52 protein-coding genes are annotated in these 57,671 nt (G+C 54.4%); 26 read left to right on the forward strand and 26 right to left on the reverse strand.

The features are described 5' to 3' along the window. Positions 1 to 115 precede the first annotated feature (115 nt). The 4 genes from mutH to M495_RS19575 all read left to right on the forward strand — a co-directional run bounded on the left by mutH (position 116) and on the right by M495_RS19575 (position 3,227). Positions 116 to 802: a DNA mismatch repair endonuclease MutH gene (gene mutH / locus M495_RS19560; RefSeq protein WP_020828400.1), complete on the forward strand. Its 687-nt coding sequence runs from the start codon at positions 116 to 118 to the stop codon at positions 800 to 802. 95 nt (positions 803 to 897) lie between these two features. After that, entirely contained in the window at positions 898 to 1,614 is a 717-nt protein-coding gene (locus M495_RS19565; RefSeq protein WP_020828401.1) for a TerC family protein, read from the forward strand. Between the two features lie 173 nt (positions 1,615 to 1,787). Then, entirely contained in the window at positions 1,788 to 2,006 is a 219-nt protein-coding gene (locus M495_RS19570; RefSeq protein ID WP_020828402.1) for a YgdI/YgdR family lipoprotein, read from the forward strand. Between the two features lie 180 nt (positions 2,007 to 2,186). Further along, positions 2,187 to 3,227 carry an NADP(H)-dependent aldo-keto reductase gene (locus M495_RS19575; protein WP_020828403.1) on the forward strand — a complete coding sequence of 347 codons (1,041 nt, stop codon included), beginning with the start codon at positions 2,187 to 2,189 and terminating at the stop codon, positions 3,225 to 3,227. Positions 3,228 to 3,260: 33 nt separating this feature from the next. On the opposite strand, the gene lplT is transcribed toward M495_RS19575, so the two are convergent. The 3 genes from lplT to M495_RS19590 all read right to left on the reverse strand — a co-directional run bounded on the left by lplT (position 3,261) and on the right by M495_RS19590 (position 9,437). Next, positions 3,261 to 4,457, reverse strand: coding sequence for a lysophospholipid transporter LplT (lplT, locus tag M495_RS19580; protein ID WP_020828404.1), 1,197 nt, complete (start codon positions 4,455 to 4,457; stop codon positions 3,261 to 3,263). Next, the gene (gene aas, locus M495_RS19585) at positions 4,457 to 6,610 is read right to left on the reverse strand and encodes a bifunctional acyl-ACP--phospholipid O-acyltransferase/long-chain-fatty-acid--ACP ligase (RefSeq protein ID WP_020828405.1); all 2,154 of its coding nucleotides are present in this window, start codon (positions 6,608 to 6,610) and stop codon (positions 4,457 to 4,459) included. Before aas ends, lplT begins: the two co-directional genes overlap by 1 nt. A 568-nt stretch (positions 6,611 to 7,178) precedes the next feature. Then, positions 7,179 to 9,437, reverse strand: coding sequence for a molybdopterin guanine dinucleotide-containing S/N-oxide reductase (locus M495_RS19590; protein ID WP_020828406.1), 2,259 nt, complete (start codon positions 9,435 to 9,437; stop codon positions 7,179 to 7,181). 219 nt (positions 9,438 to 9,656) lie between these two features. Between M495_RS19590 and galR the strand changes: the two genes are divergently transcribed. Then, complete coding sequence (gene galR, locus M495_RS19595; protein ID WP_020828407.1) at positions 9,657 to 10,676, forward strand: HTH-type transcriptional regulator GalR; 1,020 nt, start codon at positions 9,657 to 9,659, stop codon at positions 10,674 to 10,676. On the opposite strand, the gene M495_RS19600 is transcribed toward galR, so the two are convergent. After that, the gene (locus tag M495_RS19600; protein ID WP_020828408.1) at positions 10,673 to 11,128 is read right to left on the reverse strand and encodes a GNAT family N-acetyltransferase; all 456 of its coding nucleotides are present in this window, start codon (positions 11,126 to 11,128) and stop codon (positions 10,673 to 10,675) included. The genes galR and M495_RS19600 overlap by 4 nt on opposite strands. Positions 11,129 to 11,279: 151 nt before the next feature. On the opposite strand from M495_RS19600, the gene M495_RS19605 reads away from it, so the two are divergent. The 3 genes from M495_RS19605 to M495_RS19615 all read left to right on the forward strand — a co-directional run bounded on the left by M495_RS19605 (position 11,280) and on the right by M495_RS19615 (position 13,082). Further along, positions 11,280 to 12,290 carry a LacI family DNA-binding transcriptional regulator gene (locus M495_RS19605; RefSeq protein ID WP_020828409.1) on the forward strand — a complete coding sequence of 337 codons (1,011 nt, stop codon included), beginning with the start codon at positions 11,280 to 11,282 and terminating at the stop codon, positions 12,288 to 12,290. Between the two features lie 139 nt (positions 12,291 to 12,429). After that, positions 12,430 to 12,774 (forward strand): type II toxin-antitoxin system RelE/ParE family toxin, encoded by a 345-nt coding sequence (locus M495_RS19610; RefSeq protein WP_020828410.1) that lies wholly within the window; start codon positions 12,430 to 12,432, stop codon positions 12,772 to 12,774. Positions 12,775 to 12,779: 5 nt separating this feature from the next. Further along, on the forward strand, positions 12,780 to 13,082 hold the full coding sequence (locus M495_RS19615) for a helix-turn-helix domain-containing protein (RefSeq protein WP_020828411.1): 303 nt from the start codon (positions 12,780 to 12,782) through the stop codon (positions 13,080 to 13,082). 30 nt (positions 13,083 to 13,112) lie between these two features. Here the strand turns inward: M495_RS19615 and lysA are convergent, their stop codons facing one another. Beyond that, positions 13,113 to 14,375 (reverse strand): diaminopimelate decarboxylase, encoded by a 1,263-nt coding sequence (gene lysA, locus M495_RS19620; protein ID WP_020828412.1) that lies wholly within the window; start codon positions 14,373 to 14,375, stop codon positions 13,113 to 13,115. A gap of 126 nt (positions 14,376 to 14,501) precedes the next feature. On the opposite strand from lysA, the gene M495_RS19625 reads away from it, so the two are divergent. Beyond that, a complete protein-coding gene (locus M495_RS19625) occupies positions 14,502 to 15,425 on the forward strand; it encodes a LysR family transcriptional regulator (RefSeq protein ID WP_020828413.1) in 924 nt (307 codons plus the stop codon). Here M495_RS19625 and M495_RS19630 read toward each other — a convergent pair. Both M495_RS19630 and M495_RS19635 read right to left on the reverse strand, forming a co-directional pair. Beyond that, on the reverse strand, positions 15,415 to 16,569 hold the full coding sequence (locus M495_RS19630; RefSeq protein WP_020828414.1) for an MFS transporter: 1,155 nt from the start codon (positions 16,567 to 16,569) through the stop codon (positions 15,415 to 15,417). The two genes, M495_RS19625 and M495_RS19630, sit on opposite strands and share 11 nt — an antisense overlap. A gap of 317 nt (positions 16,570 to 16,886) precedes the next feature. Continuing rightward, positions 16,887 to 17,795, reverse strand: a complete 909-nt coding sequence (locus M495_RS19635; RefSeq protein ID WP_020828415.1) for a LysR family transcriptional regulator — start codon at positions 17,793 to 17,795, stop codon at positions 16,887 to 16,889. A gap of 108 nt (positions 17,796 to 17,903) precedes the next feature. Here M495_RS19635 and M495_RS19640 point away from each other — a divergent pair, with 108 nt between their 5' ends. Then, positions 17,904 to 18,788: an MBL fold metallo-hydrolase gene (locus tag M495_RS19640; protein WP_020828416.1), complete on the forward strand. Its 885-nt coding sequence runs from the start codon at positions 17,904 to 17,906 to the stop codon at positions 18,786 to 18,788. Positions 18,789 to 18,865: 77 nt separating this feature from the next. Next, the gene (locus tag M495_RS19645; protein ID WP_020828417.1) at positions 18,866 to 19,516 is read left to right on the forward strand and encodes a DsbA family protein; all 651 of its coding nucleotides are present in this window, start codon (positions 18,866 to 18,868) and stop codon (positions 19,514 to 19,516) included. 49 nt (positions 19,517 to 19,565) lie between these two features. Here the strand turns inward: M495_RS19645 and M495_RS19650 are convergent, their stop codons facing one another. After that, positions 19,566 to 20,273 (reverse strand): tetratricopeptide repeat protein, encoded by a 708-nt coding sequence (locus M495_RS19650; protein WP_020828418.1) that lies wholly within the window; start codon positions 20,271 to 20,273, stop codon positions 19,566 to 19,568. Between the two features lie 191 nt (positions 20,274 to 20,464). Here M495_RS19650 and M495_RS19655 point away from each other — a divergent pair, with 191 nt between their 5' ends. Further along, a complete protein-coding gene (locus tag M495_RS19655) occupies positions 20,465 to 22,201 on the forward strand; it encodes an ABC transporter ATP-binding protein/permease (protein ID WP_020828419.1) in 1,737 nt (578 codons plus the stop codon). A 39-nt stretch (positions 22,202 to 22,240) separates the two neighbouring features. Here M495_RS19655 and agaF read toward each other — a convergent pair whose 3' ends face one another. From agaF to agaR, 6 genes are read right to left on the reverse strand one after another with little or no spacing between them, the layout of a single operon-like run. Continuing rightward, positions 22,241 to 22,675 (reverse strand): PTS galactosamine/N-acetylgalactosamine transporter subunit IIA, encoded by a 435-nt coding sequence (agaF, locus tag M495_RS19660; protein WP_020828420.1) that lies wholly within the window; start codon positions 22,673 to 22,675, stop codon positions 22,241 to 22,243. 10 nt (positions 22,676 to 22,685) lie between these two features. Continuing rightward, complete coding sequence (locus tag M495_RS19665; RefSeq protein WP_020828421.1) at positions 22,686 to 23,579, reverse strand: PTS system mannose/fructose/sorbose family transporter subunit IID; 894 nt, start codon at positions 23,577 to 23,579, stop codon at positions 22,686 to 22,688. Then, positions 23,569 to 24,348 (reverse strand): PTS N-acetylgalactosamine transporter subunit IIC, encoded by a 780-nt coding sequence (gene agaW / locus M495_RS19670; protein ID WP_020828422.1) that lies wholly within the window; start codon positions 24,346 to 24,348, stop codon positions 23,569 to 23,571. The genes M495_RS19665 and agaW overlap by 11 nt, the downstream gene beginning before the upstream one ends. Before the next feature lie 14 nt (positions 24,349 to 24,362). After that, positions 24,363 to 24,839 (reverse strand): PTS N-acetylgalactosamine transporter subunit IIB, encoded by a 477-nt coding sequence (agaV, locus tag M495_RS19675; RefSeq protein WP_020828423.1) that lies wholly within the window; start codon positions 24,837 to 24,839, stop codon positions 24,363 to 24,365. A 1-nt stretch (position 24,840) separates the two neighbouring features. Next, entirely contained in the window at positions 24,841 to 26,124 is a 1,284-nt protein-coding gene (locus tag M495_RS19680) for a D-tagatose-bisphosphate aldolase, class II, non-catalytic subunit (RefSeq protein ID WP_020828424.1), read from the reverse strand. A 23-nt stretch (positions 26,125 to 26,147) separates the two neighbouring features. Next, entirely contained in the window at positions 26,148 to 26,921 is a 774-nt protein-coding gene (agaR, locus tag M495_RS19685; RefSeq protein ID WP_012146552.1) for a transcriptional repressor AgaR, read from the reverse strand. A 513-nt stretch (positions 26,922 to 27,434) separates the two neighbouring features. Here agaR and M495_RS19690 point away from each other — a divergent pair. Further along, the gene (locus tag M495_RS19690) at positions 27,435 to 28,655 is read left to right on the forward strand and encodes a CynX/NimT family MFS transporter (RefSeq protein WP_041414909.1); all 1,221 of its coding nucleotides are present in this window, start codon (positions 27,435 to 27,437) and stop codon (positions 28,653 to 28,655) included. Positions 28,656 to 28,829: 174 nt separating this feature from the next. On the opposite strand, the gene M495_RS25160 is transcribed toward M495_RS19690, so the two are convergent. Then, on the reverse strand, positions 28,830 to 28,943 hold the full coding sequence (locus M495_RS25160; protein ID WP_020828427.1) for a YmiA family putative membrane protein: 114 nt from the start codon (positions 28,941 to 28,943) through the stop codon (positions 28,830 to 28,832). A 296-nt stretch (positions 28,944 to 29,239) separates the two neighbouring features. Next, the gene (locus M495_RS19700; protein ID WP_020828428.1) at positions 29,240 to 30,892 is read right to left on the reverse strand and encodes a multidrug ABC transporter permease/ATP-binding protein; all 1,653 of its coding nucleotides are present in this window, start codon (positions 30,890 to 30,892) and stop codon (positions 29,240 to 29,242) included. Positions 30,893 to 31,045: 153 nt separating this feature from the next. Between M495_RS19700 and M495_RS19705 the strand changes: the two genes are divergently transcribed. From M495_RS19705 to lldD, 3 genes are all read left to right on the forward strand, one after another. Next, on the forward strand, positions 31,046 to 31,966 hold the full coding sequence (locus tag M495_RS19705) for a LysR family transcriptional regulator (RefSeq protein WP_020828429.1): 921 nt from the start codon (positions 31,046 to 31,048) through the stop codon (positions 31,964 to 31,966). A 336-nt stretch (positions 31,967 to 32,302) separates the two neighbouring features. Then, a complete protein-coding gene (locus tag M495_RS19710) occupies positions 32,303 to 33,886 on the forward strand; it encodes an L-lactate permease (RefSeq protein WP_020828430.1) in 1,584 nt (527 codons plus the stop codon). Between the two features lie 33 nt (positions 33,887 to 33,919). After that, entirely contained in the window at positions 33,920 to 35,062 is a 1,143-nt protein-coding gene (gene lldD / locus M495_RS19715; RefSeq protein ID WP_020828431.1) for an FMN-dependent L-lactate dehydrogenase LldD, read from the forward strand. Between the two features lie 36 nt (positions 35,063 to 35,098). Here lldD and M495_RS19720 read toward each other — a convergent pair whose 3' ends face one another. Then, positions 35,099 to 36,043: a LysR family transcriptional regulator gene (locus M495_RS19720; protein WP_020828432.1), complete on the reverse strand. Its 945-nt coding sequence runs from the start codon at positions 36,041 to 36,043 to the stop codon at positions 35,099 to 35,101. A gap of 148 nt (positions 36,044 to 36,191) precedes the next feature. Between M495_RS19720 and M495_RS19725 the strand changes: the two genes are divergently transcribed. Continuing rightward, the gene (locus tag M495_RS19725) at positions 36,192 to 36,581 is read left to right on the forward strand and encodes a tautomerase family protein (protein ID WP_020828433.1); all 390 of its coding nucleotides are present in this window, start codon (positions 36,192 to 36,194) and stop codon (positions 36,579 to 36,581) included. A 42-nt stretch (positions 36,582 to 36,623) separates the two neighbouring features. On the opposite strand, the gene M495_RS19730 is transcribed toward M495_RS19725, so the two are convergent. Together M495_RS19730 and M495_RS19735 are read right to left on the reverse strand one after the other, a co-directional pair. Beyond that, positions 36,624 to 38,390, reverse strand: coding sequence for an ABCB family ABC transporter ATP-binding protein/permease (locus tag M495_RS19730; RefSeq protein WP_020828434.1), 1,767 nt, complete (start codon positions 38,388 to 38,390; stop codon positions 36,624 to 36,626). Between the two features lie 254 nt (positions 38,391 to 38,644). Then, positions 38,645 to 39,322: a hydrolase gene (locus M495_RS19735; RefSeq protein WP_020828435.1), complete on the reverse strand. Its 678-nt coding sequence runs from the start codon at positions 39,320 to 39,322 to the stop codon at positions 38,645 to 38,647. A gap of 268 nt (positions 39,323 to 39,590) precedes the next feature. On the opposite strand from M495_RS19735, the gene M495_RS19740 reads away from it, so the two are divergent. The 5 genes from M495_RS19740 to M495_RS26140 all read left to right on the forward strand — a co-directional run bounded on the left by M495_RS19740 (position 39,591) and on the right by M495_RS26140 (position 43,641). Beyond that, complete coding sequence (locus M495_RS19740; RefSeq protein ID WP_164171143.1) at positions 39,591 to 40,463, forward strand: LysR substrate-binding domain-containing protein; 873 nt, start codon at positions 39,591 to 39,593, stop codon at positions 40,461 to 40,463. A 116-nt stretch (positions 40,464 to 40,579) separates the two neighbouring features. Next, positions 40,580 to 41,149 carry an HdeD family acid-resistance protein gene (locus M495_RS19745; RefSeq protein ID WP_020828437.1) on the forward strand — a complete coding sequence of 190 codons (570 nt, stop codon included), beginning with the start codon at positions 40,580 to 40,582 and terminating at the stop codon, positions 41,147 to 41,149. A 155-nt stretch (positions 41,150 to 41,304) separates the two neighbouring features. After that, complete coding sequence (gene cbpA, locus M495_RS19750) at positions 41,305 to 42,237, forward strand: curved DNA-binding protein (protein ID WP_020828438.1); 933 nt, start codon at positions 41,305 to 41,307, stop codon at positions 42,235 to 42,237. Beyond that, the gene (cbpM, locus tag M495_RS19755) at positions 42,230 to 42,535 is read left to right on the forward strand and encodes a chaperone modulator CbpM (RefSeq protein ID WP_020828439.1); all 306 of its coding nucleotides are present in this window, start codon (positions 42,230 to 42,232) and stop codon (positions 42,533 to 42,535) included. The genes cbpA and cbpM overlap by 8 nt, the downstream gene beginning before the upstream one ends. Before the next feature lie 977 nt (positions 42,536 to 43,512). Next, a complete protein-coding gene (locus M495_RS26140) occupies positions 43,513 to 43,641 on the forward strand; it encodes a hypothetical protein (protein WP_020828440.1) in 129 nt (42 codons plus the stop codon). A gap of 108 nt (positions 43,642 to 43,749) precedes the next feature. On the opposite strand, the gene M495_RS24700 is transcribed toward M495_RS26140, so the two are convergent. From M495_RS24700 to M495_RS19770, 3 genes are all read right to left on the reverse strand, one after another. Next, complete coding sequence (locus M495_RS24700; protein WP_020828441.1) at positions 43,750 to 44,055, reverse strand: type II toxin-antitoxin system RelB/DinJ family antitoxin; 306 nt, start codon at positions 44,053 to 44,055, stop codon at positions 43,750 to 43,752. Positions 44,056 to 44,258: 203 nt separating this feature from the next. Then, complete coding sequence (locus M495_RS19765) at positions 44,259 to 44,660, reverse strand: Hpt domain-containing protein (protein WP_129941037.1); 402 nt, start codon at positions 44,658 to 44,660, stop codon at positions 44,259 to 44,261. Between the two features lie 5 nt (positions 44,661 to 44,665). Continuing rightward, entirely contained in the window at positions 44,666 to 45,292 is a 627-nt protein-coding gene (locus M495_RS19770; protein ID WP_020828443.1) for a response regulator, read from the reverse strand. Between the two features lie 689 nt (positions 45,293 to 45,981). On the opposite strand from M495_RS19770, the gene M495_RS19775 reads away from it, so the two are divergent. Together M495_RS19775 and M495_RS19780 are read left to right on the forward strand one after the other, a co-directional pair. Next, complete coding sequence (locus M495_RS19775; protein ID WP_169534196.1) at positions 45,982 to 48,030, forward strand: transporter substrate-binding domain-containing protein; 2,049 nt, start codon at positions 45,982 to 45,984, stop codon at positions 48,028 to 48,030. A gap of 2 nt (positions 48,031 to 48,032) precedes the next feature. Next, the gene (locus M495_RS19780) at positions 48,033 to 50,360 is read left to right on the forward strand and encodes an ATP-binding protein (protein ID WP_041414916.1); all 2,328 of its coding nucleotides are present in this window, start codon (positions 48,033 to 48,035) and stop codon (positions 50,358 to 50,360) included. A 50-nt stretch (positions 50,361 to 50,410) separates the two neighbouring features. Here the strand turns inward: M495_RS19780 and M495_RS19785 are convergent, their stop codons facing one another. Continuing rightward, on the reverse strand, positions 50,411 to 51,142 hold the full coding sequence (locus M495_RS19785) for a FadR/GntR family transcriptional regulator (protein WP_020828444.1): 732 nt from the start codon (positions 51,140 to 51,142) through the stop codon (positions 50,411 to 50,413). 446 nt (positions 51,143 to 51,588) lie between these two features. Here M495_RS19785 and M495_RS19790 point away from each other — a divergent pair, with 446 nt between their 5' ends. Both M495_RS19790 and M495_RS19795 read left to right on the forward strand, forming a co-directional pair. Then, complete coding sequence (locus M495_RS19790; protein WP_041414919.1) at positions 51,589 to 52,902, forward strand: MFS transporter; 1,314 nt, start codon at positions 51,589 to 51,591, stop codon at positions 52,900 to 52,902. A 9-nt stretch (positions 52,903 to 52,911) separates the two neighbouring features. Then, positions 52,912 to 53,850: a 2-hydroxyacid dehydrogenase gene (locus tag M495_RS19795; RefSeq protein ID WP_020828446.1), complete on the forward strand. Its 939-nt coding sequence runs from the start codon at positions 52,912 to 52,914 to the stop codon at positions 53,848 to 53,850. A 25-nt stretch (positions 53,851 to 53,875) separates the two neighbouring features. Here the strand turns inward: M495_RS19795 and M495_RS19800 are convergent, their stop codons facing one another. The 3 genes from M495_RS19800 to M495_RS19810 are packed head-to-tail and all read right to left on the reverse strand — an operon-like array spanning position 53,876 to position 57,626. Beyond that, a complete protein-coding gene (locus tag M495_RS19800) occupies positions 53,876 to 54,466 on the reverse strand; it encodes a DUF1120 domain-containing protein (RefSeq protein WP_020828447.1) in 591 nt (196 codons plus the stop codon). Positions 54,467 to 54,480: 14 nt separating this feature from the next. Next, positions 54,481 to 56,916, reverse strand: coding sequence for a fimbria/pilus outer membrane usher protein (locus tag M495_RS19805; RefSeq protein WP_041415659.1), 2,436 nt, complete (start codon positions 56,914 to 56,916; stop codon positions 54,481 to 54,483). An 11-nt stretch (positions 56,917 to 56,927) separates the two neighbouring features. Further along, complete coding sequence (locus tag M495_RS19810) at positions 56,928 to 57,626, reverse strand: fimbria/pilus chaperone family protein (RefSeq protein WP_020828449.1); 699 nt, start codon at positions 57,624 to 57,626, stop codon at positions 56,928 to 56,930. Between the last annotated feature and the right edge of the window lie 45 nt (positions 57,627 to 57,671).

Below are 57,671 nucleotides of genomic sequence, written 5' to 3' on the forward strand. Positions count from 1 at the left end.
GAAAAAAGTCATGGAAAATCATGCTACTATTATTCTTTTCCCCAGACCTTGCCCACCAAGGTTCGCTGTGTACAAATACAGTACGTTTTTCAACCAAATCTAGCAGGTTCGCATTATGGCGTTTTTATCTCCTCTGCCCCCTCCTCCAGAAAATGAACAGCAACTGTTTGAACGGGCGCAGCAGCTTGCCGGCTGTCAGTTGGGAGAACTGGCGACACGTGCGCAGTTGCCTATTCCCAAAGACCTGAAGCGGGATAAAGGATGGGTTGGCATGCTGCTGGAGCAGTATCTTGGCGCCATGGCCGGCAGCAAGCCGGAACAGGATTTTCCCGAGTTGGGCATCGAGCTGAAAACCATCCCGATAGACGCCGCCGGCAAGCCGCTGGAAACCACTTTCGTCTGCGTAGCGCCCTTGACCGGCAACAGCGGCGTCACCTGGGCCAGCAGCCACGTACGCCATAAGCTGGCGCGGGTGCTGTGGATCCCGGTGGAAGGCGAGCGGCAGATTCCGCTGGCACAGCGGCGCATAGGTTCACCACTGTTGTGGAGCCCGAACGAAGAAGAAGAAGAGATGCTGCGCCGCGACTGGGAAGAGCTGATGGATTTGATCGTGCTTGGTCACGTAGAACGGATCACCGCACGACACGGTGAAGTGCTGCAACTACGCCCCAAGGCGGCCAACGGTAAAGCCCTGACCGAAGCCATCGGCGAACAAGGTCAGCCGATCCTCACATTACCGCGCGGTTTCTATTTGAAAAAAAGTTTCACCGCCGCGCTGCTGGCAAGACATTTCTTAATCTGATCGCTTTTGTTTAGGCTGTGTTTAGCTAACAGTGTCGCCGTATCAATAAACGCGTATAATTCAGCCTTTGCTTTTTATTAAGGTGTGGCTAGGCAATGTTCGAATGGATTATGGATCCCAATGCCTGGTTAGCGTTAGGTACGCTGACCATTCTTGAGATCATTCTGGGTATTGATAACATTATTTTCCTTTCCCTGGTGGTGTCTAAACTGCCGAAAGCCCAGCAGAACAAGGCGCGTCGCATCGGGCTGGCCGGCGCAATGTTAATGCGTCTGGGGCTGTTGGCCTCTATCGCCTGGGTGATCCGTCTGACCCATCCGCTGTTTACCATCATGGATCACAGCGTTTCGGCTCGCGATCTGATCCTGCTGCTGGGCGGGCTGTTCCTGATTTGGAAAGCCAGTAAAGAGATCCATGAAACCATCGAAGGGTCGGACGAAGAGCACCACACTAAAGTGCACGGCTTCTTCGGTGCCATCGTGCAGATCATGCTGCTGGATATCATTTTCAGCCTGGATTCAGTGATCACCGCGGTAGGCCTGTCCGATCATCTGTTTATCATGATGGCAGCAGTAGTGATTGCCGTGGGCGTTATGATGTTTGCCGCCCGGCCGATTGGCGAGTTCGTTAACCGCCACCCTTCGGTGAAAATGCTGGCGCTGGCATTCTTGATCCTGGTGGGCTTCACCCTGATGCTGGAAAGCTTCCAGGTGCATGTACCTAAAGGCTACATCTACTTTGCGATGTTCTTCTCGATGTCGGTAGAAGCGCTCAACCTGATGCGCAGCAAGAAAAAACCCGCCTCTGAGTAATCCCCCAACGGGAGCGAGCGTAAGCCGCTCCCGTTAATATTTTTGTATCCCCCGCACAGTTTCAATGTCACTTTCTCTTACAGAGATAAGGACTTATCCGAAACACGATGCATCTATAGTTTGCTAATCTAGAAAGAAGCTTCTTTTTGCATACATAACTGAGGATCCGCAGGATGAAAAAGTGGGTAATGGCAGTGTCTGCGTTGGTGATGGCCGCCGGGTTGGCGGGATGCTCCAGCGATTACGTGATGGCGACCAAAGACGGCAATATGATCCTGACTCAGGGCAAGCCAGAGATTGACCAAGATACCGGCCTCATCAGCTATAAAGACGAAAAAGGCAACCATCGCCAGATCAACGGCGATCAGGTTTCACAGGTCATCGAACGCTAGTTTCCCGATCGGCTATCGCCCCCGCATTGCGCGATAGCCCTCCCCGCACTGAATCCACTTCCCCCATCTTCTCGGCTTGGTTATAGTCGGCAAAGGCGATATCACCGCCTTGCAGATTGTTTGGCTCCTGTTTTATCGGGTGTATAGCCCGTAAGCGCTAACACGAAAGGAAGGCCGTTAATGCAATACCACCGTATTCCCCACAGTTCTTTAGAAGTGAGCGTGCTGGGACTGGGCACCATGACCTTTGGCGAACAGAACAGTGAAGCCGATGCCCACGCGCAACTCGACTATGCATTAGCCGCTGGCATCAACCTGATCGATACCGCAGAGATGTACCCGGTACCGCCCCGCCCTGAAACCCAGGGGCTGACCGAACAGTACATCGGCAGTTGGATCAAGGCTCGCGGCAACCGTGAGAAACTGGTGCTGGCCAGCAAAATCGCCGGGCCGGTGCGCGGGACTGACAGCAGTATCCGTCCGCAGCAGGCGCTGGATCGCAAAAACATCCGTGCCGCGCTGGACGCCAGCCTGAAACGCCTCAACACCGATTATCTCGATCTCTACCAGTTGCATTGGCCGCAGCGCGCGACCAACTTCTTCGGTAAGCTCAACTACCAGTACACTGACGAAAAGGCTACCGTCACCCTGCTGGAAACGCTGGAAGCGCTGACCGAGCAGGTGCGCGCCGGTAAAATTCGTTATATCGGGGTGTCTAACGAAACGCCTTGGGGCGTGATGCGTTACCTGCAGTTGGCTGAAAAGCATGAGCTGCCGCGCATCGTCTCAATTCAGAACCCCTACAGCCTGTTGAACCGCAGTTTTGAGATTGCTCTGGCGGAGATCAGCCAGCACGAAGGCGTCGAACTGTTAGCCTATTCCAGCCTGGCGTTCGGCACCCTGAGCGGCAAGTATTTGAACGGCGCCAAACCGGCCGGTGCGCGAAATACGCTGTTTAGCCGCTTTAATCGTTATTCGGCCCCGCAAACGCAGTTGGCGATTGCCGAATACGTCGCATTAGCCAAAAAACACGGACTGGATCCTTCGCAGATGGCCCTGGCCTTTGTTCGCCAGCAACCCTTCGTTGCCAGTACCCTGCTGGGCGCCACCACGTTGGAACAGCTGAAAACCAACATCGACAGTTTCGACCTGGTGTTGAATGAAGACGTGCTTCAGGGGCTGGAAGAGATCCACACCCGCTTTACCATTCCTGCCCCCTAAATAATCAGGGGCGCCTAAACCGCGCCCCTTTGATTATTTTGCCCGTCGTTGCGACAACCACAGCGCGCCGATCGCCAGCGCGAAAACCACACCGAAACCGATCCCCACGCCGACCACCGGTACGCTGACTTTCACCGCCAGCGAATAGAGCCCGAGCATCAACAGCATGGCGGTGTTCTCGCCAAGGTTTTGCACCGCGATCGCGTTGCCTGCCCCCACCGATTTTTTGCCTCGTTCTTGCAACAACGCATTCAACGGCACCACAAAGAAGCCGCCCAAGACGCCGATAATCAGCAGTACCGCATAGGCGCTAAGCAGGGTAGTTTGCAGCGCGAATATCGCCACCGCTACGCCAATCAAGATCCCGGCCGGCATACAGCGTTTCACGGTCTCGAGCGTAACGAAGCGAGCCGCGGCACCGGCGCCAACCACAATCCCCACCGCCACCATAGCATTCAGCAACGTCGGCGTGGCGTTATCGGCGATACCCAGCGCCACCGGCACCCACAGCACCAACAGAAAGCGCAGCGTGACCCCTGCGCCCCAAAACAGGCTGGTACCAATCAATGAGAAACGGGTTTGCCCATCGCGCCACAGCACCACACAGGCGTTGAAGAAAGCGCGAGTCATGGCACGTGGCGTCCATGACGTCGCCGGATGTGCCGCAGGCAGGCGCGGAATATACAGGTTGGCGATCACCGCCGCTGCGTAAACCAGCGCACATACCGCCAGTGCGGCGACCACGTGCCAGTCTGCCAGGATGCCGCCGGCCACCGAGCCCAGCAGGATCGCCGCGATAGTGGAGGCCTCCATCAGGCCGTTGGCCTTGACCAGTTTCTCACCGCTGGTGATCTCACCCAAAATCCCATATTTGGCCGGTGAATAAGCTGCGGCACCCACGCCCACCAGGCTATAACCGAGGAACGGATCCAACCCGAAACAGATCACCAATGCGCCGGCCAGCTTCAGGCCGTTAGCCACCATCATCACCCGCCCTTTCGCAAAGCTGTCGGCAATCTGGCCGACAAAAGGCGCGAGAATGATATAGGTGGCGACAAACGCCATCTGCAGAATCGGCTGGCTCCAGTCGGGATAAAGCTGTTGTTTGATCAGCGCCAGCGTGGCGAACAGCAACGCATTGTCACCGAACGCAGAGAGAAACTGTGCGCAAATGACCGCAATCATGCTGCGCGAAAGCAAGGGGGAATCAGTGTTCGACGACGAGTTCATCAGACAGTCTCCGGCTGTTCAGCCATTTTACGCAGGGTCACAAAATCCGGTTTGCCACTGCCCAGCACCGGCAGCGTTTTCAACAGGCGAATATCACGCGGTACCGCCAGTTCAGGGCTGCCCAATTCACGCGCTGCCCGCAGCAAGGCTTCGCGGGTTACGCTTGCATCGGTTGTGAACAGCACCAGTGCCTCGCCCTTACTGCTGTCACTTTTCACCGTGGCGGCGTGCAGCCCTTCCGGCGATACACGCTGTGCCAGCAGCTCCACGCTTTCCAGCGAGACCATTTCGCCCGCCAGTTTGGCAAAGCGCTTCACCCGACCGCGGATCACACAGTAGCCCTGTTCGTCCAGCGTGACGATATCGCCGGTATCGTACCAGCCCGGCTGCAGGTTGCCCTGTTCATCCTCTGCCGCCGGCGGCTCCAGCTCGCCCGGATGCTCCACCCGCAGATAGCCTTTCATGATATTCGGCCCACGCAGTTGCAGGCGTCCACCGTTCTCAATACCCGGCACCTTCATTAAACGCGCTTCCATATTCGGCATGATGCGCCCGACGGTACCCACCTTGGCCGCCAGCGGCACGTTGATTGACACCACCGGCGCACACTCGGTCACGCCATAGCCTTCCAGGATGCGAATACCGTATTTGTCCTGATAAATCTGTTTGGTGCTGTCCGCCAGCTTTTCCGCACCGGCTACCACATAGCGCAACCGGGCAAAGTCATACGGATGGGCAAAACGCGCATAGTTATTGAGGAAAGTGGCCGTGCCGAACAGCACGGTGCAGTTACGGTCATACACCAGCTCCGGCACCACGCGGTAATGCAGCGGACTGGGGTAGAGGAAAATGCGGCTGCCGGTCATCAACGGGGTCAACAGCCCGACCGTCAAACCAAACGAGTGAAACAGCGGCAGCGACGACATAAAACGGTCGCGCGGAGTGAAGTCGGCAATGGTACGGATCTGCTCAACGTTAGCCAGCAGGCTGGCGTGGGAGTGCACCACGCCCTTCGGATTGCCCTCCGAACCCGAGGTGAACAAGATCAGTGCCGCATCGTCAGGCTTCTGCGGCAGCATGGCGCCCGCGGGTTGGAACAGATGACGCAGGATCCACAGCTTGTCCGCCAGGGTCACGGTATCTTTCAGATCCTCCAGATACACCCAGTTGGCCTCCGGCACCTGCTGCGGCAAATGTGTCAGCTTGCCTTTTTCCAGGAACTGGCGTGAGGTGACGATGGTTTTAAGACTGGCGGCGAGCATGGCACTTTTCAGGCCGTTGGAACCCGCGGTGTAGTTGAGCATCGCCGGGATACGGTTGCGCAGCGAGGCGCCAAAAATCGCCGCGGCGGTAATGGTGGCATTCGGCAATAGCATGCCGACATGTTCGCCCTCGGCGGTAAAGCGCTGCAGGATACGGCAGACGCCCAGCGCTTTTTTAATCAGTGTCTGGTAGCTGTCTTCCTTGAAGTTGATATCTTCAATGCACGGCTTGCTCCGACCATAGCGATGCTGCGCCGCCAGCAAAGCGCGGAACAGGGTCTGTGGCTCGCGCGTGTCCATACGCGCCTTCATCATGATTTGGTGCAAGCGATCGCCGGCCAGCATGCGACGTTCTCGGGCGCGTGGCGCGACCGGCATCGGCAATGACGTCGGCGGTAAAATACGGATGCTGATCTGCGGGAACCAACGGATCTTGAAGACCCCGGCCATACGCCCAAAAGGGCTGAATTCGGCGCCATCAAGCCGTATCGGCACCACGGTCGCCCCCGATTTGGCGGCAATAAACGCGGCACCATCATAAATTTTCATCAGTGAGCCGGTCACGGTAATGCGCCCTTCGGGGAACACCACGATGGGCCGCCCTTGCTCGACCATGCGCACCAACTGTTTGATGGCCATCGGCTTGGTGGGATCGAGCGAAACGAAATCGATATAAGGCCGCAACCAGCGCATAAACCAGCGATCGCCTATGCTGGCGTAGACGGCAAACACCGGTTTGATCGGCAAAAACAGCGCCAACAGAATACCGTCGAGGAAGGAGATGTGATTGGGCGTAATCAGCAGCTTTTTCTGATCGAAATGTCGGGCGTCGCCCTCAACGCGTACCCGGTACAGCAGGCGGAATAGCACCCGCAGCATTGAAAAGATCATGCCCTTCTCCCTTTGCCCAAGATGAGCGTAAATGGTTGTAGGGAAAAGAATACTATATGGCAGGCAAAAAAAAAACCTACGCATCCGCGTAGGTTGGTGCAATTGAAAATGGCTTCAACATACAGAGTATGCTGATTTCTCACCAATCAATACCTCTGGGATCACCTACTCTAGAGCGGTGGCGATTAAGAAACTACCGATCAATCGCAAGAGTTTTGCTCTAAATGCAACCAGCTGTAAATTTCCCGCGATGTACTGAAATAACTCAATGAAATGTAAATAGTCCTGCGGAATAAAAATACAAAATCAGATTTTACGCAGGCGGGACGGAGGGGGATCGGGCAAAAAAAAACCTACGCATCTGCGTAGGTTGGTGCAAATTAATATGGGCTCAACAAACAAGTTGCTGAAACTCACCAATCAATACCTCTGGGACGTTTAATTTACCGCGTTGAGCCGAAAACCAGCCAGCGGCCAATCGAAACATTAGGGCGCAAAGTGTAACCAGCGGTGTATCCCCACGGCCTTTCAAGCCACAGTGAGCTCGCCTTGCCGTGGGGTTGGATGTTTATCGTACGCTCACTTCTACCAGGCAGCTCATGGCGTTCGGCCCTTGAGTCAATGGCGAGGTACCGATATCCAGCGTTAACACGTTCGGGTTGCCGGACTGTTCCACCTGCAGGCGCTCGGCACCAAAACCTGGGTCAAACCAGGCGCCGGTTGCCATCAGCACTACGCCCTGGGTGACGCCGTCGGTGATCGCAACGCCTGCCAGGCAATTGCCACGCGCGTTGCTGACCTGTACCTCCGCCCCCTCGGCAATGCCGCGCCTGGCTGCATCTTCCGGGTGCATATACAGCGTTTCGCGCCCGGCCGTTTTATTGCCCTGCGCCAGCGGCGCCGGATCCATCTGGCTGTGCAGGCGATCGCTCGGTTGGATAGATATCAGATGCAATGGCCACTCTTTGGCCTCCGGTGCCCCCAGCCACTCGACTGGCGGCTGCCACTGCGGATGCGGGGCAAAATCGGCATAGCGATAACCGGCGATTTTCTCGCTGAACAACTCAATCTTGCCGCTCGGCGTTTGCAGCGGATTGGCCTGCGGATCGGCACGAAAATCGTCGAAGAACACGAATTCTTTCGCCGGTGCCGGCAGCTCGACGTAGCCTTTGCGCCAGAAATCCTCAAACTCGGGCCATTCTACGCCGGTCCCCGCCTGCGCCTGGCCGCATTGTTGATAGATAGATTCGATCCAGGCCCGCTCGTCGCGGTTTTCGGTGAACTGCTCACGGTAACCGAGCCGCTCCGCCAGATCGGCAAAAATATCAAAGTCGTTACGTGCCTGATGCTGTGGCGCAATGGCCTGATGCATCGCCAATACGTAGCGATCGCGCGATGAACCGCCGATATCGTTACGTTCCAGCGAGGTGGTGACCGGCAGCACGATGTCCGCCATCTTGGCCGCCGGCGTCCACCAGATATCCTGCACTATCACCGTATCCGGTTTCTGCCAGCCTTCCACCAGCCGGTTTAGTTGCTGGTGATGATGGAACGGGTTGCCGCCAGCCCAGTGCACCAAATGAATATCCGGATACTGGTGCGTCTCGCCACGGAACTGATAGGAGCCGCCGGGTTGCAACAGCATGTCGCAGATACGCGCCACCGGGATGGCCAGCCCACAAGGGTTGGCGCCGACCGGCATCATGGGCCCCGGCGTGTCCACCCGCGGGTTGCCGACCCCGTTCATCGAGCCGTGACCAAAGGAGAAACCGCCCCCCGGCAGCCCCACCTGGCCGAGCATCGCCGACAGGGCAATCATCATCCAGTAGGGTTGTTCACCGCGATGGGCTCGCTGAACCGAATAGGAGCAGGTGATAAAACTGCGCACGCCGATCAGTTGCTGCGCCAGCAAACCGATACGCGCCGCCGGAATGCCGGTGATGGCACTGGCCCATTCGGGCGTTTTTGCCACGCCGTCGTCGGTGCCGCGCAGATAATCCGCCAACTGGCTATAGCCGGTGCAGTGGCTATAGAGGAAAGCTTCATCCTGAGCGCCACGGCGCTGGATTTCATACGCCAGTGCCAGCATCAGCGCCACGTCGGTATTCGGGCGAATTGGGATCCATTCGGCATTCACAAATTCCGGGCAGTCATCCCGCATCGGACTGATGTTGATCACCGGAGTGCCTTTTTTCACCAGCTTTTGCAGCCAGGGTTTGAGCGAGTGCTCCGCCGCACCGCCGGAAGAGACCTGGGCATTTTTCAACGCCAGGCCGCCGAAGGCCACAAACAGCTCGCAGTGCTCAACCACGCTGGGCCAGCTGGTGACACGGCCGGTCAATGGGGTGAAAGTACCGTTCACATACGGCAGGAAAAACTGGGCCGCTCCCCAGCTGTAGTTGCCCAACTGATCGACACCGCCGCCGCCAGCAAAATAAAAACGGCGCACCAGCGAACGAGCGTGGTGCAGGCGCCCGGCAGATGACCAGCCATAGGAACCGGTAAACAAGCCGGAGGGGCCGTAGCGATCGCGCACGCGCCGGTTTTCTTCCGCCACCAGATCGAGCGCCAGATCCCAATCCACTTCGACAAAATCCTCGCGGCCACGTAGCGTACGGTCGCTGCCTTCACGCTTTTGCAGCCAGGAACGGCGCACGGACGGCTTGCGGATGCGCTTGTCGGAATAGGCCATCGGCGCGATGGAGTCGAGCATTGGGGAAGGATCCGGATCGTCGGCAAACGGCTCACAACGGATAAGCCTGCCGTCTTCAACCACGGCGGTATAGGCGCCCCAGTGAGCGAGTTGCGGATAGCGTTTAATCGACATGGTGTTCTCAGCCAAGAATGGATGCCCAAAAATAGCATTAGCCGATGCGCCGCGCCAAAGCACAAATGGCTCTATCACTGAGCGGCACAGGTCTAAGCTCGGGGTAAATTGCCCATATCTGCAACAGCCGCCACAAGTTACGATCGCCAGCGCTTGCAGCCCCGGGCTTTTTCCGCAAGACTGAGGGATGTAAGCGATTACCCAGGATGTATGACAGATATGGCTACCATAAAGGATGTTGCCAGGCTGGCGGGTGTTTCCGTGGCCACGGTATCCCGCGTAATAAACAATTCTCCCAAGGCCAGCGAAGGCTCACGCACCGCCGTGCTGGCTGCGATGGAACAACTGCAGTATCACCCAAACGCCAATGCCCGCGCGCTGGCACAGCAATCGACCGAAACGCTCGGGCTGATCGTTTCCGACGTCTCCGATCCTTTCTTTGGTGCCATGGTCAAGGCCGTGGAACAGGTGGCCTACGCCACCCACAATTTCCTGCTGATTGGCAACGGTTACCACGAGGCGGAAAAAGAACGTCAGGCGATTGAACAGCTGGTACGCCACCGTTGTGCCGCGCTGGTGGTACATGCCAAAAAGCTGACCGACCGTGAGTTAAGCGGGTGGATGCAGCAGATCCCGGGCATGGTACTGATTAACCGCACGCTGCCGGGCTTTGAATCGCGCTGCGTGGCGCTCGACGATCGCTACGGTGCCTGGCTGGCGACCCGCCACCTGATCCAACAAGGGCACCAGCGTATTGCCATCATCTGCTCCACCCACCAAATTTCCGATGCGGCGGACCGTCTGCAGGGCTATCTCGATGCATTGCAGGAGCACGGCATTGCGGTAGATGAAAAACTGATTGCCTACGGCGAGCCAGACGAGATTGGCGGCGAACAGGCGATGACCGAGCTGCTCGGGCGCGGTAAAAACTTCACCGCGGTCACCTGCTACAACGACTCAATGGCCGCCGGTGCCCTTTCGGTACTGAGCGACAACAGCGTGGATGTGCCGGGGCAGATGTCGCTGATTGGTTTCGATGACGTGCTGATTTCACGCTACCTGCGGCCGCGTCTGACCACTATTCGCTATCCGGTGGTGGCCATGGCAACCCAGGCGGCCGAACTGGCGCTGGCACTGGCCAACAATCAGCCGCTGCCGGAGATCACCAACATGTTCAGCCCGACGCTGGTGCGCCGCCATTCGGTGGCCAGCATCAATAACGTTTACGAGCAGAACTAGATCAACTCCCGGTGATACAGCCGCACCGGGCGATCGGGGTAATCCAGCGCATCGCCGATGTAGCGCCAGCCATGGCGCTCATAATAGCCGCTAAAGTCACTGTAGAGATAAAGCTCACTGAAGCCGGTGCGTCGGGCGTAGTCTTGCACATGCTGCTGCAACCGCAGCCCCAGACCGCTGCCGCGCTGGCTTTCGTCGACATACAGCGCCGCCAGCCAGGGCGTCAGATCCTGCCGGCTGATCAAGTCGCAGCGCCATAAGCCGACGGTGCCAACCACTTTATCGTCCTGCAGGGCGATAAAAGTAATGGGCAAATCGGCTCCGCACAGCCCGCTGTCCACCACGCTGGCGAAAAATGCCCGGCTGTTTTCGCTGCCAAACGCCTGCCACAGCCAATCAATCACCTGACCGCGATGCTGTGGATAATCCGCCAGAAGCTTAATCTCAGTCATCTCTTCTCTCTTTTCCCATTGTCTGGCATCAGTCTACGGACGTTGCGCCACAACACAATCCCGGCGGAAAAATCCCACGCAGCCAAGGGGTAAGCCTATGCTAGACTGAGCGATATTTGCCACAGCGGATGTTGAAAGAGGTAAGCCACTGATGATCACCATGTTGGATGTTTCCATTCGCGCGGGGGTATCCAAAGCCACGGTTTCACGCGTGTTAAATGGCACCGGCCAGGTGAAAAAGAGCACCCGCGATGCGGTGTTCAAGGCCATGGACGATTTGGGTTACCGCCCGAACTTCCTCGCCCAATCGCTGGCAAACAAAAGCTCCAACAGCATTGGCCTGGTAGTGTCCAATTTCGACGGCCCCTACTTCGGACGCCTGCTTCGTCGCGCAGCCAAGCTGATCGAGGCCAGCGGCAAACATCTGATTGTGACCGACGGCCACGACACGCCGGAAGATGAACTGCAGGCGGTACAGCTGCTGGCGGATCGCCGCTGTGATGCCATCATCCTGTATACCCGTTTCATGTCAGAAACTGCGCTGATGAAGCTGCTGGACAGCCTGCCGGTGCCGATCATGGTGATCAATCGGGATCTGCCACAGGCGCGCGCACGCTGCGTGTTCTTCGAACAGCAAAAGGCGGCCTTCCATGCGGTGGATTATCTGATTCGGCAGGGGCATCGCGAGATCGCCTGCATTACCGGCCCCATCGCCACGCCAACAGCACAGGCGCGGCTGGCAGGTTATCAACAAGCGTTAGAGCAGCACCATATTGCCTTCAACGAAGCCCGCGTGGCCTACGGTGACAGCAGCGTGCAAAGCGGATATCAGGGCACCCGGCGTTTGCTGGCCGAGCATATCGATTTCAGCGCGCTGTTCGCCTGCAACGACGACATGGCGGTCGGCGCGATGAAGGCGCTGCACGATGCGGGCAAACGCCTGCCGCAGGATGTCTCACTGTTCGGCTTTGACGACGAGCCCAGCGCCGCCTATTTGCAACCCGCACTATCTACCGTGTATCTGCCGATCGACGTAATGATCGAAGCCGCCATCAGCCAGGCTTTTCGCCTGATCAATGGGGAAGACACACAGCCACTCACCCCGTTCACCGGCGAACTGCGGCTGCGTGAATCGGTGCTCCCCGGGCCTTACGCCGACTGATCCCTCCGGGCGCTGTCGCAGATTGCGTACAGCGCCGTATTTCTTCAACGCCAATTTCCCTTCCCTGCCACCAATCCGCATATTGTCAAGACAATAATCTTTACACTATATAGCTTAAAAGCTATATTCGGAGTTTGACATGTGGCAGATCGTGACCGTCGAACGATTCGACAACTGGTTTTTATCATTAAACAGCGATCAACAAAAAAGCGTGCTGGTAGGAATATTCAAACTGCAGGAATTCGGCCCCTTGTTGGCGCGTCCTCATGCCGACACGCTGAATCACAAAAACCAAATACAGCATCTGAAAGAGTTACGTATTCAGCATCGCGGTCGGCCGTTTCGGATTTTCTTCGCCTTCGATCCGCAACGACAAGCGGTCCTGCTTTGCGGTGGCGATAAAACCGGTAATAAACGCTTCTATCAACAAATGTTGCCGATCGCCGTCAGAGAGTTTTCACATTACTTGGCAACCCAGAGGTAACGTAAATGGCCAAACCCTTATCAGATCTGATCGACAGACTCGATCCCACCGTAGTTGAAGCTGCGCAACAGAAAGCGGACAAAGAAATTTTTGAACTGCGGCTGGCAATGCTTCGGGAAGAACTGGCGGTGTCTCAGGTGGAACTGGCCAAGCGGCTTGGTATCAGCCAACCTTCGGTCGCCAACCTGGAAAAACGCGGCAGCGAAATTAAACTCTCTTCACTCAAACGCTATATCGAAGCCATGGGGGGAACGCTGTCGCTGGAAGTTCAGCTCCCGAACGGCCAGCATCGACGGATGACGCTGTAAAATGGGCGCAGCAAACTGCGCCCAAAAGCATCAGATCAGTTCCAGCGCAATCAGCTCTTCGATGGTCTGGCGACGACGGATCAGGCGCGGTTCGCCGTTCTCAAACAGCACTTCCGGCAGCAGCGGGCGGCTATTGTAGTTTGAAGACATAGACGCGCCATAAGCACCGGTGTCATGGAACACCAGATAATCGCCAACCTGCACCGGCGGCAGCTCGCGGGTTTCAATACCGCCACCGGCCTGCTGAGTAAAGACGTCTCCGGATTCACACAGCGGTCCGGCAATCACGGTTTCACGCAGTGGCTGGTGTGCGGTATCACGACCGTCGGCCGGCAGCAGGGATATGTGGTGATAGCTGCCGTACATTGCCGGACGCATCAAATCATTAAAACCGGCATCCACCAGCACAAAGTGCCGGCTGCCCATGTCTTTCACTGCCCGTACCTCGGCGACCAGCACACCGGCTTCCGCCATCAGGAAACGACCCGGTTCGATCTCCAGCTTCACCGGATGACCCAAATGTGCGGCAATACGCTCGCGGGCGCTGTTCCACAGGCCAAAATAGTGTTCGGTATCAATCGCCTCTTCGCCGTACTGATAAGGGATCGACAGGCCGCCTCCGGCAGAAATCGCACTGATGTCCTGGCCGAGGTCGATCACCTGTTGCACCATGGCGTCACACACGCGCTCCAGATGCTGGTAGTCCACCCCCGACCCTATATGCATATGCACACCAATCAGCGTCAGACCGTATTGCTGAATTTTTTCCACCGCCTGCGGTAAGTCGGCATACCAAATACCGTGCTTGCTGTTCTCACCGCCGGTGTTGGTTTTCTGGCTATGGCCGTGACCGAAACCTGGATTGATGCGCAGCCACACCGGATGCCCGGCAGAGACCTGCCCCAGCTGTTCCAGCATGTCGATCGAACCGACGTTGACCGGGATTTTCAATTCGCTGACGCGAGCCAGAGTCGCGTGATCGAGCACATCGGCGGTAAACACGATTTCGCTTGGTTCGCCACCCGGCTGAAAACCGGCCTGCAATGCACGCTCAATCTCGCCTAACGACACCGAGTCCACCTTGACGCCCTGCTCACGCATCAGGCGCAAAATATGAATATTCGAGCAGGCCTTCTGGGCAAAACGGATCACGTCAAAATGCCGCAATTGGCTGATGCGCTCGCTGATAATCGCTGCGTCATAGGCCCACACAGGGCAACCAAAGCGCTCAGGCAACGCCAATAGGTTAGCGGCGTTAAGAGCGGTAGAAGTGTCGTGCAAAGCGCGTGGCATAGTGATGTTCCCGGTTCGAAAATGGTATGCACTCAATATTGCCGCACTCTTTCTCGGGTGGAAAATATCTATTTAGCCAGAGTCTATTCATTTATGATATGGCTTTGTTCATGATGGAATCAGCCGATGCACGCGATAACCCTGCGCCAGATTGAAATCTTCTATGCGGTGATGACGACCGGCAATCTGACCGAAGCCGCCGCGCTGCTGCAAACCTCGCAACCCACCGTCAGCCGCGAGTTGGCGCGCTTCGAGAAACTGATCCAACTGCAGTTGTTCGAACGGGTGCGCGGGCGGTTATCCCCCACGGTACAGGGCCTGAGGCTGTTGGAAGAGGTGCAACGTTCCTATTACGGCCTTGATCGCATCGTCAATGCCGCCGCCGGTATCCGCCAGTTCCAGCAGGCGCAGCTTTCGATTGCCTGCCTGCCGGTATTTTCACAATCGCTGCTGCCGGCGGTGTGCAAACCCTTTATCGATCGCTATCCGGAGGTCAGCTTCAGCGTGATACCGCAGGAATCACCGTTGCTGGAAGAGTGGTTATCGGCGCAGCGCCACGATTTGGGCCTGACGGAAAATACCCTGACTCCGGCGGGCACCGAGCGAATGACCTTGATGACGCTGAACGAAGTGTGTGTCTTGCCGGCCGGGCATCCGCTGCTGGCGAAAAAGCGGCTGACGCCGCAGGATTTTGCCGGACAAAACTTTATCAGCCTGTCGAACACCGACAGCTATCGCCAACTGCTGGATTCGCTGTTCAGTGAGGAAGGGGTTAATCGCCGGCTGGTGATGGAAACCCACAGCGCAGCGTCGGTCTGCGCCATGGTCAAAGCCGGCGTGGGGGTATCGATAGTCAATCCGCTAACGGCGTTGGACTACGCCAACAACGGTATACATATACGGCCATTCAGCGTTGACGTGCCCTTTACCGTTAGCCTGATCCGGCCGCTGCACCGCCCGTCGTCGGCGCTGGTCACGGCCTTTACTCAACATTTGCAGCAACAGGCACAAACGCTGCCCGCCCGTCTGGCCGCCGTGATTACGCGCTAGCCGGGCGCTTGGCGCGGCTGAACGTCACCAGACACAGTACCAGACCCAGCAACGCGATCCCCGCAGCGGCCAGCGGTACGCTGGTCAAGCCCAACCCCTGCGCTATCACGACACCGCCGACCCAGGCACCAATCGCATTACCGACGTTGAACGCGGCGATGTTCAGCGTGGACACCAGATTGGGAGCCTTTTTACCGTAGGTCACCACGTTGATTTGCAGCGCCGGTACGGCGGCGAACGCCGCAGCGGCCCACAGGAACAGGGTAATTTCAGCCGGTACCATCGAATGGCTGGTCCAACTGAACAATGCCGCAAAGCAGGCGATCACCAGGAACGTACAGGTCAGCGTCAACGGCAAGCGCCAGTCCGCCAAACGTCCACCCAGGATGTTGCCCAGCGTCAGACCAACCCCCATCAGCAATAGCGTCCAACTGACGCCATGGGAAGAAACACCCGTCACCTCGGTCAGTAACGGGGCAATATAAGTAAACAGCGCGAACATCGATGCGGCAAAGGCCACGGTCATCAACAATGACAGCCAAATACCGCCGCCGCGCAACGCCGCCAGCTCTTTTTTCAGATCCGTCGGGGCCTCGTCCTTCACGCTGGGCAGCTTGTTGTACAGCGCCAACAGAGAGAGTACGCCAATGACCGCCACCGCCCAGAACGTCGAACGCCAACCCAGCGCCTGACCCAGTGCGGTACCCAGCGGCACGCCGAGCACGTTGGCCAGCGTCAGGCCGGTGAACATCAATGCCACGGCTGAAGCCCGGCGGTTTGGCGGCACCAGATTGGCCGCAACCACCGCGCCAATACCGAAGAAGGCGCCGTGGCACAAGGCGGTGATAATGCGCGCCAGCATCAGGAAGTCATAGCTGTACCCCAGGGCGCACATAATATTGCCGAAGATGAAAATCACCATCAGCAGCAACAGCGTTTTTTTGCGCGGCAGCTTCGCGGTCAGCAAGGCCATGATGGGTGCACCGATAGCCACGCCAAGGGCATAGCCGCTGATCAGCCAGCCGGCAGAAGGAATGGAGACCTGCAGATCTCCCGCCACTTCAGGCAGCAACCCCATGATCACAAACTCGGTGGTGCCAATAGCGAATGCACTTAATGCCAGTGCGAGCAGAGAAACAGGCATGCGGAAAGCTCCCAGTCAACAAAGCCCCGGTGTCAGGCACTCGGGGCCGGTAAAAACACATAAAATTGACGGGCAGCCCGACAGGCTGCCCGCGAAAAAGGGTCAGAGAGGGTGTTCAAAGAGCGGGGTTAACTGCTTAACCCTATAATTATTAAGTCTTATTCACGCTTTTCTCGTTACAGAAATAGCACGCAATCCCGCGTAAAAACCAGTGGCAAAACGGCCGCTGCGCACAAAAAGCCATGCCTGGCTCGCTAACTGTTTGAATGCGCTGATGATGAAAAATGTGTAAAAATGTTACCCGTGTGTTAACGCTATCAGCGCAGCGTCGCCTGCCAATCCGGATCGTGGGCAAACCACTCCACCAAAAAGTCCAACATGGTGCGTAATGTCGCTGGCATCTGGCGGCGTGAGGTATAGATACCGTAGATCCCCATCGACTGGGGCCGGTAATCCGGCATCAGCTCAATCAGTTCGCCACTGGCCAGTAAAGGGGCTGCAGAATAGTAAGGCTGCATGGAAATACCCGCGCCTTGTACCGTGCCCGCCATCAACACCACCGATTCGTTGGCGCTCAGGTTGCCGCTGACCGCGACTGCCGACTTCACGCCCTGAAGGTCAAAATGCCACAGGCTTTTACCGAAGTAGGAATAAGTCAGGCAGTTATGCAGCGCCAAATCCTGCGGATGACGCGGCGTGCCGTGTGCCGCCAGATAGGCCGGGGAAGCGCAGACCACGGAAGCACAGGAGGATAATGGCCGGGCGATGAGATTGGGATCCAATTCGTTAGTGATGCGTAACGCCAGATCGATACGCTCCTCCACCAGATTTACCGTGCGATTGTTCATTTGCAGATCCACTGCAACCTGCGGATGGCGTTTCAGGTATTGCGCCACCGCGCCCACCAGCGCCGTCTGGCCCAGCGATTGTGAACAGGTAATGCGTAACAGGCCACGCAGCTCGTCACTCTGCTCCCCTTCGACCAAATCGATTTCGCCCGCCAGCGCCAGCATCTGTCGACAGCGTTCCAGCGTGCGCTCACCGGCGTCAGTCAGACTAAGCTTACGAGTAGTGCGATGCAGTAAACGCGCGCCGGCCCATTGCTCCATTTGAGCCAGATAACGCGTCACCATCGCCCGCGACATTTCCAACGTTTCCGCGGCGGCAATCATGCTGCCACGGTCGACGATGGTGATAAAAACCTCAGCAGCGGTAATGCGATCCATGATTCGTCCGATTTACGCAATGAATAGTTGCTCATTATCCGGTTTTTCTATCGCTTTATGCAACCTAACATCTATACAACATTAATCGCATCCCAAGGACCTCTACCCATGTTTAAGAAATCATTGTTGACCCTGGCCTTTGCCGGCATCGCCACAGTAAGCACCTTCGCTACCGCCGCCAACACCCTGACGATGGAAGTGTATAACCCAGGTGAGAAAAGCGTGTTCCCGGTGTCTTCCGAAATCATCAGCGGCAAACACGAAGTCGCACTGATCGACGCCCAGTTCCAGCGTAACGACGCGGAAGCCCTGGTGAAAAAGATCAAGGCGACCGGCAAGAAGCTGACCACCGTATACATCAGCCATTCAGATCCGGATTTCTATTTTGGTCTGGACGTCATTAAAGCCGCGTTCCCTGAGGCTAAAATCATCGCGTCACCGGGTACCATCGAAGAAATCAATGCCACCAAAGACGGCAAAGTGGCGTACTGGGGCCCAATCTTGAAGGACAACGCGCCGAAAGCGGTGGTGGTGCCTCAGGCGTTGCAGGGTGACAGCTTCACCGTAGACGGCCAGAAAGTGGAAGTGAAAGGCCTGACCGGCCCGACGCCGGAACGCACCTACGTGTGGATCCCAGCGCTGAAAGCGGTCGTGGGCGGTGTGCCGGTAGCCGGCGACAATATCCATCCGTGGATTGCCGATAACCAAACCGTTGAATCCCGCGCACACTGGCAGCAAACGCTGGAAGGCATCAAAGCGTTGAAACCGGAAGTCGTGGTCCCTGGCCATTTCCTGCCGGGCGCAGACCAGACGCTGAAGTCTGTCACCTTTACCCAGAACTACCTGACCACGCTGGAGGCTGAACTACCAAAAGCCAAAGATTCTGCGGCACTGGTGGCGGCAATGAAAAAGCATTACCCGGATCTGAAAGACGAATCCAGCCTGGAACTGAGCGCCAAAGTGCTGAAAGGCGAAATGAAGTGGCCGCAATAAGCACGCCGAAACACCCAGGCCAAGGCGTTACTGCTACCCGGCCGCCGCAAAGGCGGCGGGTATAACGAGGAAAAGATATGACCGGTACGACTCTGCACTACATTTTCGATCCGCTGTGTGGCTGGTGCTATGGCGCAGCCCCGCTGGTGAAGGCGGCCAAAACTATTCCAGGGCTAACCATCGCCCTGCACGCCGGCGGTATGATGACCGGCAACAACCGCCGCCAAATCACGGATGAATGGCGCAATTATGTGATCCCGCATGACAAGCGCATTGCGGAGTTAACCGGCCAACCCTTTGGCGAAGCTTATTTCAATGGATTGTTGCGTGATACCACCGCTGTGATGGACTCGGAGCCGCCGATTACCGCCATACTGGCAGCGCAAGCGCTGGCGGGACGCGGGCTGGATATGCTGCACCGCATTCAGGAAGCACATTACCAGGAAGGTCGCCGTATCGCCGACACGCCGGTGCTGGAAGCGCTGGCAAAAGAGCTGGGCTTGCCCTCTGCTCCGTTTATCGCCGAAATGCGGTTTAACACCGGTGCGCCAACCGCGCAGCACATCGCGCAAAGCCGGGCATTGCTTGCCAAGGTTCAGGGCCAGGGGTTCCCAACTTTCGCTCTGCAAGACAGCGAAGGCCAGCTGCGCCAGATCCCGGCGGGCAACTATCTGGGCAACGTTGAGGCCTGGAAAGAGTTATTGAGCGGCGCCGCTACCTGGGCCTAATACCTGTTACGGCTGCCGGGTGTTCAAAGTATTGGATGCCCGGAGCTGATTATTCAACCCGTATAAAGTGCCCTTCCGCACGCACGTTAAAACCGAACCCACAATCCCCCTCGGTGTGCATGTCCAGACCATCGCTACCGAACTGCATCGCCACATCGCACGCCATCACATCTTCCGGTTCCCGCTGACGGTATACTGCTTTGCCGTGCTCTATCGGCAACGTCTGAGTGAACTCCCCCATATTCGGCCCGTAATACAAGCCCATCTGCGGCATGTAATAGCCAGAGTAAACGATCAGCCAGCGGCCATCTTGCGGCTTGACCTCAACCTCGCTCCAGACGCCGCGCCCGGCATATTGCCAATAGACTCCGCCCGGCCCGATCGGCGGCGTTCGTTTCTCCAGCCGCTCCTGCAACAGCTTGAGATTATGTTGCGACTTGCTGTCTTGTGGTGCCAATTCTAAATAGGCTCGCGCCTTAAGCAGCTCGCCGGCATGCATCAATGCCAGCGCTACGTTGTTATAAGCAGTGGCCGTTGCCTGGCTATCCAAACCGCAGAACTCACTCCAGGCGGCCTGATCGCGGAAAATATCCGCAGCTCGCGGGTAATCGCCACGCTGATAAGCGTTTTTGCCCAACTCGGCATAGCTTGCGACCTTGTGACAATCGGCATCAATATCCGGCTCGTCAATCTGCGCCATCGCCTGGTCGCAGGCAAGCGCACCATAGGCCAACAGCAGGGGAACCCACGCCTTCATCACTTATCCTTTCCGCAGTAAACGAGCCAAATTTCGGCGCCAGTATAACCGCCAACCGCCACCGCATCACCCCTGACGATTCAGCCGCGATATTTCAAACGGTTAGCGGCGTTAAAACTGCTTACAGTCAACGTTTGTTTGTTACCTGTCCCCGGCCCATGCTGAAAAAAAGATTAAACCTGCGAGAGTCCATGAACGCTATCCCCACACCCAAACACGCCGTCTGGCAACTGATTAAACCCTTCTGGGTCTCGGAGGAGAAACTGCGGGCCTGGGCGATGCTGATCGCCATCATCGCCTTGTCACTGGGGTTGGTGTACATCAGCGTGCTGATCAACCAGTGGAACCAGGTGTTTTACGACGCGCTGCAAAATAAAAATTACCCGGTATTCAAGGCGCAGCTGTGGCGCTTTACCTATCTGGCGCTGATTTTCATCGTATTGGCGGTGTTTAAAATTTACCTGACACAGGGCCTGCAGATGCACTGGCGGCGCTGGATGACCGAAAAATTCATGGGTAAATGGCTGGCGCATCAGGCGTATTACCATACCGAACAGCAGCAAATCGTCGATAACCCGGACCAGCGTATCGCCGAGGATCTCAACGTGCTGACCCAATACACGCTGTCGCTTTCGTTGGGGTTACTGTCCAGCCTGGTGACGCTGTTTTCTTTTATCGCCATCCTGTGGCATGTCAGTGGCCCTATTACCTTTGTCATCAGCCAGCACGCTATTACCCTACCCGGCTATATGGTGTGGTTCGCTCTGCTGTACGCCGGACTGGGATCACTGCTGATTTGGTGGGTCGGCAAACCCTTGGTACAACTGGGTTTTAATCAGGAGCGCTATGAAGCGAACTTTCGTTTTGGGCTGATCCGCATCCGCGAAAATAATGATGCCATCGCGCTGTATCACGGCGAGCCGCATGAAGCACAGCAGTTGGGCGGGCGCTTTGAAGCCATCCGTGCCAACTGGTGGTCGATCATGCGCATCACCCGGCGGCTCAATATTGCCTCCAATTTCTACAGCCAATTCGCCATTGTCTTTCCGCTACTGGTGGCAGCCCCACGCTATTTTTCCGGCGCCATCCAAATGGGCGGAATGATGCAGATAGCCTCCGCTTTTGGGCAAGTACAGGGCGCTCTGTCCTGGTTTATCGATGCCTTTACCGATCTGGCCACCTGGAAAGCCTGCGTTAACCGTCTGGCCGGTTTTAACGCCGCCGTGGATCAGGTACACCATCAACAGCGCGGCATACAATTGCAGCCGGAGAATGAACAGCCGATGGTCCTTGACCGCCTCAGCCTGCAATTGCCGGACGGTCAACGGTTAATGGAGCCGACCTCAATGACGCTCAAACGTGGCGATCGGGTGCTGATCGTTGGCCCATCAGGCTGCGGTAAATCAACCCTGTTGCGCGCCATTGCCGGTATCTGGCCGTATGGTTCCGGTGCGATTGGGCTCGACGCCGCCAGCAGTACGTTATTCCTGCCGCAACGCAGTTATATTCCGATCGGTACGCTGCGAGAGGCGCTCAGCTATCCGCATCTTGCCGCCGAGTACAGCGATGAACAGCTGCTGAAAGCCCTGGATAACTGCCGCCTTAAACACCTTCAGCGCAGGCTGGATACCAGCGCCAACTGGAGCCAACGCCTGTCTCCAGGTGAACAGCAGAGATTAGCCTTCGCCCGTGCGATTCTGACCCGCCCGGACATTTTGTTCCTCGACGAAGCCACCAGCGCGCTGGACGACGAAACCGAGCAACTGATGTACTGCCTGTTGGTGGATGAATTGCCGGATGTGACGCTGGTTAGCGTGGCGCACCGCAACAGCGTGGCGAAGTATCATCAGAGCTGCTGGCGCTTTAGCCGCGCGGAAGAAAGCCAACCGGCACGCATGGCACTCAGCCCATTGCCGGTTGCCGGCTAAGTGCTCGGGCGCAGCCTGTACGGTTGCGCCCGGCTTTACTCAGATGCCATCGGCCTGAACGTCCTCGCATTTCACCCGACGCCTTTCGTGCCACAGGCTGGTCAGCCCACGTTTGCCGCACGCCAACGCCACTTCGCGAAACTCATCCAGGCTTAGCCCATCGCGTTCCAGCATCATTTCCGCTGCCAGCTGCATATTTACCCCGGTCAGCACTTCGCAATCACCGCGCTCGTCCGCCAGTTCGCTGGCGCAGCGGAACGGCGATCCGCCGAGCATATCGGTGAGAAACACCACGCCGTCCGCCTGCGCCACTTCGGTTAGCGCCGCATTAAGGGCGCCCCTTAACTGAGCGGTGCTCATCTGCTCCGGGAAATTGACCGCGACGCAATTTTGCTGCGGCCCCACCACCTGTTCTACCGCCTGCAGCAGGCCACTGGCAAAGCTGCCGTGGCCGGTAATCACAATGCCTGGCATCGCCCTTTCCTCACAATAAACCGATAAATTTGCCCACGACGCCAATCACCACCGTCACGCCAATCAGCTTCACCGGCGAGAACCCTCGCTTCATCAGGAAGAAAATCAGCAGCGTAAAGCACAGCGGCAACAGATTGGGCATCAGTTTGTCCAGCACGTCGGTCTGCAACGCCACTCTGGCCTTGCCGGCATGCATCACCAACGGGGTGGAAAGATGGACATAGGAAGCCACCAGCGCGCCGATCACCGTCATGCCGACAATCGAGGCGGCGTGTGATATTCGGCGGGTATGGGTTTTCAGCAGCGCCAAGGCGCTGGTGCCGGCCTGATAGCCATAATGCGCCAGCCCGAACCGCAAGCCGAAGTGAAAAACGTTAAACAGCAGCAGGAAGACGATCGGCCCGAACAGGCTGCCTTCCAGCGCCAACGAGGCGCCGATCCCGGCGCAGATCGGCAGTAGCGTCAGCCAGAACAGCGCGTCGCCAATGCCGCCCAGCGGCCCCATCAGCGCCACTTTTACCGCACGAATGGTAGAAATCTTCTCCTTGTTCTGTTCCATCGCCAGCACCAGCCCGGACAGGAAGGTGACGTCGAACGGGTGCACGTTGATAAACTCCATGTGCATCTTCATCGAATTGGCCAGATCCTGCGGATTGCGATGGATCTTGCGTAATCCTGGAATTAACTGATAAAGCCAGCCACCGGCCTGCATACGTTCGTAGTTGAACGATGCCTGCAGCAGTAAGGAACGCCATGCCATGCGGTTGATATCGCCACGGGTCAGCGCCTCTGCCGGCTCGCTGTCGACATAATCGTCCTGGTCTACCTGACTGGTCGCCAGGGCCTGCGCCATACGCTGTTCCGCTTTTTGCGCCAGCAGATCGTCGGAATCATTAAATGCCATCTTCAGCATCCTCCTGTTGTACGGACGGTTTGGGCGTGTCCGCCCCGGATCTTTGGCTGTTAAAGAAATCGATCAGTGCGATCGCCAGTGCCCCCAGCGCCACCGCCAGGATCGGCAGTTTCAGGAAGGTGACGGAAATAAAGCCGAGGATGAAATAAGCCACGTAGGTTTTTTTCATCATCACTTTCATCAACAGCGAGAAACCGATCGCCGGCATCATGCCACCCGCCACTGCCAAGCCGTCCAGCAGCCAGGTCGGTGCTTTTTGCACCATGGCGCTGGCCGCATCGGCACCGAAATAAATCGGCAAAAAAGCCACGACAAAATAGAACGCGAACAGGATGCTTATACCGAGATAATTCACCCGTTCGATACCGCGCCAGTTCAGCTCTTTCACCATCCGATCGCAGCGGTGCATCATCGGTGAAAACAGGGTAAACAGCAGCGTAATACAGCCCTGCACCGCGATAGAAAACGGCACGGCCACGCCGATCGCCACCTTGGGATCGGCCTTTGTCAGGATGGCAAACGCCGTGCCGATCACCCCGCCAATCACCACGTTCGGCGGCTGGGCGCCCGCCAGCGGCACCATGCCCATCCATACCAATTCCAGCGTACCGCCCACCAGCAGACCTGTGTACACATCCCCCAAAATCAGGCCGACCAGCGGCCCCAGCACCACCGGGCGATGAAAGTGGGTCAGGCCGTCAAACAGATCGACCCCCGCCAGCCCGGCCAACAGTGCAATCAATAACGCATCAGTTAACATGATTTCCCCCGAACTCAGAACAGCAGCTTGCCGACCGCCTCACCCGCTTCATCCGGCACCCGGCGTACCTCGCATTCAACGCCAAGCGCCGCCAGTTCGCGAAAAGCGGCGACGTCGCACTCATCCAGCGAGACCGTTTTATGCACCTGCCGCTTCCCCTCGGCAAAATGCATGTTGCCGACGTTCACGAAGCGGATCGGCACCCCGCCCTGCACCAGCCGCAAAACATCCTGCGGCGTTTTGCATACCAAAAAGATCTTCTGTCGATCCGCCGCCTTGTGGATCACGTCGATGGTTTTCTGCAGCGTGAAGTAGCGCGTCTGCACCCCTTCCGCCACCACCATATCCATCAGGTTCTGCTGCACAGGATCGGCTGCCGCTTCATCGTTGGCCACCACCACTAGATTGGCGCCCAAGGTATTGGTCCAAGTAACGCCGACTTGGCCGTGCACCAGTCGGTTATCGATACGAGTCATCAAGATATTCGGCATTTCAACGCACCTCCGGATAACAGGCGGCATGGTAGTCGTCGAGCACCTGCGTCACCTTATGCATTACCCAATCCTGCGGGTCGTTGCTCAGTTCCCCGGCATTCAGCGCGCGCGCCTGGTCTGGCAGATACTGGCTCAACAGCGCTAGCGGCACCGGATGGCGGCGCAAGTTGTCGATCAGGCTATCTACCGCCTGCTGCACCTGTGGTTGCGGCCAGTAATAACGTACCCGGTCACTCAGGCTGTAGTGACGATCGAGATACTGCTGATGAGGGTTGCCATGGTAGTAACGGCTCCACTGCTGTGGCTGTTCGCGCATGACCTGCTCCAGCGTGGCGCACAGCTGCGCCGATTGGTGCTCGCCAAGCCATTCACGTTCAATGTGATCCAGTGCGAACAGCGCTTCGCGCAGTGCGAAAGTCAGTGCCGGGCCGACTTTCAGGATGGCAAAATGATCGCCCACCAGCTGTCGATAGGCCTGCGGCGGTTGGTAATCCGTCGAGTGCGCCTCGTACACCATGCCCGGCTGCCGTTCGATAAAGCGGCTCAGTTCATGGGCCCGTTGCGGTTGATAGTGCTCCACGCTGTGATGATCAAACTCAACGCCCGGCTGCACCACCAGCGCAATGGTTCGCGTCCAGGCATCGACCAGTTCGGCTTGCTGCCAGGCCAGGCGATGGATTTCAAGCGTTTGCTGCACCGCCTGTGGCGTGGTGACCTGCATGCCTTCCAACGCCTCTTGCGCGCCGCCCGGCACCGGCACTTCGGTACCTATCACATACACCGGCGGCTCACCGCCGCTTTGCTGCCAGGCGCGTTCAGCAATGGCGCACAAACGTGCCGCACGGGCAGCGACGGTTTCATCATTTAAAGGGAAAGGATCGCCAGCGCAGGACATGGAGCAATCGAGGTGGATTTTGCGAAAACCGGCGCGAACATAATCGTCGATCAGCGTTTCCGCCAACTGCATCGCTTCTTCTGCCGGCCGATCCTGCCAGGCGTTGGGGCCGAGATGATCGCCTCCCAGCCACAAACGATCGCGTGCCAACCCTTCCTCGTCCGCCAATTGCCACAGGGCGTCGCGGAATTGTTCCGCCGTCTGGCCGGTGTAGCCGCCAAATTGATTAACCTGATTCGAGGTGGCCTCGACCAGTACCGGCGTGCCGCGCGTTTTGGCCTGCCGCAGGGCCGCTTTCAGCACCCAGGGGTGAGCGGAACAAACGGAAAAGATCCCGACCGGTTTACCGGCCTTGTGCTGCTCAACAAGCTGTAACAACTGCTGCATGAATCCCCCATGCAGGCGCCGTACTACCGATCGGCGATGACTACCTCCACGCCCAACTCGGTTAACGCCCGCTCGTAATCGTCCGGAAGAAGGCTGTCGGTAATCAGCCGATGAATTTGTCCGGCTTCGCGAATCATGCAAAAGCTCTTGCGACCAAACTTGCTGGCATCCGCCACGGCGATAATCTCGCGCGCCACCTCGCACATCACGCGGTTGAGGTGTGCCTCTCCAGGGTGAGGCGTGGTGATACCGGCAACCAGATCGAAACCGTCGACGCCCAAAAACAGTTTGTCGAAACGGTACTGGCGCAATTGCTGCTCGGCAGCCGGACCGTAGAGCGAGTAAGAATTACGGCGCACGCTGCCGCCCAACACCATCACCTCCACCCCATCATTACCGGAAAGCTCATAGGCAATGTTCAGCGCATTGGTCATCACCACCAGATCGCGTCGTCCTTTCAGGAACGGCACTATCTGGGTGGTGGTGGAACCGGAATCGAGGATCAGCGCGTCGCCATCACGCACATAGCTTGCCGCTACGCTTGCGATCTGCGACTTCACATCGCGGTTCAACCGTCCTTTGTCATGCAGTGGACGATCGAAGGCAAATTGCTGATTGAGCATTGCGCCGCCATAGGCCCGTAGCGCACACCCTTTTCGTTCCAGAAAGCGCAGATCGTTGCGGATCGTCACCGTGGATACTGCAAACTGTTTGCTGAGCTGCTCCACACGAACGCTGCCGTGTTCGCATAACAGATCGATAATGTGTTCACGGCGCTTTGCGGTATTCACTGGCATGAGCTGCGGTCCTCAGGTTTCCGGCCAGGCCGGGGAGAAGATGGCTTTCGCTCTACTGCGCAGGCATTACAGCAAAGCGAAAGTAATGAAATTGTGATCGCGGTTACAGCGCTGTTTTAGCAGAAAAAGTGGCTAAAAACCTTTCGAATCGAAATGAAGTGAAAATTAATTGCCGCAGCGAAAGGCAAAATGAAATGTCAGGGCGAGCGCGGTAGCCGGGGTGAGAAGTCTGCCGCAATGCGCAGAACGAAAGCGTCCACGCGACGACCAGGTTGGCCGACTTTTAGTTCACCGGGTGATCGGGATCACATAATCGTAATTATGCGTATTCTGCGTGCCGCTTGCGGCAGGGGAAAGGCTTGCGCACTGCTGAATCGGCCCCTTGTCAGGCCAGGGGTTCTTCCCTACACTTGCGCGCAGATATCGGCCCCTGCCGGTACGTAAGCGTTAACGTCAATCAACGCATCATGCCGTGCAGAATTGATTGACTGCATGCCCTGGTGCGAGGAACTGATGCCCCAATCCGCTGTAACCCCCACGTCTGCCGCAACAAAGCGCAGCCGTTTACGTCACCCCTTGTTACTGGTTGCCGGCATTATGCTGGTCGCTGCCAACTTGCGCGCCGCATTAACCAGCGTGGGCCCGCTGCTGGAACAAATCCAGCAGCAATTGATGCTTTCCGCCACCTCGGCTGGCCTGCTTAATTCACTGCCGCTAATCCTGTTTGCCGTGCTGTCGCCGGTCACGCCCGGTCTGGCGAAGCGCATCGGCATTGAGCGTACGCTGGGCATGGCATTGCTGTTGCTGGTGATTGGTATTGTGCTGCGCTCGATGCCGCAAACCGGCATGTTGTGGTTGGGCAGTATTTTGATCGGTGCGGCCATCGCCTTTGCCAACGTGGTACTTCCCACGCTGGTGAAACGCGACTTCCCGAGCCGAGCCGCCGCCATGATTGCCGCCTATGCGGCAGTCATGTCACTGGTAGCCGCAACCGCCTCAGGGCTGGCCGTGCCGCTGGCAGCGTTGAACAATCTCGGCTGGCGTTTTTCCCTGCTGTGCTGGAGCCTGCCAGCGCTATTGGCGCTGATTGTCTGGTTGCCGCAACTGCGCCGCTCACCCGCCTTGACAGCCAGTCACGCATTGCAAACTCAGCCGGTATCGGCCCGCTCTCCGTGGCGCAGTGCACTCGGGTGGCAAGTGGCATTGTTTATGGGCTTACAGTCCATAACCTTTTACACCATTATCGGCTGGTTCAGCGCCTTCGCCGCCAGCCATGGCACGTCGCCGCAACAGGCCGGTTTTGAGCTGTTTATTTACCAGGTGGTAGCGATCGCCGCCAACTTTGTCATGGTGTTTATTCTGCCGCGCGCCCGCGATCAGCGCGCCATCGCGCTATGCAGTTCTCTGCTGATTTTTATCGGCGTCGCCGGTCTGCTGCTGCTGCCGGGTTACTCTTTGGTGTGGTTGATTTTTGCCGGGCTGGGGGCGGGGAGTTCTTTGGTGCTGGCGCTGTCCTTCTTTGGCCTGCGCAGCAGCCATCATCATCAGGCCACGCAGTTGTCGGGCATGGCGCAATCGGTCGGCTATCTGTTGGCGGCGCTGGGACCCACACTGTTCGGTTTGTTACACGATCTGACTCAGGGCTGGCGATTGCCACTGATGGTTCTGCTGTGCCTGACACTGTTGCAAATGCTGTTTGGCATGTTGGCCGGGCGCAATCAGGTTATTCGTTAACCTCAGGAGGAAGCGAGTGTTCCGGCCCTGGCTCCCTGGCATCGTCCTGCCAGAGGTCGTTAATGAAATCCCGTTGTTCTCTCGTCAACTGCCAGGAAGGGGGGATTTTGGCCGGACTCTGACCCCGGTCGCCCCCTGTGCGCTTTACGCGTTTTTTTTCCATCACTCTATTTCCTAAATAAACAGCCAATAAATCACGACGGCGACGGCCAACCAAAATATCCCGCAGCCGATAAATACGCACAGCCAAGCTTTACGTTTGATATCCGCGTCATCCTTGCTTATCACAGTCGCCCCATCCAATAGATTAAACTAATTAAAAATGAATTATTGATCTATTTAAACGATCAATAAAGTAGTTTATTACTATGGATATTTCAAAAAAACCTGCTACTGGCGTACATGGAAAGGGAGGGGTGTCGACAAAGCATTATGATTAACAAGGTTATTCCTGATAAATACTGGCTTGCATTAGCCAGTGGCAGCCCAGTCCAAACGGCTGTATTGAGAGGCGGTACTCTGTGGTATTTGGCCGTTTTTGCGCTGTATCAGCGATGCGGGCGGCGTTAGCAGCCCGCTTGGCATTAATCAATATGGGAAACGGAGTCCCTGCTGGCGTGTTCACGATCGCTGCCGGTCAATTCTCTAAGCTGCCCATCGCGCATTTGCAACAGGCGGTCCGCGTGTTCGAAGTAATGATCGTCATGACTAATGGCAAACACCGTTTTACCCAGTGCGCGCAGCTGTGGCAGCAGCTCACGATAAAAGATGCGTCTGAATTGCGGATCCTGATCCGCCGCCCATTCGTCCAATAGCAGAATATCTCGCTCTTCGGCCACCGCCAGCAACAGCGCCAGACGCTTGCGTTGCCCCTGTGACAACTGAGGATTAGTCACCCGAAGACCGTCAAACTCCAGCTTGTTTTTCATGTTCAGGCGATGAAGCCAGCTTTCCACCAGTTCAGCATCCGGCTGCTCGCCCTCAGGCCCCTGCAAATGCTGGAACGGATGAAAATCGGTGAAAATGGCGGAAAACAACCGGCGATAGTCATGCATGTCCGCCGGATTCTGCGCAATGCCGTCCAGCAGTATCTGCCCGCTGACCGGTTGGTACAGTCCGGTCAGCAGCATGGCCAGCGTCGATTTTCCGCTGCCATTGCCACCAATCAGGAACACCAATTCGCCGCGGTGCAGCGTCAAATTCAGCGGACCCACGGCGAATCCGGCCTTTTCTTCCGTCGCGCCATAATGGAACATCACCTCACGCAGCTCCAATGTTTGCCAGGCCTTGGTCGTTCCCGCCGGAAATTCCTCTTGATAGTCGGCGAGCCGTAAGGATTTGACCTTGTTGAAAGCCACTTCTGCGCTGATAAGCGTAGGGAATGCTCCCACCGCCTGCAGCAACGGCGTGCGCAGGAACAGCAGCGTCAGTGAATAGGTCGCCGCCACGGCGGTATCGGCCCAGCCCAGGCTGTTGGCCATATAGAACACCAGGCCTATCGCGCCCAGCATCATGATATTCGACCAGTTCACCGCGCTGAGGTGGAAGGTATCAGCACGAATAATATGATAGCGATACTCTTCGGCATCCGGCTGGTAGGCCTGGCGGTAAAGCGCTTTGGCGCGATCGCGGTTCAATGCCAACTCTTTGCGGCCGTCAATGGCTGACTGATAGTGCTGATAGAGACGCTCTTCGGACTCACGTACACGGGTCAAATGACGATAAACCCGCGATACCAGACACCCGCTGCCAAACACCGTCACCGCGACCCAAATAGCGGTCACCGCCAGCATCTGCGGCGACAGCCAGCCCAAATAAGCTGCCGACCCCAACGTCAATATCACCCCCTGAACCAGTTCGGGCAAACGCACAAAAGCCAGGGTAATATTGCGAATATCGCTGGCCAGGCTCGCCAGCAATGCCGCACTGCCAAGCTGCTCGATCCGCTCAATATGGGTATCCATGATCCGCTTCATCAATTGACCGCGGAGCCGAAACACGAAGTGGTGGCCCAAGGCGGTCAGCGCCAACTGCGAACCCAGCGTCACAGCCATCAGCAATGCCAGCAACCCGAGAAACTCCGGCAATACCGCCAGCGGATCGCCCGCCGCCGTCATCAGCCGCAGGTTGATAAAGGCAATGATGCCGATACCCAATGCCGCGCTGGCCATGGTCAACGCCATTACCGCCACAAACGGCCAGCGATATTGGCGGTAAACCACCCGTAGCAACTCCATGAAAAACCCTTACCCTGAAATATTGAGATGGCAGGCATTGTAAGCGGCCAAAAAGTGATATCAATAACAATTCTCATATTGTCGTCGACGATTGATTCCTGCCCGAGAGGATTTACACTGGCTGGAGATCTGGGACAAGGAAAACCAAGACTGATGCTGCCTACACATGAATATGCCAACGATCTGATCCTGTTCGCCTTAATTGTTGACTGCGGTTCTTTCAGCAAAGCCGCAGAAACGGCCGGCATCACCAGCTCGGTGGTCAGCAAGCGTATCGGACGTCTGGAGAAATCCCTCGGCGCGCGCCTGCTTTACCGCACCACGCGCAGCCTGACGCTGACGGAAAATGGCCGCAGCCTGTATCGCCAGGCCAAAGAGATCAGCGCCAAAATTCAAGATGCTTTGAATGTCGTCAGTGAAAATAGCGACGAGTTGACTGGCGTCATCCGCATGTCGGTACCGACCATTTCTGGCGAGCTGCTGCTCAGTGAGAGCGTGGCCGAATTTTGTGCGCGGCACCCGAACCTAAAGGTAGAGATGCGGTTGGAAAATCGCTTTGCCGATCTGGTCAACGAAGGGATAGATTTGGCGATCCGCACCGGCACCCTGCCGGACTCAAGCCTTATCGCACGCCACATTCTTGACTCCCGATGGGTAATAGTCTGCTCGCCCGGTTATCTGCAACAGCATGCCGAACCCCATTCGTCCGACGATCTGCTCAAGCATAATTGCCTGACCTACACCTATCAGGAAAGTGGTACCGACAACTGGCTGATGAAGCCACCGGGCGGCGGCGAAATTTATGAGCTACAGGTTAAAGGCAATTTGTCGGCCAATAACGCGCGGGCCATCCGCAAGGCGGCGATCGGCGGTTATGGCATTGCCATGGTGCCACGCTGCATGGTGTTTGAGGATTTGCAGGCAGGAACACTGGTAGAAGTCTTGTCCGGGCACTGTGGCAAGATATTAGGCGTTTACGCGGTCTACCCTTATACCCGCAATTTACCCTTAAAGACCCGGTTGTTGATCGAACATATCATCGCGGGCTATCAAAATATCAGCCATTATTTTTGAGGCCGATCACAATATTATTCCCACCAGCAGTAAGATGCCGACGAGGGATTACGTCATTTTTGGGGATAATCTATGGTCAATTAACGCCTAATTAATGTGATCCAGCCCCACCCACATCTTAAGTGAAAATTCAACTCATTGATTTTTAGATAAATATAACCTCACCTTTCATATACCAATAGTCTCATTTCGTAATCATCACGCCTAAGCATTTCAATGTTAAAAAATTGCCGTATAGCACCGCCTCCAATGTTGTGATTAGAATAAAAATGTTGCGGCAATTAACTATTTAGCTACATCTCCGTGAAAATAAAAATAATAACCGAAGAGGATCTTATGTCCCTTTTTTTCAGCGTTGCGCCCATCGTCCTGCTGATTTGGATGATGACCAAAAGGAATGGCGTTCCCTCTTACCTCGCTCTGCCGCTGACGGCTGCCGTCGTGTATACCGTGCAGCGACTGTGGTTCGACAGCGCTCCCCTGCTGTTACATGCCAATATCGTCACTGCATTGGTGGCGGTTTTAACCCCTATCACCATCATCGCCGGTGCGATTTTGCTGAACAAACTGATGCAGATCAGCGGGGCGGAAAACGTGGTACGCCGCTGGTTGGAGAATATCAGCCCCAATCCCGTGGCCCAGTTGATGATCATCGGTTGGGCATTCGCGTTCATGATAGAAGGTGCCAGCGGCTTCGGCACGCCGGCGGCTATCGCGGCCCCGATTCTGGTGGGGTTGGGCTTTAACCCACTGCGGGTTGCCCTGCTGACGCTGGTGATGAACTCGGTGCCCGTTTCCTTCGGCGCCGTGGGCACCCCTACCTGGTTTGGCTTTGCCAATCTGGGCCTTTCAGACGCCAGTCTGCTGGAGATTGGCCGCCAGACCGCGCTGATCCACTTTGTCGCCGGGTTTGCGATCCCGCTGCTGGCATTGCGTTTTATCGTTTCCTGGCGGGACATTCGCCGCAATCTGCCTTTTATTTTGCTTAGCGTCCTGAGTTGTACCCTTCCCTATTTGTTGCTGGCGCAGGTGAATTATGAATTTCCGGCGCTGGTCGGCGGCGCCATTGGCCTGGCGGTGTCGGTGTTGCTGGCCCGCGCCGGCATCGGCCTGGTTCGGGTTGATAAAAACCAGGAAAGCGCCCAGCCGGTGCCCTTTATCCAGGTGCTCAAAGCCATGACGCCGACCCTGCTGCTGATTGCTATCCTGATAGTGACCCGCATCCACCAATTGGGCATCAAAGCGCTGCTCAACAGTACTGCTCCGCTGTGGCAAGGGAGCCTCGGCTGGTTGGGTGAGCTGCGCGTCAGCGACGCCCTGATTATCGAGCTGCAACAGGTGCTCGGCACGCAGGCCGCTGCCAGCTACAAAACGCTGTACGTGCCCGCGCTGATCCCCTTTCTGCTGGTGGCGGTGCTGTGTATTCCGCTGTTTCGGCTGAACCGTCACCAGGTCAAACAGATGTTTAGCGAAACCGGTCAACGGATAGCCAAGCCCTTTATCGCCCTGTTGGGGGCCCTGGTGATGGTCAACCTGATGATGCAGGGGGAAAACGACGCGCCGGTGATCCTCATTGGCAAAGCGCTTGCGGCACTGACGGGGGAAAGCTGGCTGCTGTTCTCTTCTTTCCTGGGTGCGCTGGGGTCGTTCTTCTCTGGCTCTAATACCGTTTCCAACCTGACGTTCGGCGGCATTCAACAGTCGATCGCCCTGAGCAGCGGACTCAACGTCAATCTGACGCTGGCGCTGCAATCCGTCGGGGGCGCCATGGGCAATATGGTGTGCCTGAACAATATTATCGCCGTCTGTTCGATCCTCGGGATCGGCAACGCCGAAGGAAAAATCATCAGAAAGACCGTGCTGCCGATGCTGGCGTACGGAGGGATCGCCGCCGTCATGGCCCAGATCCTGGCTCTCTGATCCAAAGTACGTTATCGAAAGAAGGTAAAAAACATGATCATCTCCGCCTCAACCGACTATCGGGCCGCCGCGCAAGCCAAGCTTCCGCCCTTTCTGTTCCACTATATTGACGGCGGGGCCTACGCGGAGCATACGCTCAAGCGCAATACCGAAGATCTGGCTGATATCGCCCTACGCCAGCGTGTGCTGCGCAATATGTCGGACCTCAGTCTGGAAACCCACCTGTTCGGCGAAAAGCTGGCGATGCCGGTAATACTGGGCCCGGTCGGGTTAACCGGCATGTATGCCCGTCGTGGCGAGGTACAAGCGGCCCGGGCTGCTGCGCAGAAAGGCATTCCCTTTACGCTGTCTACGGTTTCGGTATGCCCGATAGAGGAAGTCGCGCCGGCCATCGATCGGCCCATGTGGTTCCAACTGTACGTGCTGAAAGACCGTGGCTTTATGCGCAATGCGCTCGAGCGTGCCAAAGCGGCCGGGGTGAAAACGCTGGTGTTCACCGTTGATATGCCGGTTCCCGGCGCGCGCTATCGCGACGCCCATTCCGGTATGAGCGGCCCTAACGCTTCCCTGCGCCGCGTGCTGCAGGCCGTTACTCACCCGCAGTGGGCCTGGGACGTTGGCCTGCTCGGCAAACCTCACGATCTGGGCAATGTGTCGGCCTATCGCGGTAAACCGACCAGTCTCGAAGACTATATTGGTTGGCTGGGGGCCAACTTTGATCCTTCCATCTCATGGAAAGATCTGGAGTGGATCCGTGAATTCTGGGAGGGGCCGATGATCATTAAAGGCATTCTGGATCCCGAAGACGCCAAAGATGCAGTGCGATTCGGCGCCGACGGCATCATCGTATCCAACCACGGCGGCCGACAGTTGGACGGTGTACTTTCGACCGCACGCGCCATGCCAGCGATCGCCGATGCGGTAAAAGGCGACATTACGCTGCTGGCCGACTCCGGCATCCGCAGCGGGTTGGACGTGGTGCGAATGATCGCTCTGGGAGCCGACAGCGTACTGCTGGGGCGCGCCTTCGTTTACGCACTGGCCGCCGCCGGGCAGGCCGGTGTCGCTAACCTGTTGGAACTGTTGGATAAAGAGATGCGCGTCGCCATGACGCTCACCGGAGCAAAAACCATTGCTGAGATTGGCGCAGGCTCTCTGGTCCACGGACGCGGCTAGCCCCCTCTCCTGGCGGCTCCTGAAGCCGCCAGGCACTCAGCGGATGAAAAACCCTTCGGCAAAGGCGCTGCGCAAATAACGGCTGAACTCCGTCACTGCTCGCGATACCTGCGGCGCATAGGGGCGCACTACATAAAGACTGTCGGCAAAAGCACCTATAGGGCGCCAGGCCGGCAGTACCTCAATCAACCGGCCGTCCGCCAATGCCTGCTGCGCACTGAAGTCCGGCAGCAAGGCAATACCCAGCCCTTCTGCCGCCGCATCACGTATCGATTCACTGTTGTTGGTGGCAAAAGGACCGCTGACCGGCACGCGGGTCTTTTCAGCTTGGCCCGGCAGCCCCTGTTTCGCGGCGAAGCTCCAGTCCGGCGCTTCGGTACCGCGGGGATAGTAAAGGCACTGGTGCCGTTGCAGCTCCGTCGGTGACGTCGGCATGCCGTGCCGTTTCAGGTAGTCGGCCGACGCCACGGCCACCGTTTCGGTTGAGCATAACCGCCAGGCGACGTGGGTGTCGGGCAAGCTGTCGCTGTGGCGGATCGCCAAATCAAAGCCTTCGGTGGCCAACGACACCAGCCGATCCGAAACCTCAAGCTGCACTCGCACCTCAGGATTTTCGCGTAGAAAACCGGTAATACGCGGCACCAGTTGCTGGCGGGCAAACGCCACCGGCGCCGTGACCCGCACCGAACCGCGCAGCGGCCCGGCAGAATCGCAAATGCCGGAAAAGCTCTGTTTGATTTGTGCGAAAGGCTGGCGCAGTTCCTCGACCAGCCTCAGTCCGGCATCGGTCAGCCTGACGCTGCGAGTGGTGCGCTGCACCAACGGCACCCCTGCCAGCATTTCAATCTCTTTGATTTTTTGGCTCATGGCCGCTTTGCTGACGTCCAGCCGCTCTGCCGCACGGGTAAAACTCCCCTGCTCAGCCAATACGGTAAGCCAGTGTAAATGGGTCCACAGGGTTTCTATTTTTGGATTTTTCATCGTCGACTGTTCATTTATATAAACAATGAGTTCAAGTATAGCGCTTCTTCCCGCGCCAGCGCTTGGCTAAGATGGATCCTCAAAGGCGATGTCAATACGCTGCCCTGCGCGCATCAATAACTATTAACCCACTGACAGGATTATTAAAATGCCATTACTCATCTTTGACGTCATTGAAGGTCGCAGCGACGCCCAACTGCAAACGCTGCTCGACGCCGCCCACCGAGCCGTCCTCAGCGCCTTTGAGGTTCCCGTGCGGGACCGCTACCAGATTGTTCATGAAAATAAGGCTAAGCATATGGTGATTGAAGATACCGGCCTTAACCTGACGCGCACCCGCAATCTGGTGGTGGTTCGAGTGATTACCAGCCCGCGCCCCGAAGAACAAAAACAGAAGTTTTATGCCGAGCTTAGCCGTGAGCTGAAAGAAAGTTGTGGGATTGAAGGCAGTGATTTGATGGTGTCCATCACCACCAACAGCAAGGGAGACTGGAGCTTCGGCAACGGCGTGGCACAATACCTGACCGGTGATCTTTAGCGCGCCGTCCCCCAGACTGAGCATCGACTGGGGGACTCACTTTCAGGGCTGCTGCTCTTCGCTATATTGGTTTTGCCACATTGCAGCATAGCGGCCGTTGGCAGCCAGCAAGGCGTCATGCCGCCCACGCTCAACAATCTCACCGGCCTCCAGCACGATGATTTCGTCGGCATCCACCACCGTCGACAGCCGGTGCGCAATCACCAACGTGGTATGGTCGCGGCTCACTTCACGCAGATGCGCCTGGATTTCGCGTTCGGTCTGGGTATCCAGCGCACTGGTCGCCTCGTCGAACACCAGAATCGCCGGATTTTTCAGGATGGTGCGCGCAATCGCCACCCGCTGCTTTTCCCCACCCGACAGCTTGAGCCCGCGTTCGCCCACCCGAGTTTCATATCCGTCAGGCAGGCTGACGATAAACTCGTGAATATGCGCCAACCTAGCCGCGCGCTCGATCTCTTCCTGACTCGAACCGGTTTTACCGTAACCAATGTTGTAGCCCAACGTATCGTTGAACAACACGGTGTCCTGCGGCACGATGCCGATTGCCGCACGCAGGCTAGCCTGCTTCAGGCTGCGGATATCCTGACCGTCAATCGAGACAGCGCCGCCGCTGACGTCATAAAAACGAAACAACAATCGGGATAGCGTGGATTTGCCGGCCCCCGAAGCACCGACGATCGCCACCGTGTTGCCGGCCGGGATGGTGAAACTGACGTTTTTCAGGATCGGCCGACGCTCATCATAGCCAAAGCTGACCGAGTCAAAACGCACCTCCCCTGCGCGCAATTGCAGCGCCGTCGCATCCGGCCTGTCGACAATTTCCTGCTCTTCCTGCAGCAGATCGAACATGTTCTCCATGTCGATCAGCGCCTGTCTGACTTCAGCATAAATGAACCCGAAGAAATTCAGCGGCTGATAGAGCTGCAGCAGATAGGCATTCACCAATACAAAGTCGCCGACCGTCATCCGCCCCTGCACAATGCCCTGCGCCGCCATCGCCATCATCACGATCAACCCGATGGAAATAATGGCGGTTTGTCCGAGGTTGATGGCGGTAAAACTGAACTGGTTTTTGATGGCGGCGTATTCATACAGGCGACGCGACATGTTGAACCGATCGGCCTCGAAGTCCTCGTTACCGAAATATTTGACCGTCTCGTAATTCAGCAGGCTGTCGAGTGATTTGCTGTTGGTATCGGCGTTGGCTCGGTTGAGCTCACGTCTGAAGCGGGTTCGCCAACTGACGGCCATCACGGTGAACAGAATATAGCAGCCAACCGTCACCACAATCGCCAGCGCAAACCAGCCGTTTAACAGATGCCACATGATCACCGAAACCAAGGTGATTTCGAACAGGATAGGAAAAATGGAAAACAGCAGCCGCGAAAGTACCGTCGCCACCGCCTGAGTGCCGCGTTCGATCGATAGCGACAGCCCGCCGGTCTGTCGCTCCAGGTGAAAACGCAGGCTCAACGCGTGCAGTTGTCTGAAGACGCGTAACCCCAGTAGCCGGGTCGCATTCTGGCTAACGTGCACGAACATCACGTTGCGTAATTCTTCAAATAACGCCCCCCCAACACGCGCCACGCCATAAGCCAGGATCAAGCCGATGGGAATGGCCAGCATTTTGGCGGTTTCACCGCTCAAGGCATCGACCATGGCTTTATAAGCCAGCGGCACCAGCGTGATACTGACCTTGGAGACCACCATAAAAACAAAGGCAGTCACCAGGTAATAACGCAGCCGGGGGTTCTCTTTGGGCCACAGGTAGGGCAGCAGAAACTTCAATAAGCGGGAACGGTCCATATCAGGTATCTATTGTCTCGGTCAGCAGTGCGGCATGGTTTTTTATATTCTGGCACGTATGCCACGAAAAACCTTCGGCAATTCTCCGATGCGGCTCTTTTGAACCCTGATCACCTGAATGGCACACCTCGGTGGTGTGGAATGACATGATGTTTACATCCCTGCTGCATACATGCGCGAGCCTAATGCCCAGCCCGAAGTATCGACGCAATGGCCCCCATGGCATTAGGCTGACCATGGAGGCGCACAGCGATTTATTTCTCCGAGTCTAAGGTTTCGTGATGCGTGATGACGTCTTGCGCCTTGTTATAGCTCTCGATAAGCAATTGATATGACGGGAAGATCAAGGTGTAGATTTCGGCCCACTGTGCCGCATCCTCACGATTCCAGGTTTGTTGAATCTCTGACGCCACAGCCCCGGTATCCATAGGGACAGCGCCGGCCTGAACCACCCGCGCCAGGGTAATTTCCTGAGCCATTTTTGAGTAGGTACCGGACGCATCGACCACGACGAACACCTGATAACCGTCGGCAATTGCGCTAATGGCCGGGAAAGCCATACAGACACTGGTAATGGTGCCGGCAATAATCAGCTGTTTTTTCCCGGTGGCCTTCACCGCCTGCACGAAGTCGGCATTATCCCAGGCATTAATCTGGCCGGTGCGTGCCACGTATTGCGCATGCGGTGCGTTCGCATGGATTTCAGGGATCAGTGGCCCATTTGGCCCCTGTGGCACCGAAGCCGTGGTAATCACTGGCATGTTGGCCAGCGTGGCAATTTTCGCCAGAGCGGTCGCATGGCGGCGCAGGTCGGGCATCGGCATATCGCCGATGGTTTGAAATAAGCCGCTTTGGTGGTCGATCAGCAGCATTACGGCATCGGCCGGGTTGATTACCGGACGCTGGTTATTAAAGTTTGCTGGGGCACTCATAGATCCTCACTTGTTCATCCTGAAACGTTAGCGGTCAAAGAGCTGCTTTTCCTGAACTGAGCAGGCTAAAGCGAGTCATTAAATTTAGGCGACTGGAATATGACAGTTCCGATTGTCCAAGGCTTTTCATCGATATAGCATGCACTTATGAATGGAAGCCTCATATTTAACCTAGCAATGAATCAAATCGGCAAACAGGCCAATTATTGGAAATGAGTGTTTCATCAATGGGAAAATGGTCTTTATGATAGATTTCAATGAAATGTTTATGTTTGCCAAGGTTATTGAATGCGGAGGCTTTCTTGCTGCAAGTAAGAAATTTGGTATCCCCAAGTCCACGCTGTCCAGAAAAATATCCGCACTTGAACAACGCCTTAATGTCAGACTGATACAACGCTCAACCCGAAATATAATGATCACGGAAATCGGTAAGGAATATTACCAATATTGCGTGCAAATGATCGCTGCGGCAGAAAAAGCGGAAAACCTGATCAATAACAAAAGTGACCAACCCACGGGTAAAATCAGGATTACCTGCCCCACGATTCTTATGGATCTCGGTCTGTCAAAAACCCTGGCGAAATTTATGCAGGCTTACCCCGAGGTGGTACTTCAGGTAAAAATATTCAATCGTGACGTGGATATTATTGCAGAGGGGTACGACATCTCATTTCAACTGATGGGCAAAGAATCCAAAAACAGCAATCTGATTATGCGAAAAATTGCCGACATCTCCTCTTCTTTTATGCTGAACCCTGCCGGCAGGATCCACCCCAACCAGGTGCAAAAACCGTCAGATCTGCATCAACTCCCCACCGTTGGCTGGCTATCTTCCCATTTTCAATCCGCATGGACGTTCAACAAAGAAGGCCGGGAAGTCAAGATAAGCAATGAGTCCTGCCTGGTGTGTGACGACATCAGATTACTCAAAGAGGCGATTCTTTGCGGCAGGGCTACGGGTTGTTTGCCGCTAAAGCTGGTACGTCAGGAAATTCACGATGGCACCCTGACAACCGTGCTGAATGATTGGCAACTGGAGCCGCGCAAAATTGTCGCTATTTATCCTTCGCGCCAGGGCCTGCTGCCCGCCGTCAGGGCATTGATCGACTTCGTTGTCGAAGATTTCGCACAGGATGGCTGACTTATTCGATTGAAAACAACGATTACGCACAATTATCCTCCCGCACTTGGCGACAAGTATTATAATAAAAAAGACAATACGAGATAGGATATCCAAACAGTTTAAGGAGATACGTCATGTTAAATATGGGTCCACGCCATTCGTTGATTATCGATGAACAAAGTTTAAAGAAACAACGAACCCCGCTGTTAATCATCTCTATATTGCTTCTGTTAGGCGGTATTTTTTGCCTGTTCAGCCCCTTCGCCTCCGGCGCAGCGCTGAGTATGGTCATGGGCATTTTCTTGCTGCTGAGTGGGTTCGGTCTGATTTTCGGCATGATAGCTAACCGAGTACAAAATACCTGGCCGATGATCGGCGGTATTCTGCTAGGGGTCGCTTACCTTATTATCGGCTACGTGTTTATCACCACCCCGGCGGTAGGCATTTTCGCCATGGCGGTCTATCTTGCCGTACTCTTCGCTCTGGGCGGCATCGTACGACTGATTGCTGGCTACAAATTACGTGATGTCAGCGGCAGTTGGCTGCAGTACGTGATTGGTATTTTGGATCTGATCATTGCCTGGATGCTGTTCAGCGCCGATCCTATGACTTCCGTCGTACTGGTCACCACCATTGTCGGCATCGAAATGCTGTTCAGCTCTTTTGGCCTGTTCCAGGTTGCTCGCCAACTGAAGCGCTCGTGATTTCAGGCGGGGCCACCCGGCTCCGCTTTTCGACTGCATAGCCGACAATTACCCCGATACATCGGCGGCCAAGTGCCCTAATATTAGTAAGGTTTCACGCAAAGCAGGTTCAACTACCCCCCCCTGACGAAAGATTGAAATGAGATGATAACGCTATGGAATTCAAGGACTATTATACCATTTTAGGGGTCAAACCATCAGATGACATCAAGGCGATAAAAACCGCCTATCGTCGGTTGGCGCGAAAGTATCATCCTGATGTCAGCACAGAAAAAAATGCCGAGGCACAGTTTAAAGAAGTGGCCGAAGCCTACGAGGTGCTGAAAGACGACGAGCGCCGTGCTGAATATGATCAACTGCGTCAACATCGTAATGACCCTAACTTCGGCCGCCAAACCCAGCACGCTCACGCAAATGCAAATAATGCCGAAGACTTTTCCGACATCTTTTCCTCTATGTTCGGCGAACATGCGCGCGGCCAGCGTCAGCGCCAAAGCCGAGCCATGCGCGGGCAAGATATTGAAATGGAAGTGGCCGTTTTTCTGGAAGAAACGCTGGCCGAGCAAGCCCGCACCATCCGCTATAGCCTGCCGGTCTATAACGCCTTTGGCATGGTGGAGCAGGAAATCCCCAAAACCCTTAATGTGAAGATCCCTGCCGGCGTAGGCGATGGCGAACGCATTCGCCTGAAGGGCCAGGGCGGCCCGGGGATAGACGGCGGTGCGAATGGCGATCTCTACCTTATCATCCGCATTGCGCCACACCCCATGTTCGACGTCGTAGGCCACGACCTGGAAATTGTGTTGCCGATTGCCCCTTGGGAAGCTGCGCTCGGTGCCAAGGTGCCAGTCCCTACTCTCAAAGACAGTATTTTGTTGACCATCCCTGCCGGTAGCCAAACCGGACAACGTCTGCGCGTTAAAGGGAAAGGCTTGGTCAGTAAAAAAGAAACCGGCGATTTGTATGCCGTGATCAAGGTTGTGATGCCGCCGAAACCGGACGAAAAGAGTGCTGCACTGTGGCAACAGCTGGCGGAAACTCAGACGAGCTTTGATCCGCGCAAAGAGTGGAGTAAGCAAAATGGCTAACCTAAAAGTAACCTTCACCATTACCGAGTTTTGTCTGCATACCGGTGTGACAGAAGAAGAGCTAACGGAGATTGTCGGGCTGGGCGTGATAGAGCCGCGCAACCCGGCAACGGAAGAGTGGATCTTTGACGATCGCGCCTTGATCACTTTTCATCGAGCTCAGCAATTGCACCATGAACTTGCGCTGGACTGGCCAGGTATTGCCGTCACCCTGACGTTGCTCGAAGAGATTGAGCAGTTACGTAAAGAGAACAGCCAGTTGCACCAACGGCTGGCGCGATTCGTTACCAGGCCCTGACAGGGCGAAAACAGCCCATTGCATCGCGCCCACCTTCGCTCAGAAAAACAATTTCGTTGCAATAAATCCGCTGAGCGAATGGAGGGCGATAAAAATAGGCTTTAACTACTTAAAATAAGCGTTCATGTTTTTTAATAAGTACTGTTAATAAAGACATGTCATTAAAAACAGTATTGACACTCTTTTATAAATCCGTAGATTGGTAATCAACAGCAGCGTAATGATAGCAGCTGTTAATAGTAAAAGTGTTTAGTAAGTTGTTATTAAGTTATTTTGCGATAAAGGCCACGAAGTTTTTTAGTATGGGTCATCGATGCTGAGAAAATTTACAGTCTTGCTCGATGAAGTTTTAAGGCCACGTTGTAAGTACCGACAATCGCAGGGTGTGTACCAAAACGCGATGATGTAAGGCCATGATAGAACTGTTTTTTGTTTGCGAACAATGAGTAAGACCGTGAAAGCGGATCGCAATAGAAGTGAGGCTATGCATCAAAAAATATATATCGCGAGGGGAGATGTACGAGTTGAGATGCCATACCTTTGATTATTTTGGTAGGCGGTAATGTGAACTGGTAAATATAGGGGAGGTTTGAGTTAACCCGATATTATCTGTGATTAACCTGTACATTTAGTGTAGAACTTTAGCAGTAAATAATAGTAAGTTCATTAATGTTAAATCAGAAGTCAATAGTACCTTAAAAGCCCTGGCTGCAACGGTCAGGGCTTTTATCATTTATGGCGACATAGCCAGCTGTTTGACTTACCCTGCTATTAGACGACAGTCCCCCCTCGACAATGTCACCTCCCCTGTTAGGCAACTGGGCCACTCTCACTTCGCCCACTGATTGATTTTTCACCTTCACCCGCCCCATATTTAGGATTTTTACCCAAAAGAGCACATTAAATGTAATGTTGTTAGGACTTATCTTAAAATGCAGGCGAGGATCTTCTTAGGTATTTGGCTGCCAGGGAAAAAGATGAGCGAGAAACAGCGTAAATCGGGCTATCAGGTTGAGTATGGGGAACAATGGAAACCGGAAAAAACCTCTGCGTGGTTTTGGATCCTGCTGATTGCTATTATCGGTATTTTGGTTGCCATTTCATGATGATAGTAGGCAAGAATCAAAATGACTGCGACTGAGGGAATACCTCAGCGGCCCACCCCGCTGAGTAGAGTAAAGCAATATTTATAGCTCGCAGTGGCACATGAAAAACTAACGTTGATTTCTATGGTTAAGCATTTTACCCATTTTCTCTGATTTATACTGCGAATAATTCCGCTGGGTTTCAGGGTATTCCAATTGGGATAGAATATCATTGTAAGCCTGATAGCAAGGTTGTTCGCGGCTGGCGTTACTGCCATTGAGCAGTTCTTCCGGCATCGCCCCTTCTTTGACTATACGTTTAAGGAACATTCGAATACCTTCAGAAACTGTCATCCCCATCTCTTTGAAGACCGCTTCCGCGCGCTCTTTTAAGTTGGTGTCAATTCGGGCCTGCACAATACTGTCGCGTGTCATAAAACCTCCTGGTGACATTTATCTCATCCTGATAAAGGCATTATTGCGCTGGCAGCGGCGGATAAACATAAGAATTACGCTCTGCTGTTTGACGCTATTGACGGTTTTTATGAAAGCAATAACCATATTGTGTGTAAGGAAAAGATGACAGAAGCGTAAAGCGGCGTTAGATGATCTGCCGCCATACCTTCACCGCATCGGAGCTAGCGCAAGTCGCGCAAACACCTGTCGAGCGATGATATTAATAATTCTATTTTCTTCAACCCGCTATGAATGTCTTCGACGCTCATTTTGGCCAATTGTTGGCTCTCTAGTATCACACAGGCTGCGGCGATTTCTTTCGCACAGATGGTTTGCGCGGAGCCTTTTAAGCGATGTATCGTTCTGGCCAATGCAACCCGATCGCCTTCTCTTGCCTGAGTCTGAGCGACGACAATTTCCTTCATATTTTCTTCATTGGCTAAGTAAAGCAGGTTATTAATGAAAGAGAGATCGTTACCGGCAAGTAGAAACAACCGGTTAATATCCACATGGGTAGCGAGTGACGACAGAGAGTCACCTGGACTATTTTTATTTACGTCGTCTTCATGTGTTTTGTCATTCAAAATATTCAATCCAAATTATTTCTTATACAAAACTCATAAGTTTCCATCATACTATTCAGTTCCAGCTTAGCCATGACTCTTCTTTTATAAGTGCCTACCGTTTTGTCACTTATATTCATCTGCAAACCAATATCAACCAGCCTCATCCCTTTGGCCAAATAACGTAGCACCTGTAGCTCTTTCGTGGAAAGATTGGCAATAGCATGCTTGTCTTTATCTTCAGCTGGCTGCAGTGCGTGTTGCCGTGCCTGTTTCAAGGGAAAATAACCATAACCCGCGTTAATTGCCGCCACAGCGCTGTGCAGATCAAATAAGTTGTTTGCCTTACTGATGAAACCATCCGCCCCGGCACTGACACAATTTTTAATATAAAAAGGTTCGTCCTTTCCTGAAAGCATCAGGATACTTCCGCTGAACTTACGCTTGCGCAAACGCTGTACCAGTTCGATTCCGCTGATAGAGTGAATGTCAATATCAACGATAACCAGGTCAGGTTTATGTTCCTCAATTAATGATAACGCCTCCAAACCATCACCTGTTTCACTAATTACCCTAAGGCCTTCTTTTTCCAACAACACTTTAATGGCAAAACGCGTGACAGGATGGTCGTCGACAACCAAAACGCTTTTCATCGGTAACTACCTCTTTATTTTATTCTATTCATTACGGCCCTGGACCACCCAAAAAAAATCATAAAAAAATATTAAATTTCAGATCAACGGTAGTACTGTTTACAATGAAAGCAAATCACATCCATTATCTTATATTAAACCTCAAAAATCATTCACCGCAACAATGAATCATACTATAGCTCCGAGGCTGCCACCACAGAGAAAACCCTCTTACCCTATGTTTTTATTGAGTATATTAAAAATATTAAGATACGACGCCCATTATTCTGCTCTTGTGAAGATCATATCATTATTGCGAATCTGCCGCCTATGTACCCTGAAAAATGCGAGTCACTCACAATTTAACCGGTGTAAGGGAAACATTACACAAAACGACGCCAACGATTACAAAACATTAAGGTAACACTTACACAATTGAAAGGGTGTTCTGATGGGTTCACTCATGACTCAGTTATAATCTACTGCAACAATATCTCAACTCTCCTTACCCTCCTCATGTCCATAAAGTTATTGTTTACCTCAATCTATTACGTTATCGCACAATGGATTAACAACAGATGCCTCATTTATCCAATATATAGTCTGCATATAGTCCTATCGTTATCGATGAATATTTATCGCCATCGAGTGAATCTGTAAAAATTTAAATGAATGTCTTCCTGCCGCCCCGCAGAACAAGAGGTGTTTTTTTGTTAGTAAACAATAGACTAGCTAATTGGTTTGTTCTGGCACGCAAAAATAGCTCCGTGGGCCTTGTTTTTTTGTTGGTGTTAACTCTTCTCGCGTTGGCGGTGCCGACCATTCACGCTGCAGAATTGACCTCGGAAGAAAAGGAATGGCTTAGAGCCCATCCAGAGCTGCACGTCGGCACCTATGATGGAGGATTGCCCCCACTGGAAGATATGGTTAAAAACCAGTTAACCGGTTTTGCTCCCGACGTACTTAACGAAGTCGCCAGTAGATTGAAATTGAAAGTAAAAGTGAAAGAGTATCAAAATCGTCTCGACATGATGCAGGCGCTGCAACGGAACGAAATCGACGTAGTCATGAACATGTCCCCGACGTTCTCTGGCGCCAAATATCTGCGCTACAGCCAGCCATACGGCGATAACGATCTGATCATTATCAGCGCCCGCGACAACCGCCATATCCTTGATCACTCAGATCTCGCCAAAGCCTCAGTTGCCGTCGTAACCGGTTCGCCTGAAGCTGCGTTGATTCCAGATGTGTATCCCGCGATCAGGCTACACGAATTCCCCAACCAGGCTGCCGCCATGCTCAGCGTCGAGCAAGGGGAAACCGACGCATTTATCGGCAATCGCTACACTATTCGCTACTATATTGCCCTTAACAAAAGCGAAGCCTTCCGTACCGTTGGCAATGCTTATTTGCCGTTGCAAACACTAAGATTCGCCTTTCCCCGTGAAAATCAGTTACTGGCCAACGCATTCGATGTCGCCATTACAGATATGGGTTGGCGCGAGCAACAGGCGTTATTTGAAAAGTGGGTGTCCCCCTTCCCCGCACGATTACCCAAAACGGAACGCATCAACCTGTCGCCCGACCAAATTACCTTGCTAAATCAACTACCCTATCTGCAAGTCAGCAATCTGGAATCCTACCCACCGTTTTCTTTTCGCAATCAACATGGCGAACCCAGCGGGCTGGTCGAGGATTATTTCGATCTGATACGCCGCCAGTTGCAGCTTAAATCTGAGCGTGTCAGGGTACGTTCACTGAATGAATTGATGCGAATGATCAAAGAAGGCGAGATCGATATGGTCCCCGGTTTGCCGCCTACCGCAGAGCGTATGCAGTTCTTAGCGTTCAGCCAACCCTATGCACGTTTTCCGTTGATGATAGCAACACGAAAAGAAACCAGTAATATCGAGGGCATTGAGAGCCTCGGTAAGGCGCGGGTAGCGATATCCGAGGACGCAGAACCCATCCCGACGCTGCTGCGCAAAAATCCAAAGTTGATTTTGATTCACACCGATACAGCTGAGCAAGGTCTGCAACTGTTGGCCGATCGCCAGGTGGATGCCTACATTGGCAACCTGGTGGTCACCGATCGCATTATTACCGAGCAGTACCCCAATATATTAAAGGTCGCGGCACCGACCGGTTATTATGCCGAGCTGGCGGTTGCGGTCACCAAAAAGTACGCCTACGTTATCCCATTGATCAACCAGGCCTTGGCTAATATCAGTACCGACCGCAAAGAGCAGATCCGCAGCGCCTGGTTCCCTATCACCTTTCAGGAAAACGTCGATCTTCTGATTATCATCAAGAGGATCCTGCCCGCCATATTGGCCGTCGGTTTTATTATGGCGCTGCTTATCATCGCCTACTGCCGCTTACGCAAAGAGACCCGCCGCAGGATCCTGGCCCAGATAACCCTGGCCGACCAGCTCAGCTTTCAACATGCACTGCTGGAAACCATCCCTTTTCCGGTATTAGGCAAGGATCACAACGATCGTTATATCGCAGTGAACAGCGCCTTTGAAAAACTGACCGGCCATGCGTCCGCACATATGTTGGGCAAAACGCCTGACGAATGCGGCTACATCGACGCCATCGTGTCACTGGAACGCGAGCCGGAAAACCGAGCAGCACTATCGGCCGAGGAAGGTATCCACCGCTCACTGCGCTATGCCAATGCCAAAGGAGAGCTACGGGAGGGATTGTTCTGGCTAAAACCCTTCTTCAGTGTTGACGGGGGCCCGGCGGCAGCGTAACCGTGTTGGTTGACGTCACTGATATACGCCGCTCTGAAGAACGAGCACTGATCTCCGAAGCCCTGTTAACCGACGTGACCGAATCACTGCCGGTTACCGTATTTCAAGTCTGCCTCTCGGTGGATGGCGATATGCGTTTCACCTACGTAGCGGGTGCCGCAGAAGCCACCTTCGGCTTATCTGCCGAAACCATGATGGCCGACCACAAAAGCTTCCACCAGCGAGTGAATGCCGAAGATCTGCCCATGCTGCAGGAAAATTTAATCCGCATGCAAGGCACGCTGGCCCCCTTCCAGAACGAGTTCCGTATGCAGGTCAAAAATAACCAGTGTTGGATACGCGTCAATTCAGGCAGAGGAAAACGCGAAAGCAACGGGGATGTACTGTGGGGCGGTTATTTTGAAGATATTACCCACTCCCGCCAGCAGGAACAGGCGCTGTTCGAAGCGAAAACCAAGGCTGAAGCCGCCGCCCGTGCCAAAGCCACCTTCCTTGCTACCATGAGCCATGAGATACGCACACCGGTACACGGCATTCTTGGCTGGTTGGAACTGCTGGAAAGAACCCAGTTGGATGATGAACAAAATAGAATGCTGAATACCGTGCAAAATTCTGCGCAGCATTTAACCCAAGTGATTGACGATATTCTTGATTTCTCCAAGCTGGAGGCGGGCCAGGTCTCACTGGAGAATTTGGCGATAGATATTCGAGTATTCCTGTCAGAACTGATGCAAACCCTCAGTCTGCAAGCGTTGAAAAAAAACCTGACCTTGCATCTTTATCTCGACAGTCGGGTCGCACAGAAACTGATGTTCGATCCGGTCCGATTGCGTCAAATTTTAATGAATTTTCTCAGTAACTCGCTGAAGTTTACCCGTTCAGGCCATATTACGTTGCAGTTAGTTCTCCTTGCCGATCAGCAAAGTCGGCAATGGTTGCGTTTCAGCGTCATCGATACCGGTATCGGCATTCCTGCAGACATGCAGCAGCAGCTGTTTCAACCTTTTCAGCAGGCAGAAGCGTCCACCACTCGTCGTTTTGGCGGTACCGGCCTGGGGTTAGCAATCTCCAAAGGCCTGGCACAGCAGATGAACGGGGAGCTCACCATGCTCAGTCAGCCTGGTGAAGGTACCACCCTCAGTTTCGACGTTCATTTCGATGTTTATGCTCCTTCACCGGCGTTACCGGCGCTGTTAGGCACCCGCGTTACCCTATGGTGTGATGACAAGGTTATCACCCAAAACCTGCGGGAAATGCTGCTGGCGTTAGGCCTTACCGTCACCTGCCGGTCCGGCTCGCAGCAGACTGCGCTTATCCTGTCCGGCTGCGATCTGCTGTTTATAGAGGAAAACATGCTGGCAACGATTGCAATACCTGCCGCAGCCCGGGAAAAGGTGGTCACTCTGAGTATTAAACCGCGGTCTGACAATGCTGCGGACCGGCATACCCTCAATGTCACGCCATTATCCTGGGAAAGAGTGCACAAACTTTGCGTCACCCTGTTAATCGAGCAAAAAAAACAGGCGACAAGCTCCATGGCACTGCCAGAAACAACCACCATCGATACCACCCTAAGCCGTGAACATGCTCTGGCGAACGGAAGTTTGATTTTGGTTGCCGAAGACCACCCTATCAGCCGAGAACTGATCAAGCATCAGCTGCAAATATTGGGTTATAGCTTTGATATTGTTGAGGATGGCCAGCAGGCTTTGCTGGCAATAGAAAGCACAAAATATGGCCTGGCGATTATCGATTGCCACATGCCCTATATCGACGGTCTGGAATTGAGTCGCCTGATCCGCAAAAAAGAGGCTGCGAATAATAGCGCAAGGCTGAAGATTGTCGCGCTGACAGCGGGCGTCCTGGAAGAGCAAGAAGATCAGTGTATTGCTGCCGGCATGGATGCTTACCTGACAAAACCCATTGATATTAAAGGGTTGAAGGATATTCTCACCCGTTATATTGCGCCAAGAGCGGTAACCGCAACTGCGTTCACTTCAGCTTGCTCAGAGGCGTCATTCAATATAGACATGGTCTCTTTGAATAAGCGATATGGTTCAGAAGAAAAAACCAGAGTGGTCGTGGGCATGATGCTTGGCAATCTGGAGCATGGGCTACATCAACTGGCCACAAGCCGTGCCTCAGCGCAGCAAGGGTTGATCGTGCGTCATTTGTCATTGGACCTGGGTGCGCTGAATTGCCATATGCTGGCCACGCGGGCGACAAGATTGGAAGCCAGGCTAAATCAGGGCAAGGTGAACCTCACCGATGATCTGCAGGATTTCAAACGGGCCATTGAGCAGTTGATCATGCAATTGCATATGCTGTAGCTACTGTTTCGCCGAAGCAAAAGCAATGCCCGGTGCCGACAGCTCTATTTTTAACTGATGTGTTCAAACATCTGCTGATAGTTTTGCCACGGGCTTTTTTGAGCTGCATGTTCGAGGATCAACCGCATGCGCCAGCGGGCAGCCTGCGGATCCTTGTTCTGTACCGCCACCAAGAGTTCACGATGTTCATGCACCGCTTCTTTGGTTAAGCGCACGTCGGCTTCCAACGTTTGTTTAAATGAAAATGACATGGCAGTGGCCAAAGCATTCCCTAATGAGCGCATAAAAGCATTGTGGCTGGCATCCAGCAATGCCAAATGAAAAGCGAGGTCGCCTTTCTCAAACAGGTATTTTTTACCCAGTTTTTGCCCCTGCCCCATGATGTTACAGGCGTCATTCAAACGGATGATGTCCTCCTCCGTGGCATGGAGGGCGGCTAACGCGGCAATGTTAGGTTCAAATATCAAACGCGTAACTAACAGCTGTTCCATCAATGAGTGGTCGAACCCTTTTTCATCCAGCCAAGACATGACGTCAACATCCAGAAAGCTCCACCGATCCTGCGGGTTCACCGTACTGCGTTTCTTCGCCTGAATATTAATCAGTCCTTTGGCCGCTAATACTTGCAGCGCATTTCGTACCGTGGTGCGGGAAACGGCGTATTGTAGCGCCAAATCATTTTCGCCAGGCAGAGAATCACCGGCGCTCCAGTCACCATCCATGATTCGGCGAGATAATACGCTGATCAACGTTTCAGATATGCTGCAGTTTGTGGTTTTCATTGACGGGTGTTTCTTCTAATTAGTTTTTCAAGAAAGAATTTTAGCTTATTCATGACATGATTATATTGATCATTAACATAACACATTGCCGATTAACCCAAGTGATTTTACATGATAGCATGCGCTAACAGGCAGCCCATACTGGAGAGGTTGTCAGGAACAGTGGGACGAATCACGACACCCCGGAAAACAAAAATAAATAACGATTACTTTCAGCGCATTAGAAATAGAATGACAACCATCAATACAATAACCATTTAAATAACCTACCAAAAACGCCACAAATTTTGGTGTAATTTCAATAAAAATAAAGATAACATGACCAAGCCAGTTTTTATAAAGCGTTTGTAAAACTCAACCTTAGACACATAAAAACAACACAGAGATAAACACAAACGAAATAAAACAACATCTCTGCCATTTAACCCTACTACAGGCAAAATAAAATGGATAATGACCTTCATCTTTCAACCGTAAAGAAAATGAACCTAAGACTTATTCCATTCATCATGCTTCTTTACTTAATCGCATATATAGATCGCGCTAACATTTCAGTCGCCGCATTACAAATGAATGCTGACTTAGCATTAACCGCAGAAATGTATGGTATTGCGGCTGGCATATTTTTTGTCTCTTATATCCTGTTTGAGATCCCCAGCAATATTATTCTCACCCGAGTGGGGGCTAAAATCTGGATCGCCCGCATTATGGTCACCTGGGGGGTGATTGCCATGGGAATGAGCTTGGTACAAACACCGCTGCAACTCTACACCATGCGTTTTCTGCTTGGCGTGGCGGAAGCCGGCTTTACGCCTGGGATCATTTACTACCTTTCCTGCTGGTATCCGCGCAGCGACCGCGCGCGAGCCATGTCGATGTTTTATATCGGTGCGGCACTGGCTTCGCTCATTGGGTTACCAATCTCCGGTGCCATTCTACAGATGAATGATGTGCTGAATATCGCTGGCTGGCGCTGGCTATTCTTGCTTGAGGGGGCACCGGCGATATTATTGGGTATCGTGGTTTACTTCTACCTGGACAACAAGCCGGAAGATGCCAAATGGCTGGGGCCACAGCAGCGGGCCTGGTTGGCAGGCGTACTGACACAAGAAGCCAAACAAACCCCTACGCAGCAAGAGCATCATTGGCAAGCTGCGTTCAAAAACCGCAAAGTGTGGCTACTGAGCCTGATGTGGTTGTTGCAAGCCTTTGGCACCATCGGCATCGGTTTATTTCTGCCATTGATCATCAAAGGCGTGGTCAGCGAGCAAAGCAATTTCATCATTACCCTACTTTCCGCCGTTCCCTTTTTGTTCGCCTGTATGTTTATGTACTTTAATGGTCACTATTCCGACACCCATCGCGCCCGTGCTGTGCCATTGGGGTTACCGCTCATCCTTTCAGGCCTGTTGTTGTTGGCGGCAATTTACAGCACAAACATGGTAATAGCTTACGTTTTATTGGTTTTCACCATTGCGCTGAACTGGGCGATCATACCCATTTTCTGGGCAGTCACGACGGAAACGGTGTCCGGCGTAGCGGCAGCGGCTTCCATTGCGCTGATCAACGCCGTGGCTAATATCGTTGGGCTGGCGCTACCGCCGGTTATCGGTCGAATCAAAGATATGACCAGTAGCTATGATGCCGCCTTGATTATGGTGGCAATCGCCCTGGTACTGGGGGGAATTATCGGTTTACAAGTCGGACGTTGGAAACACATAGCTAAACTGCCGATACACCAAGATACGCCAGAACATTGAGGGGAAAGTATGGAAAACGTTATTTTGCAGATAGCGCCGGTGCCCATGCAATTGACTCAGCGCTTGCACCAGCACTTCACATTATTTAATGCTGCCCAGCTCACTACAGAACAACAGATTGAATTGATACCTCGGGTTCGTGTTTTACTAATCAACGGTGAAACACCGTTGGACGACACCACTATGGCGCGCTATCCCAATCTGCAGTTGATCGCCGTTTTTGGTGTGGGGTATGAACGTGTAGATGCTCAAGCCGCCTACAAGCGTAATATTCAGATTAGCAATACGCCGGGTGTACTCACCGACGACGTTGCCGATTTGGCCTTTGGGCTGATGCTGGCGTGCTCCCGCCAGATTGTCGGTGCACAGCGCTTTATCGAACGCGGTGATTGGGCTGGCCAGAGCTACCGTTGGACAAACAAAGTCAGCGGTAGCCGGCTCGGCATTCTCGGCCTGGGTCGTATTGGTCGGGCTATCGCCCGGCGTGCTTCGGCGTTTGATATGTCGGTAAGCTATCACAGCCGTACTCAGTACGCGGACTTTGCAGGTGAGTACTGTGCAACGCCGCAAGCACTGGCGGCGCACTGTGATTTCCTGGTGGTGTGCGCTCCTGGGGGAGACGGTAGCCGCGATCTGGTCAATGCCGAGGTGTTACAGGCTCTCGGCCCCACGGGGATTTTAATCAATATCGCTCGCGGCTCGGTCGTAGATGAGGCTGCTTTGGTGAACGCCATTGAACATAAGTTGATTGCCGGCGCGGGGCTGGACGTGTTCTGCGATGAACCGCACGTGCCAGCTACACTGCTGCAACGCGATAACGTGGTGATCACCCCGCATATGGGCAGCGCCACGGAAAGCACCCGCAGGGCAATGTCGGAGCTGGTTTACGAAAATATTAGCGCCTACTTTGCCGGCAAGCCTTTGCTTACTGTGACAGAAAAACCGTAACGGGCTCGCATCACCCTTCTGAAAATCAGTCTATCAACTCCAACGTCAGGTGAGCTTCGCTTACCTGACGGGAAGCGATACGGGCGGCACTCTCCGGCATTATGGGTTCAATCTCGACGCGTGCAGTAAAACTTTGCCCTTTGACCAATTGACCATTTTGCACAACAGCAAATACCTTACCGGGTTGCAACATCAAGCTGGATTCGGGTGCGCCATCAAGCAGTCCGGCCTGAGCCGATGATGCAACCTGCACATTCTGCCCATCCAGTTGAAAGTTCAGCAGTCGGATATTAACACTGCCCTGCTCACCGTAGCGTAGATCGCCATTGGCGGCACGATCACCGCGTAGTACCAAACGCATCGTCTGGCTATAAGGACACACCACATTGAGGATCAGCGTACGCTTGCCTGGCGTCACCGCATTGCTACCCGCCACGTCCTGCAGTTGCCAACGCGATTGGGTACCATAGTCGATTACTGGCGTGCCAGCGGACAAACTGCATCGCGTGTCCACAGGTAAGAATGATTGGGCCTCAGTAATACGGGTATCAATGGCCGAAAACACCGGCTGGCTCATTGTTAACCCCAACACCAGAGCCGTAAAAATTTTTCTCATATCATGTTTTCCTGTCAGCGGCATACTGCATCGGCAGTTTCATACAAGCCGCTGGTGCCAGCCTGTGCCGGTAATGAAAGGGGAAATGAACATATCGTTTTACCGGAAACCTGCACGTCCAGTTTGTTGGATTCAGCCGCATCGGAAATAAATACGCTCCCCTTGTTGCCAACTACGGTGACAAAATTGCCAGCCGCATCAAATACGCTAGCGCCGTAAGGCAAAGGTTTATTCTCGACATCTTTAACATCGACTAACACCCGCCGAGTGCGTATCACATGAAAATCGACATAACTCACTGAACCACGTGCCGCCTCAGTCTCCTGCCAGGCATTGCTGATATCGACATTTTTCGCCAGGCTGCGGGTATCCACCTGAATGGCGGAACGCTTATATCCGCTAAGGGATGGCAGAACCGCATAACCGCGCCCATCAGTCCAAATTGGGCCTGCTGGAGAGTCCAGACGAACACCGGCTTCTTCTCCAACTTTAGCGATGCCGAAAGTATCATTGACACGGTAAGGAGAAAGCGTAATGCCGTGGGGGTGAGCCACAATGGCTCCCGAGGCACGTGCCGACCAAGACGTGTAGTTGTCCGAATCCTGGCTTATGCTGCCGCTTAGCTGGCTGACCGGAGTAACCTTATCGATGCTGCCGGTAGCGGATGTGCGCCGATTGCGGAAATCACGTTCGCTGGAGAGGCTCCATCCCCCGTCCTGTTGGCCGCGATCGCTATAACGCATTCCGCCGCGGCTGCCGTTACGTGAGCTGTTATTAAGGTAGCTGCTGATGCTGCGGCTGTCGCCAAATGGGATATTGACCGTGATATACAGGCGAGTTTCCGCATCGCTGTTGCGGCTGCCGGTATCGTGATCCAGGGTGGCACCAAGGTAAACGCGATTAAACTGTTTACTCCAACCGCCGCGTACGTAATTTGTGGCATCGCCAGCAAAGGTGCTGCTGCGGGCCCAAGACAAAGACAGGTTGCCGAGGCTTGCCAGCGACCAACTGATGCCACCGCCATACTGGTTTCTGTTGCGACCGGCAGTATCCAAACTATCGGTTTGCAGTGCATCACTTAAATCTCGATAGCCAGACGTTTGTTGAACGGCATTGACGCTAACCCCAATGCGCTCTGTTAGCTTATGGCTTAACACTGCAGTAGCCGATAGCCCCTTGTTGCCGTGGGTATCGTCCTGCGCGGCAGTGGTTTGCATAGAAAGAAACGTAGCATTAAACAGCTGACTATCCACGCCTACGGCGGCTGCGCGATAAGGTGAAGAACCGAGCAACCCCGCGTTGAGGGCCGTGTAGGGATTAAGCACCCAACCGTTAGCCAGAGTACCGATCAACGGTGCTTCGCTGCTACCTTGCTGATCAAGCTTACCGATGCCAAATGACATTCCTGGAGCAACAGCAGGCCCATTCATCAACAGGGTGGAAGCGGGTACGGAAAACTGGCGCTTCTCACCGTTGCCGCCAGTTACCGTCACTAACAGATCGGAACGGGTATTTAGCAACGAGAACCCCTGCAGGCGAAATGGCCCGGCAGGCACGGTAGTGCTATAAACCAACACGCCAGATTGACGGACTTCCACTACCGATTGACTATCAGCAATACCTTCGACCAATCCCGCTCCACCGCGACTACTTTGCAGGGCGGCCTCCGGGAACACCTGGAGCCCCAACACCTGCCCCGTGCCAAACATCGAGTTGGACAAACTAACCTGCCCGGCCTGAAATACCTTTTTAATCCCCGAGAAAGTGCGCTGCGCATAAGCTGCCTGATGCTGCATTTGATCTTTGCCATTGAAACGGGAAAAAGTCTGTTGGCTACGAACAATCCAGTCGCTGATATTAAAGCCGGCCTCCGTCCCCAATTGCATAAAGTTCGTACCCGCAGAGGCTCCGGCAGAATCCATATACTGTGCATCGTAATTCAGCATGCCGGCAAAGCCGCCGTGGTTCCAACTCCCTCTATCCATATCGGGAGCGATCACTGCTTCTGGAGGTAACACCACATCAACCCTAGCCTCGCCCGGTTCAAGGTTCACTTCGGTTTGAGGCCAGGCAGTTTTCAGATCAAAACAGGCGATTTTCTTACTGTAACCAGGAGGTGATATCAGGCCGGCCTCTTTCTGAAAGGCCTCATCGGCACACAACTTTCCGCTCTGATCAAAACGAACTTTAACCTTACCCCGGGCGTTGCCATTAATCGTCAAGGCCACAGTGGATTCACCAGGCAAAAAACGTGGCGACTGACGAAACCACTCGGCAAGCTTAGGATCAATGCCTCGCGCCAACATTGCCTGGTGATCAAACTCAACATCATCCGCTCGTTCATCCGGCACAGCAGCCAACACAGGCGAAGTCGTGGCCAATACAGCCAACAGAGCCAATGACAGAACTGAAAGTGTTGGCCATACGTTAACGTGATCGTCGTGTCGCATCAGCCCCACCGTCAATGGCTTAATTCAGCATCATAGCTGTTGACGGTATAGCCCCAAGTGGTGGCCGGAGAAATTCGAACCTGCTGACCGACGCCAGCTTTCTTGCCACCGTCAGGTGTAAGCGTGAACGTTTGGCCTGGTAAAACATAACTGTTAGGCAGCATCCAGTGGGTATTATCCGGTAGCGTTGTCACTCCCTGGCCCAGCCGCACTACGTAAGGCGATGGATTATTAACCATTAAGCTGTTGCCACTTTGCTTCCAGACCAGTCGCTTCCAGGGGGCAGGGTCTCTTTCCAATCCTGTTGGACGGATAATAACCGGCAGGTTTTGACGCACTGTCATGCGTACTTCATTTTTACCTTTTTGCTGCGGCGGCACACCTTCAAAAATGACGCGTGTCAGACGTTCAGTTGTCAGCGGCGTTTTGTTGGTCAGAATAAAACGTACGCGCTGGGTTTTACCTGGCTCAACGCGCGCCGCTGGCGGGGTAACACTCACCAGGGTTTCAGGATCATCTTTGATATTTTCCAGCGTGGTCAACAGCAATACCGGAAAGCCATCGGTATTTTTAATGTTAATTGCACCTTCGCCATCATCTTGTTCGACCACCACTACTGAAGTCTCAGGCACCATACCGGTTGCATGGCTGCTGGCAGAAAATAGCAGCAAGGAAACCGCCCCAATATTAAACAGGGAAGAAAGGGTCATTATTTTCACCATTCGTATTAAAAAGGGCCGTTGCTGAGGGTACAT

It is taken from the genome of Serratia liquefaciens ATCC 27592 (assembly GCF_000422085.1).
Taxonomy (GTDB): Bacteria; Pseudomonadota; Gammaproteobacteria; order Enterobacterales; family Enterobacteriaceae; genus Serratia; species Serratia liquefaciens.

Excerpts from the sequence above, each read along its gene's own strand:
- M495_RS19740 (WP_164171143.1), top strand. The coding sequence starts at position 39,591 with ATGTTTGCCAAGGTTATTGAATGCGGAGGCTTTCTTGCTGCAAGTAAG.
- M495_RS19640 (WP_020828416.1), top strand. The coding sequence starts at position 17,904 with ATGTTTAAGAAATCATTGTTGACCCTGGCCTTTGCCGGCATCGCCACA.
- M495_RS19615 (WP_020828411.1), top strand. The coding sequence starts at position 12,780 with ATGGCCAAACCCTTATCAGATCTGATCGACAGACTCGATCCCACCGTA.
- agaV (WP_020828423.1), bottom strand. The coding sequence starts at position 24,839 with ATGCCGAATATCTTGATGACTCGTATCGATAACCGACTGGTGCACGGC.
- M495_RS19655 (WP_020828419.1), top strand. The coding sequence starts at position 20,465 with ATGAACGCTATCCCCACACCCAAACACGCCGTCTGGCAACTGATTAAA.
- M495_RS19745 (WP_020828437.1), top strand. The coding sequence starts at position 40,580 with ATGTTAAATATGGGTCCACGCCATTCGTTGATTATCGATGAACAAAGT.
- M495_RS19650 (WP_020828418.1), bottom strand. The coding sequence starts at position 20,273 with ATGAAGGCGTGGGTTCCCCTGCTGTTGGCCTATGGTGCGCTTGCCTGC.
- aas (WP_020828405.1), bottom strand. The coding sequence starts at position 6,610 with ATGATCTTTTCAATGCTGCGGGTGCTATTCCGCCTGCTGTACCGGGTA.
- M495_RS19720 (WP_020828432.1), bottom strand. The coding sequence starts at position 36,043 with ATGAAAAATCCAAAAATAGAAACCCTGTGGACCCATTTACACTGGCTT.
- M495_RS19690 (WP_041414909.1), top strand. The coding sequence starts at position 27,435 with ATGCCCCAATCCGCTGTAACCCCCACGTCTGCCGCAACAAAGCGCAGC.
- M495_RS19770 (WP_020828443.1), bottom strand. The coding sequence starts at position 45,292 with ATGAAAAGCGTTTTGGTTGTCGACGACCATCCTGTCACGCGTTTTGCC.
- mutH (WP_020828400.1), top strand. The coding sequence starts at position 116 with ATGGCGTTTTTATCTCCTCTGCCCCCTCCTCCAGAAAATGAACAGCAA.
- M495_RS19705 (WP_020828429.1), top strand. The coding sequence starts at position 31,046 with ATGCTGCCTACACATGAATATGCCAACGATCTGATCCTGTTCGCCTTA.
- M495_RS19725 (WP_020828433.1), top strand. The coding sequence starts at position 36,192 with ATGCCATTACTCATCTTTGACGTCATTGAAGGTCGCAGCGACGCCCAA.
- M495_RS19610 (WP_020828410.1), top strand. The coding sequence starts at position 12,430 with ATGTGGCAGATCGTGACCGTCGAACGATTCGACAACTGGTTTTTATCA.
- agaR (WP_012146552.1), bottom strand. The coding sequence starts at position 26,921 with ATGCCAGTGAATACCGCAAAGCGCCGTGAACACATTATCGATCTGTTA.
- M495_RS19735 (WP_020828435.1), bottom strand. The coding sequence starts at position 39,322 with ATGAGTGCCCCAGCAAACTTTAATAACCAGCGTCCGGTAATCAACCCG.
- M495_RS19810 (WP_020828449.1), bottom strand. The coding sequence starts at position 57,626 with ATGACCCTTTCTTCCCTGTTTAATATTGGGGCGGTTTCCTTGCTGCTA.
- M495_RS19645 (WP_020828417.1), top strand. The coding sequence starts at position 18,866 with ATGACCGGTACGACTCTGCACTACATTTTCGATCCGCTGTGTGGCTGG.
- lysA (WP_020828412.1), bottom strand. The coding sequence starts at position 14,375 with ATGCCACGCGCTTTGCACGACACTTCTACCGCTCTTAACGCCGCTAAC.
- agaW (WP_020828422.1), bottom strand. The coding sequence starts at position 24,348 with ATGTTAACTGATGCGTTATTGATTGCACTGTTGGCCGGGCTGGCGGGG.
- M495_RS19665 (WP_020828421.1), bottom strand. The coding sequence starts at position 23,579 with ATGGCATTTAATGATTCCGACGATCTGCTGGCGCAAAAAGCGGAACAG.
- M495_RS19710 (WP_020828430.1), top strand. The coding sequence starts at position 32,303 with ATGTCCCTTTTTTTCAGCGTTGCGCCCATCGTCCTGCTGATTTGGATG.
- M495_RS19575 (WP_020828403.1), top strand. The coding sequence starts at position 2,187 with ATGCAATACCACCGTATTCCCCACAGTTCTTTAGAAGTGAGCGTGCTG.
- M495_RS19785 (WP_020828444.1), bottom strand. The coding sequence starts at position 51,142 with ATGAAAACCACAAACTGCAGCATATCTGAAACGTTGATCAGCGTATTA.
- M495_RS19680 (WP_020828424.1), bottom strand. The coding sequence starts at position 26,124 with ATGCAGCAGTTGTTACAGCTTGTTGAGCAGCACAAGGCCGGTAAACCG.
- M495_RS19625 (WP_020828413.1), top strand. The coding sequence starts at position 14,502 with ATGCACGCGATAACCCTGCGCCAGATTGAAATCTTCTATGCGGTGATG.
- M495_RS19565 (WP_020828401.1), top strand. The coding sequence starts at position 898 with ATGTTCGAATGGATTATGGATCCCAATGCCTGGTTAGCGTTAGGTACG.
- M495_RS19790 (WP_041414919.1), top strand. The coding sequence starts at position 51,589 with ATGGATAATGACCTTCATCTTTCAACCGTAAAGAAAATGAACCTAAGA.
- M495_RS19805 (WP_041415659.1), bottom strand. The coding sequence starts at position 56,916 with ATGCGACACGACGATCACGTTAACGTATGGCCAACACTTTCAGTTCTG.
- cbpA (WP_020828438.1), top strand. The coding sequence starts at position 41,305 with ATGGAATTCAAGGACTATTATACCATTTTAGGGGTCAAACCATCAGAT.
- galR (WP_020828407.1), top strand. The coding sequence starts at position 9,657 with ATGGCTACCATAAAGGATGTTGCCAGGCTGGCGGGTGTTTCCGTGGCC.
- M495_RS19630 (WP_020828414.1), bottom strand. The coding sequence starts at position 16,569 with ATGCCTGTTTCTCTGCTCGCACTGGCATTAAGTGCATTCGCTATTGGC.
- M495_RS19795 (WP_020828446.1), top strand. The coding sequence starts at position 52,912 with ATGGAAAACGTTATTTTGCAGATAGCGCCGGTGCCCATGCAATTGACT.
- M495_RS19800 (WP_020828447.1), bottom strand. The coding sequence starts at position 54,466 with ATGAGAAAAATTTTTACGGCTCTGGTGTTGGGGTTAACAATGAGCCAG.
- M495_RS19635 (WP_020828415.1), bottom strand. The coding sequence starts at position 17,795 with ATGGATCGCATTACCGCTGCTGAGGTTTTTATCACCATCGTCGACCGT.
- cbpM (WP_020828439.1), top strand. The coding sequence starts at position 42,230 with ATGGCTAACCTAAAAGTAACCTTCACCATTACCGAGTTTTGTCTGCAT.
- lplT (WP_020828404.1), bottom strand. The coding sequence starts at position 4,457 with ATGAACTCGTCGTCGAACACTGATTCCCCCTTGCTTTCGCGCAGCATG.
- M495_RS26140 (WP_020828440.1), top strand. The coding sequence starts at position 43,513 with ATGAGCGAGAAACAGCGTAAATCGGGCTATCAGGTTGAGTATGGGGAA.
- M495_RS19600 (WP_020828408.1), bottom strand. The coding sequence starts at position 11,128 with ATGACTGAGATTAAGCTTCTGGCGGATTATCCACAGCATCGCGGTCAG.
- M495_RS19730 (WP_020828434.1), bottom strand. The coding sequence starts at position 38,390 with ATGGACCGTTCCCGCTTATTGAAGTTTCTGCTGCCCTACCTGTGGCCC.
- M495_RS19590 (WP_020828406.1), bottom strand. The coding sequence starts at position 9,437 with ATGTCGATTAAACGCTATCCGCAACTCGCTCACTGGGGCGCCTATACC.
- M495_RS24700 (WP_020828441.1), bottom strand. The coding sequence starts at position 44,055 with ATGACACGCGACAGTATTGTGCAGGCCCGAATTGACACCAACTTAAAA.
- agaF (WP_020828420.1), bottom strand. The coding sequence starts at position 22,675 with ATGCCAGGCATTGTGATTACCGGCCACGGCAGCTTTGCCAGTGGCCTG.
- M495_RS19570 (WP_020828402.1), top strand. The coding sequence starts at position 1,788 with ATGAAAAAGTGGGTAATGGCAGTGTCTGCGTTGGTGATGGCCGCCGGG.
- M495_RS19700 (WP_020828428.1), bottom strand. The coding sequence starts at position 30,892 with ATGGAGTTGCTACGGGTGGTTTACCGCCAATATCGCTGGCCGTTTGTG.
- M495_RS19605 (WP_020828409.1), top strand. The coding sequence starts at position 11,280 with ATGATCACCATGTTGGATGTTTCCATTCGCGCGGGGGTATCCAAAGCC.
- lldD (WP_020828431.1), top strand. The coding sequence starts at position 33,920 with ATGATCATCTCCGCCTCAACCGACTATCGGGCCGCCGCGCAAGCCAAG.